The 56,664-nt window shown below is 69.3% G+C and carries 55 protein-coding genes and 1 riboswitch (2 of these 56 running past the window's edge); of the genes, 8 read left to right on the forward strand and 47 right to left on the reverse strand.

Going from position 1 to position 56,664, the window contains the following annotated elements; translation table 11 throughout:
* The 5 genes from QM597_RS09465 to trpC all read right to left on the reverse strand — a co-directional run.
* Nucleotides 1-1,351, reverse strand: the 5' portion of a protein-coding gene (locus QM597_RS09465; protein WP_415004635.1) for an ATP-dependent DNA helicase. 596 nt of this gene lie to the left of the window's left edge; only the first 1,351 of its 1,947 coding nucleotides appear in the window; its start codon is at nucleotides 1,349-1,351; its stop codon lies beyond the left edge, outside the window.
* Between the two features lie 68 nt (nucleotides 1,352-1,419).
* A complete protein-coding gene (lgt, locus tag QM597_RS09470) occupies nucleotides 1,420-2,352 on the reverse strand; it encodes a prolipoprotein diacylglyceryl transferase (protein WP_415004636.1) in 933 nt (310 codons plus the stop codon).
* Nucleotides 2,353-3,147 carry a tryptophan synthase subunit alpha gene (gene trpA, locus QM597_RS09475; protein WP_415004637.1) on the reverse strand — a complete coding sequence of 265 codons (795 nt, stop codon included), beginning with the start codon at nucleotides 3,145-3,147 and terminating at the stop codon, nucleotides 2,353-2,355.
* Nucleotides 3,144-4,355 (reverse strand): tryptophan synthase subunit beta, encoded by a 1,212-nt coding sequence (gene trpB, locus QM597_RS09480; RefSeq protein WP_415004638.1) that lies wholly within the window; start codon nucleotides 4,353-4,355, stop codon nucleotides 3,144-3,146. The genes trpA and trpB overlap by 4 nt, the downstream gene beginning before the upstream one ends.
* A 4-nt stretch (nucleotides 4,356-4,359) precedes the next feature.
* A complete protein-coding gene (gene trpC, locus QM597_RS09485) occupies nucleotides 4,360-5,166 on the reverse strand; it encodes an indole-3-glycerol phosphate synthase TrpC (protein ID WP_415004639.1) in 807 nt (268 codons plus the stop codon).
* Nucleotides 5,167-5,319: 153 nt separating this feature from the next.
* On the opposite strand from trpC, the gene QM597_RS09490 reads away from it, so the two are divergent.
* Both QM597_RS09490 and QM597_RS09495 read left to right on the forward strand, forming a co-directional pair.
* Complete coding sequence (locus QM597_RS09490; protein WP_415004640.1) at nucleotides 5,320-5,688, forward strand: DUF4190 domain-containing protein; 369 nt, start codon at nucleotides 5,320-5,322, stop codon at nucleotides 5,686-5,688.
* A 45-nt stretch (nucleotides 5,689-5,733) separates the two neighbouring features.
* A complete protein-coding gene (locus QM597_RS09495; RefSeq protein WP_415004641.1) occupies nucleotides 5,734-6,180 on the forward strand; it encodes a DUF4190 domain-containing protein in 447 nt (148 codons plus the stop codon).
* Nucleotides 6,181-6,196: 16 nt separating this feature from the next.
* Here the strand turns inward: QM597_RS09495 and QM597_RS09500 are convergent, their stop codons facing one another.
* From QM597_RS09500 to QM597_RS09580, 17 genes are all read right to left on the reverse strand, one after another.
* The gene (locus QM597_RS09500; protein WP_415004642.1) at nucleotides 6,197-6,637 is read right to left on the reverse strand and encodes a DUF2752 domain-containing protein; all 441 of its coding nucleotides are present in this window, start codon (nucleotides 6,635-6,637) and stop codon (nucleotides 6,197-6,199) included.
* A gap of 17 nt (nucleotides 6,638-6,654) precedes the next feature.
* Nucleotides 6,655-6,846, reverse strand: coding sequence for an HGxxPAAW family protein (locus QM597_RS09505; protein WP_415004643.1), 192 nt, complete (start codon nucleotides 6,844-6,846; stop codon nucleotides 6,655-6,657).
* A gap of 48 nt (nucleotides 6,847-6,894) precedes the next feature.
* Complete coding sequence (locus QM597_RS09510) at nucleotides 6,895-7,488, reverse strand: Trp biosynthesis-associated membrane protein (RefSeq protein WP_415004644.1); 594 nt, start codon at nucleotides 7,486-7,488, stop codon at nucleotides 6,895-6,897.
* Nucleotides 7,488-7,829 carry a phosphoribosyl-AMP cyclohydrolase gene (gene hisI / locus QM597_RS09515; RefSeq protein WP_415004645.1) on the reverse strand — a complete coding sequence of 114 codons (342 nt, stop codon included), beginning with the start codon at nucleotides 7,827-7,829 and terminating at the stop codon, nucleotides 7,488-7,490. Before hisI ends, QM597_RS09510 begins: the two co-directional genes overlap by 1 nt.
* A gap of 45 nt (nucleotides 7,830-7,874) precedes the next feature.
* Nucleotides 7,875-9,662 carry an ABC transporter ATP-binding protein gene (locus QM597_RS09520; protein WP_415004646.1) on the reverse strand — a complete coding sequence of 596 codons (1,788 nt, stop codon included), beginning with the start codon at nucleotides 9,660-9,662 and terminating at the stop codon, nucleotides 7,875-7,877.
* Nucleotides 9,663-9,800: 138 nt separating this feature from the next.
* Nucleotides 9,801-11,612 carry an ABC transporter ATP-binding protein gene (locus tag QM597_RS09525; protein ID WP_415004647.1) on the reverse strand — a complete coding sequence of 604 codons (1,812 nt, stop codon included), beginning with the start codon at nucleotides 11,610-11,612 and terminating at the stop codon, nucleotides 9,801-9,803.
* On the reverse strand, nucleotides 11,609-12,370 hold the full coding sequence (gene hisF / locus QM597_RS09530) for an imidazole glycerol phosphate synthase subunit HisF (protein ID WP_415004648.1): 762 nt from the start codon (nucleotides 12,368-12,370) through the stop codon (nucleotides 11,609-11,611). Before hisF ends, QM597_RS09525 begins: the two co-directional genes overlap by 4 nt.
* Nucleotides 12,367-13,239 carry a DMT family transporter gene (locus QM597_RS09535; protein WP_415004649.1) on the reverse strand — a complete coding sequence of 291 codons (873 nt, stop codon included), beginning with the start codon at nucleotides 13,237-13,239 and terminating at the stop codon, nucleotides 12,367-12,369. Before QM597_RS09535 ends, hisF begins: the two co-directional genes overlap by 4 nt.
* Nucleotides 13,236-13,979: a bifunctional 1-(5-phosphoribosyl)-5-((5-phosphoribosylamino)methylideneamino)imidazole-4-carboxamide isomerase/phosphoribosylanthranilate isomerase PriA gene (gene priA / locus QM597_RS09540; protein WP_415004650.1), complete on the reverse strand. Its 744-nt coding sequence runs from the start codon at nucleotides 13,977-13,979 to the stop codon at nucleotides 13,236-13,238. Before priA ends, QM597_RS09535 begins: the two co-directional genes overlap by 4 nt.
* Nucleotides 13,980-14,150: 171 nt before the next feature.
* Nucleotides 14,151-14,786 (reverse strand): imidazole glycerol phosphate synthase subunit HisH, encoded by a 636-nt coding sequence (hisH, locus tag QM597_RS09545; protein ID WP_415004651.1) that lies wholly within the window; start codon nucleotides 14,784-14,786, stop codon nucleotides 14,151-14,153.
* A complete protein-coding gene (gene hisB / locus QM597_RS09550) occupies nucleotides 14,786-15,385 on the reverse strand; it encodes an imidazoleglycerol-phosphate dehydratase HisB (RefSeq protein ID WP_415004652.1) in 600 nt (199 codons plus the stop codon). Before hisB ends, hisH begins: the two co-directional genes overlap by 1 nt.
* Nucleotides 15,385-16,467 carry a histidinol-phosphate transaminase gene (locus QM597_RS09555; RefSeq protein WP_415004653.1) on the reverse strand — a complete coding sequence of 361 codons (1,083 nt, stop codon included), beginning with the start codon at nucleotides 16,465-16,467 and terminating at the stop codon, nucleotides 15,385-15,387. The genes hisB and QM597_RS09555 overlap by 1 nt, the downstream gene beginning before the upstream one ends.
* Complete coding sequence (gene hisD, locus QM597_RS09560) at nucleotides 16,464-17,789, reverse strand: histidinol dehydrogenase (RefSeq protein ID WP_415004654.1); 1,326 nt, start codon at nucleotides 17,787-17,789, stop codon at nucleotides 16,464-16,466. Before hisD ends, QM597_RS09555 begins: the two co-directional genes overlap by 4 nt.
* A gap of 26 nt (nucleotides 17,790-17,815) precedes the next feature.
* Nucleotides 17,816-18,604, reverse strand: a complete 789-nt coding sequence (locus QM597_RS09565) for a hypothetical protein (RefSeq protein WP_415004655.1) — start codon at nucleotides 18,602-18,604, stop codon at nucleotides 17,816-17,818.
* Between the two features lie 35 nt (nucleotides 18,605-18,639).
* The gene (locus QM597_RS09570) at nucleotides 18,640-23,781 is read right to left on the reverse strand and encodes a VWA domain-containing protein (protein WP_415004656.1); all 5,142 of its coding nucleotides are present in this window, start codon (nucleotides 23,779-23,781) and stop codon (nucleotides 18,640-18,642) included.
* Complete coding sequence (locus QM597_RS09575) at nucleotides 23,778-24,701, reverse strand: PASTA domain-containing protein (protein WP_415004657.1); 924 nt, start codon at nucleotides 24,699-24,701, stop codon at nucleotides 23,778-23,780. The genes QM597_RS09570 and QM597_RS09575 overlap by 4 nt, the downstream gene beginning before the upstream one ends.
* A gap of 194 nt (nucleotides 24,702-24,895) precedes the next feature.
* Nucleotides 24,896-25,114 carry a hypothetical protein gene (locus tag QM597_RS09580; RefSeq protein WP_415004658.1) on the reverse strand — a complete coding sequence of 73 codons (219 nt, stop codon included), beginning with the start codon at nucleotides 25,112-25,114 and terminating at the stop codon, nucleotides 24,896-24,898.
* Nucleotides 25,115-25,363: 249 nt separating this feature from the next.
* On the opposite strand from QM597_RS09580, the gene QM597_RS09585 reads away from it, so the two are divergent.
* Nucleotides 25,364-26,560: a benzoate/H(+) symporter BenE family transporter gene (locus QM597_RS09585; RefSeq protein ID WP_415004659.1), complete on the forward strand. Its 1,197-nt coding sequence runs from the start codon at nucleotides 25,364-25,366 to the stop codon at nucleotides 26,558-26,560.
* Nucleotides 26,557-27,036 carry a Cys-tRNA(Pro) deacylase gene (gene ybaK / locus QM597_RS09590; protein ID WP_415004660.1) on the forward strand — a complete coding sequence of 160 codons (480 nt, stop codon included), beginning with the start codon at nucleotides 26,557-26,559 and terminating at the stop codon, nucleotides 27,034-27,036. The genes QM597_RS09585 and ybaK overlap by 4 nt, the downstream gene beginning before the upstream one ends.
* On the opposite strand, the gene QM597_RS09595 is transcribed toward ybaK, so the two are convergent.
* The 7 genes from QM597_RS09595 to QM597_RS09625 all read right to left on the reverse strand — a co-directional run bounded on the left by QM597_RS09595 (nucleotide 26,980) and on the right by QM597_RS09625 (nucleotide 37,129).
* Complete coding sequence (locus tag QM597_RS09595; RefSeq protein WP_415004661.1) at nucleotides 26,980-27,507, reverse strand: hypothetical protein; 528 nt, start codon at nucleotides 27,505-27,507, stop codon at nucleotides 26,980-26,982. The two genes, ybaK and QM597_RS09595, sit on opposite strands and share 57 nt — an antisense overlap.
* Nucleotides 27,504-31,067, reverse strand: coding sequence for a DNA polymerase III subunit alpha (dnaE, locus tag QM597_RS09600; RefSeq protein WP_415004662.1), 3,564 nt, complete (start codon nucleotides 31,065-31,067; stop codon nucleotides 27,504-27,506). Before dnaE ends, QM597_RS09595 begins: the two co-directional genes overlap by 4 nt.
* 113 nt (nucleotides 31,068-31,180) lie before the next feature.
* Nucleotides 31,181-33,955 carry a hypothetical protein gene (locus QM597_RS09605; protein ID WP_415004663.1) on the reverse strand — a complete coding sequence of 925 codons (2,775 nt, stop codon included), beginning with the start codon at nucleotides 33,953-33,955 and terminating at the stop codon, nucleotides 31,181-31,183.
* Nucleotides 33,956-34,005: 50 nt separating this feature from the next.
* Nucleotides 34,006-35,229, reverse strand: coding sequence for a pyridoxal phosphate-dependent aminotransferase (locus QM597_RS09610; RefSeq protein WP_415004664.1), 1,224 nt, complete (start codon nucleotides 35,227-35,229; stop codon nucleotides 34,006-34,008).
* 46 nt (nucleotides 35,230-35,275) lie between these two features.
* Complete coding sequence (locus QM597_RS09615) at nucleotides 35,276-36,214, reverse strand: RluA family pseudouridine synthase (protein WP_415004665.1); 939 nt, start codon at nucleotides 36,212-36,214, stop codon at nucleotides 35,276-35,278.
* On the reverse strand, nucleotides 36,207-36,671 hold the full coding sequence (locus QM597_RS09620; protein WP_415004666.1) for a signal peptidase II: 465 nt from the start codon (nucleotides 36,669-36,671) through the stop codon (nucleotides 36,207-36,209). The genes QM597_RS09615 and QM597_RS09620 overlap by 8 nt, the downstream gene beginning before the upstream one ends.
* 56 nt (nucleotides 36,672-36,727) lie before the next feature.
* Nucleotides 36,728-37,129, reverse strand: a complete 402-nt coding sequence (locus QM597_RS09625) for a TraR/DksA family transcriptional regulator (RefSeq protein ID WP_415004667.1) — start codon at nucleotides 37,127-37,129, stop codon at nucleotides 36,728-36,730.
* Nucleotides 37,130-37,353: 224 nt separating this feature from the next.
* Between QM597_RS09625 and ileS the strand changes: the two genes are divergently transcribed.
* Complete coding sequence (gene ileS / locus QM597_RS09630; RefSeq protein WP_415004668.1) at nucleotides 37,354-40,497, forward strand: isoleucine--tRNA ligase; 3,144 nt, start codon at nucleotides 37,354-37,356, stop codon at nucleotides 40,495-40,497.
* A gap of 154 nt (nucleotides 40,498-40,651) precedes the next feature.
* Here ileS and QM597_RS09635 read toward each other — a convergent pair whose 3' ends face one another.
* The 6 genes from QM597_RS09635 to QM597_RS09660 all read right to left on the reverse strand — a co-directional run bounded on the left by QM597_RS09635 (nucleotide 40,652) and on the right by QM597_RS09660 (nucleotide 44,480).
* Nucleotides 40,652-41,446, reverse strand: coding sequence for a TrmH family RNA methyltransferase (locus QM597_RS09635; RefSeq protein ID WP_415004669.1), 795 nt, complete (start codon nucleotides 41,444-41,446; stop codon nucleotides 40,652-40,654).
* Between the two features lie 23 nt (nucleotides 41,447-41,469).
* Nucleotides 41,470-41,862 (reverse strand): 50S ribosomal protein L20, encoded by a 393-nt coding sequence (gene rplT / locus QM597_RS09640; RefSeq protein ID WP_415004670.1) that lies wholly within the window; start codon nucleotides 41,860-41,862, stop codon nucleotides 41,470-41,472.
* Nucleotides 41,863-41,896: 34 nt separating this feature from the next.
* Nucleotides 41,897-42,091: a 50S ribosomal protein L35 gene (gene rpmI / locus QM597_RS09645; protein WP_415004671.1), complete on the reverse strand. Its 195-nt coding sequence runs from the start codon at nucleotides 42,089-42,091 to the stop codon at nucleotides 41,897-41,899.
* Nucleotides 42,092-42,844, reverse strand: a complete 753-nt coding sequence (gene infC / locus QM597_RS09650) for a translation initiation factor IF-3 (RefSeq protein ID WP_415004672.1) — start codon at nucleotides 42,842-42,844, stop codon at nucleotides 42,092-42,094.
* Nucleotides 42,845-43,232: 388 nt separating this feature from the next.
* Nucleotides 43,233-43,679, reverse strand: coding sequence for a DUF3800 domain-containing protein (locus QM597_RS09655; RefSeq protein ID WP_415004673.1), 447 nt, complete (start codon nucleotides 43,677-43,679; stop codon nucleotides 43,233-43,235).
* 123 nt (nucleotides 43,680-43,802) lie between these two features.
* Nucleotides 43,803-44,480, reverse strand: a complete 678-nt coding sequence (locus tag QM597_RS09660) for a GyrI-like domain-containing protein (protein ID WP_415004674.1) — start codon at nucleotides 44,478-44,480, stop codon at nucleotides 43,803-43,805.
* Nucleotides 44,481-44,553: 73 nt separating this feature from the next.
* On the opposite strand from QM597_RS09660, the gene QM597_RS09665 reads away from it, so the two are divergent.
* Entirely contained in the window at nucleotides 44,554-45,531 is a 978-nt protein-coding gene (locus QM597_RS09665) for a GNAT family N-acetyltransferase (RefSeq protein ID WP_415004675.1), read from the forward strand.
* On the opposite strand, the gene QM597_RS09670 is transcribed toward QM597_RS09665, so the two are convergent.
* From QM597_RS09670 to QM597_RS09715, 10 genes are all read right to left on the reverse strand, one after another.
* Nucleotides 45,524-46,000, reverse strand: coding sequence for an SseB family protein (locus QM597_RS09670; protein WP_415004676.1), 477 nt, complete (start codon nucleotides 45,998-46,000; stop codon nucleotides 45,524-45,526). The two genes, QM597_RS09665 and QM597_RS09670, sit on opposite strands and share 8 nt — an antisense overlap.
* Nucleotides 45,987-46,394: a PH domain-containing protein gene (locus tag QM597_RS09675; protein WP_415004677.1), complete on the reverse strand. Its 408-nt coding sequence runs from the start codon at nucleotides 46,392-46,394 to the stop codon at nucleotides 45,987-45,989. The genes QM597_RS09670 and QM597_RS09675 overlap by 14 nt, the downstream gene beginning before the upstream one ends.
* A gap of 1 nt (nucleotide 46,395) precedes the next feature.
* Complete coding sequence (hisG, locus tag QM597_RS09680) at nucleotides 46,396-47,244, reverse strand: ATP phosphoribosyltransferase (protein WP_415004678.1); 849 nt, start codon at nucleotides 47,242-47,244, stop codon at nucleotides 46,396-46,398.
* A gap of 11 nt (nucleotides 47,245-47,255) precedes the next feature.
* Complete coding sequence (locus QM597_RS09685) at nucleotides 47,256-47,519, reverse strand: phosphoribosyl-ATP diphosphatase (RefSeq protein WP_415004679.1); 264 nt, start codon at nucleotides 47,517-47,519, stop codon at nucleotides 47,256-47,258.
* A 7-nt stretch (nucleotides 47,520-47,526) separates the two neighbouring features.
* Nucleotides 47,527-48,015, reverse strand: a complete 489-nt coding sequence (ribH, locus tag QM597_RS09690) for a 6,7-dimethyl-8-ribityllumazine synthase (RefSeq protein ID WP_415004680.1) — start codon at nucleotides 48,013-48,015, stop codon at nucleotides 47,527-47,529.
* Entirely contained in the window at nucleotides 48,015-49,244 is a 1,230-nt protein-coding gene (locus QM597_RS09695) for a bifunctional 3,4-dihydroxy-2-butanone-4-phosphate synthase/GTP cyclohydrolase II (protein ID WP_415004681.1), read from the reverse strand. The genes ribH and QM597_RS09695 overlap by 1 nt, the downstream gene beginning before the upstream one ends.
* Entirely contained in the window at nucleotides 49,237-49,845 is a 609-nt protein-coding gene (locus QM597_RS09700; protein WP_415004682.1) for a riboflavin synthase, read from the reverse strand. Before QM597_RS09700 ends, QM597_RS09695 begins: the two co-directional genes overlap by 8 nt.
* A complete protein-coding gene (gene ribD, locus QM597_RS09705) occupies nucleotides 49,845-50,879 on the reverse strand; it encodes a bifunctional diaminohydroxyphosphoribosylaminopyrimidine deaminase/5-amino-6-(5-phosphoribosylamino)uracil reductase RibD (RefSeq protein WP_415004683.1) in 1,035 nt (344 codons plus the stop codon). Before ribD ends, QM597_RS09700 begins: the two co-directional genes overlap by 1 nt.
* A gap of 51 nt (nucleotides 50,880-50,930) precedes the next feature.
* Nucleotides 50,931-51,055: riboswitch (FMN riboswitch) on the reverse strand.
* 155 nt (nucleotides 51,056-51,210) lie between these two features.
* Nucleotides 51,211-51,879 (reverse strand): ribulose-phosphate 3-epimerase, encoded by a 669-nt coding sequence (gene rpe / locus QM597_RS09710; RefSeq protein ID WP_415004684.1) that lies wholly within the window; start codon nucleotides 51,877-51,879, stop codon nucleotides 51,211-51,213.
* A gap of 19 nt (nucleotides 51,880-51,898) precedes the next feature.
* A complete protein-coding gene (locus tag QM597_RS09715; RefSeq protein WP_415004685.1) occupies nucleotides 51,899-52,414 on the reverse strand; it encodes a type II toxin-antitoxin system PemK/MazF family toxin in 516 nt (171 codons plus the stop codon).
* Between the two features lie 290 nt (nucleotides 52,415-52,704).
* Here QM597_RS09715 and QM597_RS09720 point away from each other — a divergent pair, with 290 nt between their 5' ends.
* Entirely contained in the window at nucleotides 52,705-53,631 is a 927-nt protein-coding gene (locus QM597_RS09720) for a DNA-methyltransferase (protein ID WP_415004686.1), read from the forward strand.
* Entirely contained in the window at nucleotides 53,618-54,583 is a 966-nt protein-coding gene (locus QM597_RS09725) for an XcyI family restriction endonuclease (protein ID WP_415004687.1), read from the forward strand. Before QM597_RS09720 ends, QM597_RS09725 begins: the two co-directional genes overlap by 14 nt.
* Nucleotides 54,584-54,703: 120 nt before the next feature.
* On the opposite strand, the gene QM597_RS09730 is transcribed toward QM597_RS09725, so the two are convergent.
* Together QM597_RS09730 and fmt are read right to left on the reverse strand one after the other, a co-directional pair.
* Nucleotides 54,704-55,981, reverse strand: coding sequence for an RsmB/NOP family class I SAM-dependent RNA methyltransferase (locus QM597_RS09730; protein WP_415004688.1), 1,278 nt, complete (start codon nucleotides 55,979-55,981; stop codon nucleotides 54,704-54,706).
* Nucleotides 55,978-56,664 carry the 3' portion of a methionyl-tRNA formyltransferase gene (fmt, locus tag QM597_RS09735; protein WP_415004689.1) on the reverse strand. It continues 234 nt past the right edge of the window, so 687 of the gene's 921 nt are visible here — the last part of the coding sequence; its start codon lies off the right edge, out of view; its stop codon occupies nucleotides 55,978-55,980. The genes QM597_RS09730 and fmt overlap by 4 nt, the downstream gene beginning before the upstream one ends.

A 56,664-nucleotide genomic window follows, 5' to 3' on the forward strand; every position in this document is an offset into this window, starting at 1 on the left:
CGGGCAGGTGCCGGGCGACGTAGAGCATGGACTGGCGGGCGTAATCGAAGGGCGAGCCGACGTCGATGCCGGTCCAGTCCTGCCCTGCGGGGTCGAGGCCGACCGACCGGACGACGGAGGTGAATGCACCGCCCACCGTGAGGGTGGCGCTGGTCAGCACCACGGTCCGGTCGGCGAACACCGTCGACGCCAACCGCCCGGCCACGTCCAGCGGCGCCAGGTAGAGCCGCGGCCCGGAGCGGCCTTCGGCGGCCCACAGGACGTCGTGCGGCCCGGCACCGGCCATCTTCTCGGCCACGGTATGCACCTCGTCGACGAGGCCGCGAGCCTGCTGCCGGGCGGCGTCCGGCTCGCCGCCGGCCTCCTTGGTCTCGGGGGCAAAGTCCGACAGGCAGGCGCGGGCGGAGTCCCGCACCAGGCTCACGACGTCGAGCAGTTCTTGACTCGGCGCGTCGATGCGTCCGGCCTCGGTCCGGGTCAGCACATCGGCCAGCGCGTCGGAGGCGTCCGCCAGGTCGTCGACGGCACGGCCGCCTCGGATGTGCGGGCGAGAGCGGCGGGCGGCCCTCTCGATGGCCGACGGCTCCAGTTCGACGGTGGCCGCCTGGGTGACGCGCGTCGCCAGTTCGTGCGCCTCGTCGATCACCACGACGTCGTGTTCGGGCAGTGTGGGGGTCTCGCCCTGGGCGTCGATGGCCAACAGCGAGTGATTCGTCACCACCAGTTGCGCCTGGTGCGCATCGGCCTTGGCCCGCTCGGCGAAGCACTCCTTGGCGTACCCGCAGCGCGAGGCCCCGAGGCATTCGCGGGCGCTGACGCTGATCTGCCGCCACGCTCGGTCGGTGTGCGACGGTGCCCGCTCCCGCTCCCCCGAGCCGTCGTGCGAAGCCTGGTCCTCGGCCCATTCGCGCAGCGCCACGACCTCCGATCCGAGCGTGCCTTCCTCGGGCAGTTCGATGAGGATCCCTTGGTCGTCGGGGACGCCGACGCGGACCCGATGCAGGCAGGCGTAATTCGACCGGCCCTTGAGTACGGCATGGGTCGGCACCGCGTCGAGGACGTGTTCGGCCGCCTCGATCAGTGCCGGGATGTCACGCTCGACGAGCTGATGCTGCAGGCTCAGTGTCGCCGTAGCGATGACGACGCGCTCGCCGTGCAGCAGGCTCGGCACGAGGTAGCCGAGCGACTTGCCGGTGCCGGTGCCGGCCTGCACCAGGAGATGACGCTCCTGTTCCATAGCGGCGGCGACGGACTCGGCCATCTTCGCCTGGCCGGGTCGCTCGGTGCCCCCGACGGCGGTGACGGCGGCATGGAGCACCTCGCGGACGCGACTCGGTTCGGCGGCGGGCATGCGCGTCACCCTAGCCCGGGATTCGGGGCCGGTTGCGTCGTTATCCACAGGTAGCGACGGGGGCGCGCTCACGAACTGGTCGAGTCGACCGGATCGGCCGTCTCCTCAGACTCCTCGGCGTCCGGGACTCCTGCGGCATGGTCGGTCTCCTCATCGACCGGATCGCCGTCGCCGTCTCCGGTGCTCTCGACCGGCTGGCCGTCACCGCGCGAGCGTGTCAGCCAGAAGACCACAGCAGCCACGACGAAGACCACGAGCGAGGTCCACACGTTGAGCCGCCACGGACCCAGATGGTTGACGTCGTCGATGCGCAGCTGCTCGATCCAGAACCGCCCGGCGGTGTAGAGCATCACGTACAGCGTGAAAGCGCGGCCGCTGGTGAACCGGAATCGCCGGTCGAGAGCGATGAGCACGGCTGCCGCAGCGAGGTTCCACAGCAGCTCGTACAGGAACGTCGGATGGAAGGTGGCGAACTGCAGGTAGTCCAGGGGGCGGTTCTCCCGGGCAATCTTCAAGGCCCACGGCAGGTCGGTGGGCTTGCCGAACAACTCCTGGTTGAAGTAGTTGCCGAGGCGGCCGACCGCCTGCGCGACGAGCAGGCCGGGAGCCAGCGCATCGGCAACCGCCCCCGGGGAGACCCCCGCCCGGCGCGCCGCGATGTAACCACCGACCGCGCCGCCGGCAATGGCACCCCAGATGCCCAGACCGCCATTCCAGATCTTCAGTGCATCAACCGCATGGCGGCCCTCGCCGAAGTACAACTCCGGATCGGTGAGCACGTGGTAGAGCCGCGCTCCGACGATGCCGAACGGGATGGCCCAGATCGCGACATCCGAGATGACGCCGGCCTCGCCGCCCCGACGCTGGAAGCGGCGCTCGCCGATCCAGATCGCCAGCAACGCGCCGATGATGATGCCCAGCGCGTAAGCGCGCAGCGGGAAGGGGCCGAAGTGCCAGACCCCGGTCTCCGGGCTGGGCAGGTAGGTCACCAGGGTGTTCACTTATCGCTCCATTCCGGTGCGCAGGTCACGAGTCAAAGTGGCGAGCGCGGCCAGTCCGGCCTGCTCGTCGGGGGCGTCCAGCAGGCAGCGCACGAGCGCCGAGCCGACGATCACCGCATCGGCGAACGCCGCGACCTCGGCCGCCTGCCGCCCGTTGCTCACGCCGAGGCCGACGCCGACCGGCTTGTCAGTGACCCGCCGCAGCCGGGCCACCAGCTCCGGTGCCAGGCTAGAGGTCTGCTCGCGCTGCCCCGTCACGCCCATAACCGCCGTGGCATAGATGAACCCGCTGGCGGCCTCGGCGGTCAGTTCGAGCCGTTCGTCGGTCGAGGACGGCGCCACGAGATAGATCCGGTCCAGGCCGTTCTCACGGGAGGCGCGGTCCCACTCGGCGGCCTCGTCGGGGATGAGATCGGGCGTGATGAGTCCGGCTCCGCCCACAGCGGCCAGATCACCGGCGAAGCGGTCGACGCCGCGACGTTCGACCGGATTCCAGTACGTCATCACGACCGTCGGCACGCCGAGCGCTGCGGTGGCACCGACGACCTCGAAAACGTCGTCGACGCGGGTCCCAGCCTGCAGAGCGGTCTCGGCGGCGGCCTGGATCGTCGGGCCGTCCATCACCGGATCGCTGTACGGCAGGCCGACCTCGACCAGATCGACACCGTTCTCGACCATCGTCGCGATGGCGCGGATCGAGGCGTCCACGCTCGGGAAGCCTGCGGGCAGGTAGCCGACGAGGGCCGCGCGGTTCTCGGACCGGGTACGGGCGAAGAGGTCGCCGACGGCGCTCATCGGGCCTCCCCCGCCTCGTCGAGCAGGCCGAAGTACTCCGCCGCAGTGTGTACGTCCTTGTCGCCGCGGCCGGACAGGTTGACGAGGATCGTCGCGTCCGGGCCGAGTTCGGCGGCCAGCTCGACGGCTCCGGCGAGGGCATGGGAGGACTCGATCGCCGGGATGATGCCCTCGGTCTTGCACAGCAGGTCGAAGGCGGCCATCGCCTGCGCATCGGTCGCCGGACGGTACTGCGCCCGGCCGGTGTCGGCGAGATAGGCGTGCTCGGGTCCGACGCCCGGATAGTCCAGGCCCGCACTGATCGAATGGGACTCGATGGTCTGGCCGTCGTCGTCTTGCAGGAGGAAGGAGCGCGCGCCGTGCAGGACGCCGACCTGTCCGGCCGTGATCGTGGCCGCATGCCGGCCGGTCTCCACACCGTCGCCGCCGGCCTCGAGGCCGAGGATGCGCACCTGCTCGTCGGGGACGAAGGCCGTGAACAGGCCGATGGCGTTCGATCCGCCGCCGACGCAGGCCACGACCGCATCGGGCAGCGCGCCGGTCAGTTCCAGGCACTGCGCGCGCGCCTCGTCGCCGATACCGCGCGTCAGCTCACGCACCATCGACGGAAACGGGTGCGGGCCGGCGGCGGTACCGAACAGGTAGTGCGTCGTGTCGACGGTGGTCACCCAGTCGCGCAGCGCTTCGTTGATGGCGTCCTTGAGGGTGCGGCTACCGGTGGTCACGGACACGACCTCGGCCCCCAGCATCTTCATGCGGGCGACGTTGAGCGCCTGGCGCTGCGTGTCGACCTCGCCCATGTAGACGGTGCATTCGAGATCGAGGTAGGCGCACGCGGTGGCCGACGCGACGCCGTGCTGGCCCGCCCCGGTCTCGGCGATGCAGCGAGGCTTGCCGATGCGCTTGGCCAGCAGCGCCTGACCGATGACATTGCGGATCTTGTGCGCGCCGGTGTGGTTGAGATCCTCGCGCTTGAGCAGGATGCGCGCGCCGACGGCCGCGCTGAACCGCCGGGCCTCGTACAGCGGGCTGGGCACATTGGCGTACTCGCGCAGCATGCGGGCCAGCTCGGCGGTGAACTCCGGATCGACCTGCGCGGCCTCCCACTCGCGGGTGATCTCGTCGAGTGGGGCGATAAGAGCCTCGGGCATGAAGCGGCCACCGAAACGGCCGAAGTGTCCAGGGCCGTCGGGAAGGGGAAGAACCACGGAATCAGCCTCGATGCTGCAGGGCGGGATGGGCACCGGCCGCCACGAGGTCGGCCACAGTGGCGCGCGGGTCGTCGTCGCGCACGAGCGTCTCGCCGACCAGGACCACGTTCGCACCGTGCCGGCCGTATTCGATGACATCGTGCGGGCCGCGCACGCCGGACTCGGCGACTGCGACCACGTGGGGGGGGAACAGGGGGGCCAGCCGGGCGAAGGTGTCCCGGTCGACCTCGAGGGTCTTGAGGTTACGGGCGTTGACACCGATCAACTCGGCACCGGCGTCGACGGCCCGCAACATCTCGGTCTCGTCGTGAACCTCGACCAGCGGAGTCAGGCCGATGGACCCGGCACGCTCGATGAGGCTCACCAGCGCGTTCTGCTCCAAAGCGGCCACGATGAGCAGCGCAAGGTCGGCACCGGCAGCGCGCGCCTCCCACAACTGGTAGGAGGTGGTGATGAAGTCCTTACGCAGCACCGGCACGTCGACGCGGGAACGCACTGCACGCAGGTCATCGAGGGTGCCGCCGAAGCGCCGCTGCTCGGTGAGCACGCTGATCGCCGCCGCACCGCCGGCGGCATAGTCGGCCGCCAGGGCTGCCGGGTCCTTGATACTCGCCAGCGGACCCTTGCTCGGACTGGATCGTTTGACCTCGGCGATCACCGACACGCCCTCAGCACGGAAGGCCGGCATCGGGTCGAGCGCTTCGGGCTGGCGGGCGGCGCGCTCCTTGACCTCGTCCAGACTCGTCGCGGCCATTCTCTGATCGAGGTCCGCCGCCACTCCGGAGAGAATCTCCTCAAGAACCGACATGGCACCTCCTCTGGGCCTCTGCGCGACCCCAGCCAGGCCGACCTCCCAAGGGTAGCCCCGCGAGCACGGCAAAAAGCCTCCGGGGGCCGGGCGTGGACCTTCACCCACGGGCGCTCGGCCCACAGCCGTCACCGAGTCCACTAGTATCGGCATATGTCGCATCAGGATCCGAACATCGCCTCCGGCCTGCCGAGCTACGGCTCGACCACACCTCCGCCCGGCACCTACCCGTCGGCCGCCCCCGGCGGGTATGGCATGCCGCCGCGCAATAACCCCAAGGCCATCTGGGCACTCGTCTTGGGCCTCGTCGCCTTCTTCTGCTGCGGGTTCATCACGGGCATCCCGGCGATCATTCTCGGTCTGCTGGCGAAGAAGGACATCGAAGCCTCCCAGGGCACGCAAACCGGAAAGGGCATGGCGATCGCAGGCCTGGTCCTGGGCATCCTCGCGGTGCTGTTCAACATCCTTATGGGGATCCTCTACGCCACGGGTGCGCTGACACTCGAATTCTCGACGTACTGATCGGTTCGTACGCCAGTGGGTCGGCGTACGCCCTAGGCTCTGCCTATGTCGAGCGATGGACCGCAGAACCCGTACACCGGCGATCAGCCGTCGTGGAGCAATCCTGAGCAACAACCCACGCCGCCGCCTGGCCAGCCCTACGGCTATCCGGGGCCACCGATGGTGCCCATGTACGGCTACGGCTACCCGATGCCGCAGGCGAATCAGAAGGCGCTGTGGTCGATGGTCCTCGGCATTATCGCGCTGGTCTGCTCGGTGTTCCTGTACTGCCTGTTCATCGCCGGTCTCGCCTGCGGCATCCCCGCGATCATCCTCGGGGTGCTGGCCAAGAAGGAGATCGACGCCGCGCGCGGGGCGCAGAGCGGCAGCGGCCAGGCCACGGCGGGAATCGTGTGCGGCATCGTGGCCATCGTCATCAACCTGCTGCTCAGCGGCCTGCTCATCGCCGTGTTCGCCACGGACGGCTTCGGCGATCCCACCTGGGACTACTGACCGGCAGCGACGCGGTTCAGGGGCGCAGGGCCGCGCCCCACGGCGTCCACCGGAAGACCGCGAAAACGATGACCGCAGCCCCGATGACGATCAGCCATGCCTTCGGCAGCCGGACCCAGGGGACGTTCTCGCCGCGCCAGCGGCGCGCGATCCAGACGACCCAGGCCACGCCCATGAACACCACGAAGGCGACGGCCATCGCATTGCTGCCGAGCGCGCCGGAGATGTCGCCGTGGGTAAGGTCGTTCATCGCGCGCAGGCCGCCGCAGCCGGGACATGGCTGGCCGGTGAGCAGCAGGAACGGGCAGACACCCCAGGAACCGCTGGTGTGCGGGTCGCGCAGGTGCAGTGCCAGCATCGCCGAGGCACCGGCGGCACCGATCAGTAGCGGCCCGCGTACGAGGTGCGCACGCGAGGGCGGTGCCGCGCCCGCCTGACTCGGCGGGGGCGGCGTCACCTCGCCGACGGGCAGGATCAGTGGTCCTTCACGCCCAGGCCCGCGACGGCCATGATCTTGCCGACCGGTGCGGCCAGCACGGCCAGCACGCAGCCCACGGTGAACACGATCCAGTTCGGCTCGGGGATCAGGCCGATGCCGCCGATGGCGATGCCCACGAGGGCGAGGAGAACGGCGGTCCAGGCAGCGGGCGAGGATCCATGCGACATGGGGAGGACTCCTGGGCGGTAGCAGGCGTACGTACGGACGGGGCCAGCCTACCGCTCGCTGCCCGGCTCGCCGGGATCGGTGGTCGGGTCCAGGCCGGCGTCGAGGGCCTTCCACAGGTCCGTCTCGGTGACCGCCGCAGCCGAGGGTGCCGCGTACCGGCTGCTCATCGCCGGCCACATTGCGGCGCAGCGTACGACCACCGCACCCAGCACCGCAGCGACCACGAACAGCGCCAGTGCGAGCAGGGAGCCGTGGTGGGTCACCGAGGTCACCTGGACGTCACGGGTGAACGCGACGCTCTCGGAGACGGCCGCGTCGACCACCCCCGCCGGATCGGTACGGCTAGCCGCAGCCCCGCCGAGCGCCGCCAGCGTGACGATCCCCCCGATGATCCGTCGCAGCCAGCCCGACGAGGCGACCACGGCCAGGCCCCCGGCCAGCACCACGACAGCCAGGCCGGGCACGAGCGCCGAGATCTCGGCACCCGTCGTCTCGATGGTCGCGCCCGCGCCCTGACCGTCACCGAGACGGGTCGTGACCCAGGTGCGGCGCGCCAGGATGAACGCCGCTCCCCCGGTGACGATCAGCGCGAGGACGACCGGGCCGTACCAGCGGCGCAGCCGTTCGGCGGACTCGGGCATCAGAGCAGCCGGTCCGCGTCGAAGCAGGTGGTCGCGCCGGTGTGGCAGGTCGGCCCGGCCGGTGTTGCGGTCACCAGCAGCGTGTCGCCGTCGCAGTCGAGGCGCACTTCGCGCACCACGAGCATGTGGCCCGAGGTCTGGCCCTTGACCCAGTACTCCGCGCGACTGCGACTCCAGAAGGTCGCGGCGCGCGTCGTCAGCGTGCGGTGCAGGGCCTCGTCGTCCATCCATCCCACCATGAGGACGGCCCGCGTATCGGCGTCCTGCACCACTGCGGCGACCAGGCCGTTGGCGTCGCGTTTGAGTCGGCCGGCGATGTCCGGATCGAGGGAGGAGGTCACGCCGCCATTGTGTCAGTGCCGCCCGGCGGTACCGTCGAGCACCGATCAGCGCAGGCCCAGGGAGGCCTGCGCGACCCAGCTCGCGTGCAGCCGTTCGTAGACGCCGCCGGCACCGACAAGGCTCGCGTGGTCGCCGTCCTCCACGAGTCGGCCGCAGTCGAAGACAAGGATCCGGTCGGCGTTCTCAGCCGTCGACAGCCGGTGGGCGATGGTGACGCTCGTCCGGCCGTCGAGAAGCCGGTCCAGCGCGCGGGTGGCACGCAACTCGGTCTGCGGATCCACGGCGCTGGTGGCCTCGTCAAGCACCAGCAGGTCGGGGTCGGCCAGCGCCGCACGGATGAGCGAGACCAGTTGCCGCTCCCCCGCCGACAGCGACTCCCCGCGCTGGCCGGCCGCAGTGTCGAGGCCGCGCGGCAGCGTCTCGAACCAGTCGAGCAGCTCGAGGTTCCCGGCGGCGGCCAGTAGTTCGTCGTCGGTCGCGCCGGGGTGCCCATACCGCAGGTTCTCGCGCAGGCTCGCATCGAACAAGAACCCCTCCTGGGGCACCATCACGACCCGCCGGCGCAGGTCCTCGAAGGGCACCCGGTCCAGGCTGACCCACTGCTCTGCGCCGCCGAGCGCCACGACGCCGCTACGGGGATCCATCAGCCGGGTCAGCAGCTTGGCGAAGGTGGACTTGCCCGATCCGGTCTCTCCGACGACGGCGACCCGCTGCCGGGGGACGATCTCCAGGTCGAGGTCGTGCAGCACCAGCGGCCCGTCGCCGTAAGCGAACTCCACCCGAGAGAAGCGGGCACCGAGGTCACCTGTGGGCAACGGCTGGCCCGACGGGCCGGGGTCGTCCACGTCGGCGGGTGTCTCCAGTAACTCGATGACGCGCCGCCAGGAGGCCACCGCATTCTGGGCGACGGTGATGACCTGGGTGGCCATCTGGGCCGGCCCCACGAACAGCGTCACGAGGAAAATGAAGGCGATCACCGTGCCGAGCGACAGGTGCCCGGCCAGGCCGAGACCGACGCCGAGGAGCAGCACTGCGGCATTGGCGATGCCGCCGACGAAGATCGCCGACGCGAAGGTCAGCGCGACGATGGTCTGCGCGCGCACATTGGAGGCGTAGGCGGCCTCGATGGCGTGGTCGATGCGCTCGGTGGTGCGCCGCTCGCTGGCGTAACTGCGCACCACCGACGCACCGACGACCGGCTCGGCAATGGCCGAGAGCAGGTCGCCGACCGCCGCGCGCACCCGGTCGTAGGCGCGCGACATGCGTTCGGCGAAGCCCCGCAGCGCGAGCACCAGCGGTACGAACGTCCCGAGGACCACGAGCGTCAACTGCCACGACAGGAACGCCATGACGACCGTGGCCACGATCATCTGTCCGACGCTCAGCACCAGGATCATGCCGGTGAACTGCAGGAACTGGGAGATCTGGTCGATGTCGGAGGTCACACGGGAGACGAGCGAGCCGCGCCGCTGAGTGTTCTGCATCAGCATCGACAGGTCGTGTACGTGCCGGAAGGCCCGCACGCGCAGCTGCGCCAGGCCCGTCTCGCTGGTGCGGAACAGCCGGTATTTGGCGTGGTAGGAGGCGATTCCGCTGAGCGCCAGGAGGGCGGCGGCCACCGCCACGGCACCGACGATGGCCCCGGCGTCCACGCCGGTTTCGCCGCCGAGGCCGGAGTCCACGGCCCGCTGCACCACGAGAGGCACGAGCGAGGAGCCGGCCGTGCCGAGAAGGATCAGGACCACCGTCAGAGGCCAGCCCTCGGTGATCGCCGGACTCAGCGACAGCCCCCGGACGATGACCCGCATACTGCCCTCGCGCCGTTCACTCATGGTCGACCTCCCGGATTCGCTCCCTGAGGTGCGAGGAGGAACGACGAGCCTCGCAGGGAGGGGTACGCGACCATGCGCCTGGTCCCTTCGAGGCTCCGGGCGCGAGGCGCCCTCCGCACCTCAGGGACCGGACACCGTTCACTCATGGTCGACCTCGGTCCGGGCCTCGTCATAGGCATCTACCAGGGCGCGGTAATCGGCCGAGCGCTCGCGCAACTCGGCGTGGCTGCCACTGTCGGCCACGCGACCGGCCGACAGGTGGACCACCCGGTCGGCCAGGGCGATGGTCGCCTTGCGGTAGGCGATCACCAGCACGGTCAGCCCGCCGTCGGCGCGCGACCAGCGTCCCAGCGCGGTGAGGATGCGCCGCTCGACATCGGGGTCGAGAGCGCTGGTGGCGTCATCGAGCACCAGGAGGCGAGGCCTGCGGATCACGGCGCGCGCGAGTGCGATCCGCTGCCGCTGGCCGCCGGACAGGGACGTCCCGCGCTCACCGAGCCGGGTGTCGAGGCCGTCCGGCAGCGCCGCCACGAAGCCGTCGGCCTGCACGATGCGCAGCACGTCCCACACGGCCTCGTCGTCGTAGGACTCGTCCCCGAGGGTGATGTTGTGCCGCACCGTGTCGTCGAACAGGAAGGTCGACTGCGGGGCCACCGTCACCGCAGCCGCCAGGGCCTCGTGCGTCAGCGTGCCGACCTCGCGGCCGTCGAGCAGCACCCGTCCGGCATCGGGATCGAGCAACCGGGTGACCAGCGCGACGAGGGTGCTCTTGCCGCTGCCGGTCGCACCGACCACGGCGGTCACCTCGCCCGGTGCCGCAACCAGGTCGACGCCGCGTAGCACCGGCTCGCCGGGCGCATAGGAGAACTCGACCCCGGTCATCTCCAGCCGCAGGGGTCCGCAGCCGTCCACGGAGTTCTCGCCATAGGCCATGCGCGCCTGCTCGTCGAGTACCGCGCGCACCCGCTCCCAGCCGACCACGGCACGCGGCAGTTCGGCCAAGACCCAGCCGAAAGCCCGCACCGGCATGGCGACCACGGTGAACAGGTAGGCCACCTGCACGAGATCCCCCGGAGCGATGGCACCGGACTCGACCCTGCCGATGCCGACAAGCAGCACCACCAGCACCCCGATGCTCGGCAGCGCCTCCAGCAGCGGATCGAAGACGGCGCTGATGCGGCCAGCGCGAATGCCCGCGTCCCGCAACTCCTCGGCGGCCGCGGCGAAACGGCGGGTCTCGTCGGCCTCCCGCCCGAGCGACTTGACCACGAGTGCACCGTCGAAGGACTCGTGGGCCACGGCCGACACGTCACCCCGCAGGCTTTGGACCCGCGCCATCACCGGACCCTCCCAGCGCTGGTAGACGACGTTGACGGCGAACAGCGCCGGGAAAACCACCAGGCCCACCACCGTCAGCACCGGGTCGGCGAGCAGCATCGAGACCACCGCGACCACGAGCATCGCCACGACGCCGATGGCCATCGGTAACGGCTGGAACACGCCCCAAGTCGCCTCCACATCGGAGTTGGCGTTCGACAGCAGCTGCCCGGTCGGATGGGATTGGTGCCAGCTCATCGGCAGATCCAGGTAGCGGCGGGTCACGGCGCGCCGGTCGCCGCGCACCAGCCGGTAGAAGACGATGCCGCCGACGAGACGCCGCCCGACCACGCCGAGGGTGCGCAGCAGCGCCGCCGACACGAACAGCAGCGCTCCGGCCGCCGACGCCCCGACCAGGAACTCCCCTTCGGCGAAGGAGGGCGTGATGACATGATCGGTCGCCCAGCCGAGCACCCAGGCGTCAGCGACCGTCGTCGCACCGAAGAGCACCGAGAAGACGACGGCCAGCGTGAACATGCCGCGCTCGCGGGCGATACCCCGGCGCATGACGCCGACCCCGCGCCGGGTCAGGCGCGAGGTGTCGTTCTGAGCGAGGGAGTCCAGGCCCGTCAACGGACGGTGTGGCCGGCAGCGCGCAAGGTGTCTTTCACCGCTCCGATGGTCAGGCTGCCGAAGTGGAACACACTCGCGGCGAGCACGGCGTCGGCACCGGCCTCCACCGCAGGGGGGAAGTGTTCGAGCTTGCCGGCACCGCCACTGGCGATCAGTGGCACCTGAGTAACGCCGCGGACCGCCCGAATCATTTCCAGGTCGAATCCGGCCTGCGTGCCGTCGGCGTCCATCGAGTTCAGCAGGATCTCCCCGGCACCCAGTTCGCTGGCCTGACGAACCCAGTCGACGGCGTCGATCCCGGCGCTACGCCGGCCGCCGTGCGTGGTGACCTCGAAGCCGCTGGGCTGGTCCGGCGCGCGCCGCGCGTCGACGCTCAACACCAGCACCTGATTGCCGAAACGCTGCGCGATCTCGGTGATCACCTCGGGGCGGGCGATGGCGGCGGTGTTGATGCCCACCTTATCGGCCCCGGCCCGCAGAAGCCGGTCGACATCCTCGACCGTCCGCACGCCTCCCCCGACGGTCAGCGGGATGAAGACCTGCTCGGCGGTGCGCCCGACCATGTCGTAGGTGGTGGCCCGGTCGCCGCTGGAGGCGGTGATGTCGAGGAAGGTCAGCTCGTCGGCCCCCTCGGCGTCGTACACACGGGCCATCTCCACCGGGTCGCCGGCATCAACGAGATCGACGAAGTTGACGCCCTTGACGACTCGCCCGCCGTCGACGTCCAGACACGGGATGACACGCACGGCCAGACTCACGCCGTTGAGCCTAATCGTCGCCCAGATGTTGCCAGGAGGCAGCCGCACAGGATCAACCCGAACGCCGCAGCCATCGAGACGGTCAATGTCTCGCCGAGCAGCACGATGCCCGCGACCACGGCAACGGCGGGGTTGACGTAGGTGAAGACCACCGCTCGGGAGGTGCCGACCTCGCGGATCAGCGCGAAAAAAAGCAGGAAGGCGAGCGCGGTGCAGAGCAAACCGAGGCCCACCAGCGAGGCGGTGACCTCCGCACTGGGACTCTCCGTCGGCCAGGTGAGCGCCGCCGGAATCGCGTAGACGGCTGCCGCGAGACCGAGGCAGACGGCCGTCATGGGCAGTGCCGGGATGTCGTTCAACTGGCGGACCATGATGAGCGGGGCGACGGCGTAGCAGACAGCCACCACCAGCACCTCGATGATCGCCTGCGGTGAATCGCCGCCGAGGCCAGGGAGCGCGAGCACAGTGACGCCGAGAAGCCCCACGCCGAGGCCCAGCCAACGGACCGCGCCGAGCCGCTCGTTGTCGCCGAGCAGGCGGGAGACGATCACGCCGATGATCGGTACCGCCGCGATCAACAAGCCGGTCATCGAACTGGACAACTCCTGCTCGGCGTGCGCGAGCAGCGCCCACGGCCCCAGGATCTCTAAGACGGCGAAGGCTGCCAGGGGCTTCCAGTGGTCGCGCAGCCAGGTCGGCCGACCGTGCCGCAACGCCAGCGGCAGCAGCATCAGAGCGCCGAGGGCGGTTCGCGCGAAGACCACCATCGGCACCGAGATGCCACCCTCGACGGCGACCTTGATCATCAGGTACGGGATGCCCCAGATCACGCTCATGGCCGCGAACAGCAGCCAACCGCGGCGTGTCATGCCGAGGTCGTCTGGCCTTGGGTCAGTGCCAGAGCCTCCTCCAACGTGAACTGGCCGGTGTACAGGGCGGTACCGGCGATGGCCCCTTCGACCCCGATCTCGACCAGACCCATGAGCGCACGGATGTCGTCCAGCGTCGTGACACCGCCGGAGGCGACGACCGGGCGGTCGGTGCGCGAGCAGACATCGCGCAGCAGGTCGAGATTCGGCCCCTGGAGCATGCCGTCCTTATTGACGTCGGTGACGACGTAGCGGGCACAGCCCTCGGCGTCGAGGCGGGCGAGGGTTTCGTAGAGGTCGCCGCCTTCGCGGGTCCAGCCCCGGGCCGCGAGCGTCGTGCCGCGCACGTCCAGGCCAATGGCCACCCGGTCGCCCCAGGTGGCGATCGCCTGGGCGCACCATTCGGGCTTTTCCAGGGCTGCTGTTCCGATGTTGACCCGGCGACAGCCGGTGGACATGGCCGCCTCCAGCGACTCGTCGTCGCGGATGCCGCCGGACATCTCGACGTCGATGTCGAGGCGGCCGACGATCTCGGCCTGGAGTTCGCGGTTCCGGCCGTGCCCGAAGGCGGCGTCGAGATCGACCAGGTGCAGCCACTCGGCACCGGCTTCCTGCCAGCGCAGCGCCGCCTCCACCGGGTCGCCGAAGCGCTTCTCGGAGCCGTCGACCCCCTGGACCAGCTGGACGGCCTGGCCGCCCTTGATATCGACGGCGGGCAGCAGTTCGAGGTAGGCACTCACGGCGCGATGCTATCGGTGGGCGGGTGCCGAACTCGGGGAGGTCTGGGGCACCGGGTCCCTGAGGTGCGAGCGAGGAACGAGCGGGCCTCGAAGGGACTCCGCCGAGGAAGCACCCGGTCATTTCGAGGCTCGACCGCTTGCGGCCTCGCACCTCAATGGCCGTCCTACCGGTCAGAAAGTGGCGAGCCAGTTCTCGAGGAGGCGGCGGCCTGCGTCGGCCGACTTCTCGGGGTGGAACTGGGTGGCCCACAGCGGGCCGTGCTCGACTGCCGAGACGAAGCGGTCCTGCGCGTAGCCGGTCCAGGTGACCTGCGGCTTCTTCAGCGGGGTGTCGCCGTCGAGTTCCCAGCGCCGCACGCCGTAGGAGTGGACGAAGTAGAACCGCTCGCTCTCGAGGCCGGCGAACATGAGCGATCCGACAGGCGGTTCAACGGTGTTCCAGCCCATGTGCGGGACGACGGGCGCCTGCAGCCGCTCGACCGTGCCCGGCCACTCAGCACAGCCTTCGGTCCGTACCCCGTGTTCGATGCCCTCCGCGAAGAGGATCTGCATCCCGACGCAGATGCCGAGCACCGGGCGGCCCGCGATGAGCCTCCGCTCGATCAGCCGCTGCCCGCCGGCCGCCGTCAGGCCGCTCATACAGGCCTCGAACGCGCCGACGCCTGGCACCAGCAGCCCGTCGGCCTCGTACGCAGCGACCGGATCGCCGGTCAGGACGGCCTCGGCACCGGCCCGCTGCACCGCGCGGACCGCCGAACGCACGTTGCCCGAGCCGTAGTCGAGCACCGCCACCGTCGTCTGAGCCACTACAAGGCTCCCTTGGTCGACGGGATGCCCGTCTCACGCGGGTCGATCTCGACGGCCTCGCGCAGCGCCCGCGCCAGCGCCTTGAACTGGCACTCGGCGATGTGGTGCGGGTCGCGGCCCGCAGTCAGGGTCATGTGCATCGTCAGTCCTGCATGGTGGGCGATCGACTCGAACACGTGCGAGGTGAGCGAGCCGGAGTACTGCCCGCCGATGACGACCGTAATCTGCCGCTCCGGCTCTCCGGTGTGCACGAAGTAGGGGCGTCCGGAGACGTCGACGGTGCAGGTGGCGATGGCCTCGTCCAGCGGCACGGTGGCGGTGCCGTAGCGGCGGATGCCGGCCTTGGTGCCGAGGGCCTCGCGCAGTGCTTCGCCGATGCAGATCGCGGTGTCCTCGACGCTGTGGTGGGCGTCGATGTGCAGGTCGCCCTCGGTCTTGACCGTGAGGTCGATCAGCGAGTGCCGCGCCAGCGCGGTGAGCATGTGGTCGTAGAAGCCGACGCCGGTGGAGATGTCGTGCTCTCCGGTGCCGTCGAGGTCCACCTCGACCACGACGTGCGACTCGGAGGTCTTCCGCTCAATGCGGGCCGTGCGGGTCATCACATGACCTCCTGGAGTGCGGCGAAGAACGTGTCCATCTCCTCGGGCGTGCCGATGGAGACCCGCAGCCATCCTAGGGGTCCGGTCTCGCGGATCAGGACGCCGCGGTCCACGAGCGCCTGCCAGAGGCCGTGGCGGTCCTCGAAGGTGCCGAAGAGGATGAAGTTGGCGTCGGAGTCGGCCACGTCGAGGCCCAGGGATCGCAGGCGCTCAGCGGTCCGGTCGCGCTCGGCGCGCAGCGCGTCGACCTGCGCCAGCAGCTCGCCGGTGTGCCGCAGCGCGGCCTCGGCGGTGGCCTGCGTGACCGAGGAGAGGTGGTACGGCAGGCGGACGATGCGCAGCGCGTCGACCACCGCCGGGGCGGCGGCCAGGTAGCCGAGGCGGGCACCGGCCAGGGCAAAGGCCTTGCTCATCGTGCGCGTGACGATGAGGCGGGGGAACTCCGCCAGCAGCTCCAGCGCGCTCGGGGTGCCGCTGCGGCGGAACTCCGCGTAGGCCTCGTCCACGACGACGATCCCAGGCGCGGCCTCCAGCACGGCGCGCGCGTGCGCCGGGTCGAGGGCCGTGCCGGTGGGATTGTTCGGCGAGGTGAGGAAGACGACGTCGGGCCGTTCGGCCTCGATCAGCGCGACGGCGGTGGCCGTGTCGAGGCCGAAGTCCTCGCGCCGCTGCCCGGCGACCCACCGGGTGTGCGTGTTGCGGGCGTACTCGGGGTACATCGAATATGTCGGGGCGAACGACAGCGCCGTCCGTCCGGGACCGCCGAAGGCCTGCAAGATCTGCTGCATGACTTCGTTGGAGCCGTTCGCGGCCCACACCCGCGAGGCGTCGATTCCGGCTGCCTCACGCGACAGGTAGCCCGCGAGCACCTCGCGCAGTGCCAGCGCCTCGCGGTCGGGGTAGCGGTTCAGGTCCAGGGCTGCGGCGCGGACGGAGGCGGCGATGTCGTCGGCGACCGCCGCGCTCGGCCCGTACGGGTTCTCGTTGGTGTTGAGCCGTACCGGCACGTCGATCTGCGGGGCACCGTACGGCTCCTCGTCGCGCAGTTCCTCGCGCAGGGGAAGCCAGCCGGGCACGCTCACCGGCGGGCCAGCCTGATCGACACCGCAGCGCCGTGTGAGGGCAGGTCCTCGGCCTCGGCGAGGGTCACCACCTGCGGGCCGATCTCGCGCAGGGCTTGTTCGGAGTAGGTAATGACCTGCATGTTCTTGCAGAACGCCCGCACCGACAGTCCCGAGGAGTGGCAGGCGCAGCCCGCAGTGGGCAGGACGTGGTTCGACCCGGCGGCGTAGTCGCCGAGGGACACCGGGCTGAAGGAGCCGACGAAAACCGCTCCCGCGTTGACGATGCGCGCGGCAACGGCCGGGGCGTCGGCGGTTTGGATCTCCAGGTGCTCGGCGGCGTACACATTGGCGACATCGACGGCCTGGTCGATGTCGCGGACGAGCACCGTGCCGGACTGCGATCCGGCCAAGGCAGTGCGGATGCGCTCGGCGTGGCGGGCGGCGTCCACCTGCGGGCCGAGGGCGGCGTCCACCCGGTCGGCGAGCGCCTCGCTGTCGGTGATGAGCACCGAAGCGGCCATCGGATCGTGTTCGGCCTGGCTGATGAGGTCGGCGGCCACCAGTTCGGCATCGGCACTCTCGTCGGCGATGATCGCGATCTCGGTCGGCCCGGCCTCGGCGTCGATGGCAACGGCGCCTTGGAGGTATCGCTTGGCCGCGGCCACGTAGATGTTGCCGGGGCCGGTGATGAGGTTGACCGGGGCACACTCGCCTGCTCCGTAGGCGAGCATCGCCAGGGCCTGTGCGCCGCCGGCGGCGTACACCTCGTCGACGCCGAGCATCGCGCAGGCGGCGAGGATCGTCGGGTGCGGCCAGCCGGCGTTGTCGGCCTGCGGCGGACTGGCCAGCGCGATGCCCGGCACCCCGGCGACCTGTGCGGGCACGGTGTTCATCACCACGGTGCTCACCAGCGGCGCGAGACCGCCGGGCACGTACAGCCCGACCCGCTCCATCGGCACGATGCGCCGCTCGACGGTGGCGCCGTCGGCCAGGGTTGTGGCGACGCTCTGCTCCAACTCGGCCTCGCAGGTGCGGCGCAGGCGCGCGATGGCGACCTCCAAGGCGTCGGCGATGGCCGGGGCCAGGCCGGCGCGGGCGGCGGCGATGACCTCGGCGGGTACGCGCAGGCTCGACGGACGGACCCCGTCGAAGCGCTCGCCTACCTCCAGCACGGCGTCAGCACCCCGCAGGCGGACGTCCTCGCAGATCGGCTGCACGGCCTCGAGCGCCCGTGCGACATCGACCTCGGCGCGCGGCACCGCGTCGCGGTACGGCGACTGCCATGCGAGGGCGTCCGGACTCGGGGTTACCTGGCGAAGATCGGTTCGACGGAGGAGCACCCCGCGATTCTAGTGAGCCGCCGCCTTCAGGAGCCGAGCGCGTCGATCAGGCCGGCGATACGCCAGCGCGGCGCACCGGGCGTGGTCCGGCGGACCACGCGCAGGTCGGCCTCGTCGCACCGGTCGTCGGCGGGATTCCACTGCACGTGGTGCCGGTACGGACGGACGACCTCCCGCCCGCCGAGCACGCCCCAGCCCGGACGGGCCAGTTCGGCCGCGATCTGTCCGGGCCGGACCCCGAGCCGCAGTGCCAGCCGCTCGGCGACCGCAGGGGTGTCTTCGCCCGTGTGAACGCTGAAGGCGCTGAGCACCCCGTCGAGCAGCGGTTTCATCACCGTCGACAGGGCAGTCGCGGGCTGCGCGCTGCGGTCGGTGAGCGTCAACGCCAGGCGGAAGCGTCCCTCGATCCGCGTGTCCGGCGGCACCGGGGTCGCCTGCCGCACCGCCCGCCAGACGGCAGCGAGGTCGCGGACATCGGCGACCTCCGCAGCGAACCGCACCGCGCTCGGCCCGCCCGCCCGAAGAGCCGTCGCCGGAACCATCTCATACCGAAGCCCATGACGATGGTCGGCCGACCGCGTGCGCCGCAGCGTAATGCCGTCGCCGGTCACGTGGCGGAAGCATCCGGTGCCGACGTTATAAACGAGGACGTTCTCCACGTCCACGAAGGCGTCGTCCGGGGCCGCATACGTGGCCTGCAGCACTGAACCCGGAGTCGCCTGCAAACCGGCGAGCGCCTCACGCAAACGGTGGCGGAACCGGATCTGCCAGTCCTTCGGCTCGAAGGCGAGCCGCCGTACCGACCACGCAGACACGACACCATCGTTGCGATCTACGTCGCCGAGGTCGCTCATGCGGGAGGGGTCTCCCCCTGCCGGTCACCGAGTTCACGGATCCGCCACGAGAATCGTCGCCGAACAGCAAGTCCGATCAACGCCAGACCCGCCAGGAGAGCCAGCAGCACGAGGAGGGAGGGCAGGAATCCGACCGGTGCCGCGACCTGTACCGGCATCGTCAGACGCTCGGCGGCACCGTCCGCGCTGACCCCGACCAGCGACAACTCGGCCTCCCCGACCGCAGTGCCGGCGGGCACCGGAGTTCGCGCCTCCAGGACACCGTCGGCACCGACACGGAATCGGCCCAGCAGCGTCGTGTCCTCCTGATACAGCGTCAGCGTGACCCACGTGTTCGGCTCGTATCCGGCCCCCGAGACATGCAGGTCCTGGCCGATCTTGACGACCGCCGCCCGGTCCTTCGTCGAACCCACGTCGAACTCGGCATAACTGGCGACGGGCCGCGCGTCGAAGACGAGATCGACGTCACCGGGGAACATCCACGACAACAGGTGCCGTCCCGAGGTGGTGTCGAGCGGTGCGGGAGACGTCGCACTCGTCGAGCGCTCGCGCCCCTGACTCCACTGCGCCAGTGACCCGCCCATGGCGGCGGTGCCGATGTCGTTGAGTTCCACGTGCTTGTCGATCGTGAGACCGGGTTCGTCAGAGCAGAGTGTGGCGTCCGCCTGACGCAGGGCCTGGGCCGCCGAGCTCGCGAAGTACACCTCATACCCGTCAGCTGCGGCAGCCTCGGCTCCGGCCGACATCTGCGCGTTCAACGTCCCGATCAGAGAGTTCATCATGCGCACCTCCCCGCCGTCGAACTCGTCGGAACAATCGCGCCCGTTCCACTCGTCGAAAACGTACGGGTAGGCGCTGACGACAACCGGAGCACCCCGCCCCAACCGGTCGGCCGACTCCTGGGCCACCAGTGCATAGAACCGGGCGAAGTCGATCTCCTGCGCGGCGCGAACGGCCGTGACGAACTGCGAGTCGGCCGGATCACAGTCGGCCTCGGCGCAATGCGCGATCAACTCGCTCAGCCCCACATCCTCGGCACCCGCGCTCACATGCACGACCGTCTCCTGGTCGCTGGAAGACACCTGGCCGACCTGCGTATCTGCGAGGGCGGTATCGACAATGTCACGTGTCGTCGCGCCCGGACATGCCAACGACTCTCCCTCGATCTTCGGTGTCGCTGCGGCAGCGTTCGTCGTCGCCAGGTCGTCTGGACACTCCGCACCCGTCGAGCCGGAGAACCCGTCGCCCAGGACGACAGCTCGTTCGCCGCCGTCCAGGATCTTTCCGGGGGTCAGGTCGAGGTCGTCGCGCTCGACCACCTCGAAGCCGTCCTCGACCTCGACGCTCTCCACGTTGTCGGCCCACCCGGTGACCCGCAAGTCGACCGGTCCGGTGGCCCCGGCACCCAGGGTGACCGATACCGTCCGGGTCACCGAGGCTCCCGGAGGCAGATTACCCAGAACGATCTGCGCCGACGGCGAAACCGACGGCGCTCCCACCGAAGAGTCGGCCAGTACCGAGAGGCGCGCCGCTTCGACGTCACGCGCAGACGGATTGGTGACCTTCACCGTCACCTCGGCGCGAGAGCCGGTGGCGACGGTTTTCGGCACCGCGACATCCACCTCAAGGGTGGCCAGTGACAAATCCTCGACCAGGTTCCAGAGTTCGTCCTCATCGGCGGATTCCAACTCGTAGAGGGTTCCCCCGGTCGCGCCCGAGACGCAGGCCAACTCGTCGCGTCCTGCCTCGGAACTGTTGAAGGCGATGGCCTGAACCGCGATCTCGAAGCCCTTGGCCACCGCTTGCTGGGCCGCCTCGCAGGGAGGTACCTGACAGTTCGATTCGCCGTCGGAGACCAACAGAATCGTCGCTCCGGTCCGTCCTTGCGCCTCCAGCGTGTCGACGACCTCCTGCAAGGCCTCACCGGTGGGTGTGCCTCCCGATGTCGTGATCTGGTCCACGGCGTCGAGCAGATGGCTGAATCCGGTGACCGGCTCGACGTTGACCACGAAGTTTCCGGCATCGCACGACGACGCGGGACCGGGGTAGGTGAACAGCCCGATCTCCGAACCGATGCTTTGGGCATCGAGGAGCTGATGCATCGCCGACTTGGCCTCCTCGATGCGCCCGCCGGCCATAGAACCGGAAGCGTCCATGATGATGACCAGCGGGCGGTCGCCCTGGCTGACGGCGCTGGTATCCGGAGGAGCACCGGTATCGGTAGGCCCTGCGGTGTCGGTTTCGGTGTCCGGGCACGAATCCGCGACGCAGCCGTCGCTGTGCCATTCCCAGATCCGGTGCCGGAACAACTCGGCCTCATCGGACTTCCAGTTCTCATCCAGCCCGAGGAAGTCGATGGCGACGCCGACAGACCCGAATCCGTAGAGGTCGAGGGCGGCCTCGGCCTGGTAACTGGCACCCGCATCGGTCTGCGGATTGGTTGCCGTCTCGGCGTTGTTGTGGGCCTCGCCCTCAGCGCTGGCGGTCAACTCCACCATCAGGCCGAGGTCGGCCGTCGGGCCGCTGACGTCGTAGATCATGGCCCGGAAGTTGTCGAACAGCACCGCCGAAGCGACCGCGTCCACCCGGAAGGACGCCTCCTGCGACTCCTTGGTGATACGGAAATCGTCGATCTCCCGGAACGCGCCGGTCTCGTAGGCAAAGCCGGTCTCGTGGGTGAAACCGAACAACTGCGTGACGGAGGCCTCGCCGGAGATGTGGGCACCGAAGCCGGCGTTGACGGTCGCGTAGAAGTTGATGAACACCGGCACGACGTGGATCGAGAAGCGAGCCGTCCCCAGTTTGACGGTGCGGTCGTCCTTGCTCGCCTGGGCGGCCTCGTCGGCCTGTTCTTTGAGTGATTTCGCGCGAGCCGCGGGTTCAGCGGCGGCCAGGTCCTCGTCGATACCGTGGTCGAAGTTGCCGGTGGTGTTGAAGGTGAAACTCTCGTCGAAGGTCTGTGTCTGGGTGATCTCCAGATGGTTGATCGTGACCTTCGGAGCCTCGAACCACGCCAGGTGTACCGAGGTGCGCATGGTGACGTTGACCGTCACGACGAAGGTCGCCTCCAATGCTGCGGTGAGGTTGGCGGCGGCCTCGGAGCGCTCGGGGCCGGAGACGTCCTTGTGCCACTGGCTTTCCCACTGCCCGTCGAAGACCGACTCGTCGTTGACGAAGAACGACAACTCGGAGGTGGTCTTGGCGTCGACCTTCTTCTTCGCGTAGGCGGCCGTCCCGGTGAATTTGCCGTCGAAGCGCAACCGTGCGATCTCGAAACTGTCGTCGAAGTCCAGTCCACGGGGCACATCGACTGCGGCGGAGGCTCCCCCGCCGGGCGGCGGCGGCACGACGGGCGACTGATCGCCGTCGACGCGGTAGGACGTCGACGTGCCGCTGGTCTGTTCGGTCAGCGGAATGGCCAGCTGTTGGTAGTCGACCTGGAGGAATATCTCGTCCAAGGTCGCCGGACGGGTCGTGATCTCCATGGCTCGTCCGTCTACCTGCCGCAGGGCTGTGACGTGGGCCATGCGGCCGTCCGGCAATTGGTCGCTGGGTTCGATGACGACGATATCGCCGACCACGAGATCGGCCTGCCCGGTCAAGGTGATGGTGTTGTCGGTGGCGGCGGCGACCTGGGCGGAGAAGTCCTGCCCGCCGACGACCGTGTTGTCGGCGATCACCGTGGTCGCCTCGCTCTGCGGGGCGGCGAGGTCGATGGCGACCGCATCGGCATCGTCATGGCCGGCATAGTCGACGACGCGCGCGGTGACGGTGTGCGCCCCCGGCGTCGCGCTGGTCCGCAGCGACCACGACCATCCGTTTGCGGTCGGCACCACGGCCGCCGAGCCGATGTAACGGTTCCCGAGGGTCAAGACGACCGAGCGCAGACTCGTCGTGCCGGTGACTCGCCCGCTGAAGGTCACGACACCCCCGGCCTCGGCCAGGTCGATGTCGGCGTCCTGCTCCGGCGAGTCGATGGTGATCTCGACCGTGCCGTCATCGTCCTGCGGGGCCGCGAACTGTCCAAGCCACACCGCAGGCGCGGAGACGGCGGCATCCGACAGCGGCTCGTCGGAGGCGATCACCGTGTGGCCGGTACCGGCCACCGGCACCGGGGTGATGTCTCTACCGTCGAGGGATCCGGTGCCGGTGAGCCGGGTCTCGGCCGAACTACTCACGACGTACAGGTCGACCACATCGGCCGGCGTGGGATCGTCGGTGGTCACCGCCGACGGCACGCCCAGGGCGAGTCCTCCCTCGACCACCGTGGCATCGGCCGCGCGATCCGCTCCGGCCGTCCAGCCGACAATCTCGACACTCAAGCCTTCGACCTGACCGTCTGCGGCCACCCAGATGCGGCCGTCGGCGTCGGTCGGTGCGGGTACGAGAACCGAGGCGAAACCCTGGTCGAGCGAGGCCACCGGGACGAGTCCGTCGGACGGACCCACCATGACCGAACCCGCAGCGCCGTTGGCGCGGATGTGCAGCCAGGCCCCGGCGACACCGCCAACGGACGGCACCTCGCCCAGCCCGGCCGGACTGATCCACGCCGGTTCAGCGGTCGACGGCACGGCCTGCCCGGCTGACGTCGACGCACTGAAGGCTGCCACGGGCGATACCGCCCGCGTTCCGCCGGGACCGGGCATCTCGTCACCGGTGCCGGTGAAAGCGGCGACGACGGTCAGGGTAACCAACACGCCGGCGTCGGCCAGCACCGTCACCTCGCCGTCGTCGCCCACATCGACCAATGAGGAGACCGAGCCGGTCCCTCCGGGCAGCGTCAGCGTCGGCATGGCCTCCGCCGAGGCCGTGTCGCCGGCGAGCCACACATTCGCCGGACCGGAACTCGTGGCGGTGACCTGCACCAGCCACGAGCGCGTCCCGGCGGCGATCCGGTCAACCTCGTCGAAGCCGCCCACCACCACGGTCTCGCCCGCAGCCACGGCACGCCCGGCGAGGAGCGGATCGGCCTGCACCGGAGTCCAACGGCCGACGGTGGAGGCTTTCTCCAACTTGCCGACAGTGCCCTCCTGCGCGGCGGCCTGTGTCCACAGGACCCAGACCACGCACGAGGCGATCATCACGACCAACGCCGTCACGGCCGCCGTCAGGACGACGATGCGGCGCTCAGCGCTCATGGAAGCCTCTGCAGTTGGTCATAACTGCCCAGCAGCTTGGCATCGAGCAGGACGACCTCGACCGAGGACCATGAACTGTCGTCGGTCCCGATTCGCTGGACCTCGATCGTCAGCGTCCCGACCCCCGACAGCGGTACGTCCAATGACACCGGCGTCGCCGAGCCGACCGTGACCGACCCCAAGGGAACACCGTCGCCGAAGACGCGCACGACCGCCTGGTCGCCCGGCTCGGGATCCTCCAAGGCGACCTGCGTCGTCAGGCGCGCAGCACCGGTGTTGAGCGCCCACGCTGCCGACTCGGCGCTCGAACTCGCCGACATCGACATGATCGAGGCATACTGCTTGCCGCCGAAGACACCGTCGCTCTCGTGGGAGACGTAGCCGTCGATCGCCGAGCGCTCCCCCAGCAGGCGCTCACCAGCCTTGTCTGCCACCGACAGCGTGATCGTCTCCGGCAGTGGCGATCCGGCAGCGGGTGACGACGCAACGACATTTCCGACCGTCGCGGCCGGGTCGTAGACCTTCTCCTGCAGAACGCGCGCGCCCATGCCGTTCAACGCATCGATGGCCTCGCGCAGTGTCAGTCCGGTCAGATCCGGGACAACCGCCGGGATCGAGACGATCAGGAGTACCGAGGTCGGGTTCGCGTGACCGAAGACCGGGGACTGCTGGACGACGATCCCGCTCGGCCCGGCTGCCGGGCGCTCCTCGGTGGAGATCACCGAGGCCGGGATGCCCGCGTCGACCAACGCCTGCGTAGCCTCTTCCCTGCCCAGGCCTCTCACGTCGGGCATGAGGCCCGCAGAGGCACCCCCGAAGTCCGGCACCGCAATGAGGACCGAGTCGGCGACCTGATGCTGCTGGGTGGCGTTGCCCGCGCGATTCGCGATCGCCCAGCCCGCGACGAAGGCGCTACACACGACGAGGGTCGAGCACAGGAGGACGGCTACGAGCCGCGCCCGGCGCGACGGGCGAAGGACGCTGCGACGCCAGCGCGTGAGCCGTGCCAGGAGCGAACTCCGTTGCTTGCGCGGCTCGGAATCAGCAGCGGGAGGGGCAGGAAGTTCGCGCTTCTCGGGTGCAGCGGGCCGCGGTACGGGAGGCGGGGGAAGACTCACAGGATGCTCCCGAAAAGTCCGGGAAGTATCCACAGAGCAAGGACCAACGAACCCGCAGCACCGGCCACCAGACCGAGCAGGACGCCGAGCAGCAGCGGCTTGAGCCTGCGCACGCCCGAGGCTTGCCCGGCGGGAGCCGGGAGGACCGGCACCGGCGCGGGCACCTCCGGGGCGGGTGCGGGCGGGATCGAGACGGCGTGGGGATCGGGGGTCACAGGCGATTTGTACCATCACTGAGCGGTGGCTGTGAAGACGTTCCTGATCGACCCGGCGGCTTGCCTCGAAGGACGGAAGCCTGCGGTGGCGGGTCATTTCGCCCTTCGAGGCTGCCCCTTCGTCGCAGCACCTCAGGACCCGGTGTGCTGCGCTCATACCGGGGTACCTCCCGCTGCTTGCGGGCGACAAGGACGGGGTTCCGCCTATCGCTTAGCGATGGAACGCCGACGAATTCTGACCTGACTACCATGACTCACGTGCCTTCTGCGTCCGACGAGAAAGCGCTCCAGCAGCCGGTGGTCGCGGGGGTCGTCACCGCGCTCGTCGGGTTCACCAGTTCGTTCGCCGTCGTTCTGTCGGGCCTGCGGGCGGTGGGTGCCTCACCGCAAGAGGCGGCCAGCGGCCTGCTCGCCCTCACCGCCGTCTTCGGGCTGTGCATGATCGCCCTGGCCTGGTGGACCCGCACTCCCCTGACGCTGGCCTGGTCGACTCCCGGTGCCGCGCTGCTGGTGAGCACCGGGCTGGTCGGCGGCGGCTGGCCTGCGGCCGTCGGTGCCTTCGTCGTCACCGGGGTTCTGCTGGCCCTGACCGGGGCCATCGGCCCTCTGGGCCGTCTCGCCGCGGCCATTCCCGTGCCCCTCGCCCAGGCGATGCTGGCCGGCGTCCTACTCGAACTCTGCCTCGCGCCGGTCGAGGCGCTCGGCGATGCTCCCTGGGCGGTGGTGCCGGTCGTCCTCGTCTGGCTCGCCGCGACCCGGTGGCTGCCGCAGTGGGCGGTGCCGTTGGCGCTCCTCGCGGCGCTGATCTCCATCGGCGTCTCCGTGGCGGTCTCGGACACGGCACTCGACGCCTCGGCGTTCGCGCCACAGCTGGCGTTCACGACGCCGGTGTTCACGGTAGCGGCGGTCGTCGGAATCGCCGTGCCGCTGACCATCGTCACCTTGGCCTCGCAGAACATCCCCGGTGTCGCGGTCATGCGCAGTTTCGGCTACGACGTCCCGTGGCGGCCGGCGATGCTGACGACCGGCCTCGGCACCAGCCTGACCGGCTTCTTCGGCGGTCACGCCGTCAACCTCGCCGCGCTGTCGGCTGCCCTGGCCGCCGGAGACGGTGCCGGCCCGCGAAACCGCCGCTGGATCGCAGCCGTCACTGCGGGTGCCGCCTACCTGGTGCTGGCCCTCACCTCCGGGACGCTGGTCGCGCTGACCGAGGCGGCCTCCTCCGGCATCGTCGAAACCGTCGCCGGACTGGCGCTCCTGGGCACCTTCGCCTCGGCGATCCTCGCTTCGCTGGAGGACGCCCGCCATCGCGCCAGCAGCCTGCTGACCTTCCTCGTGGCCGCCTCCGGGTTGCAGTTCGCCGGTATCGGCGGCGCGTTCTGGGCTCTCGTCGTGGGCCTGGCCGTGCGCGCGCTGCTGGAATCGGGCGAACGGGAGCGGCCATGAGCAAGGGCGAGTCGACCCCGGCCGTCGCGGCGCTCCTGACCGCCGGCGTCGATCACGTCCTGCATCCGTACACGCACGATCCGCGTGTCGCCTCCTACGGCCGCGAGGCCGCCGAGGCCCTGGACGTCGACCCCGACCGGGTGTTCAAGACACTGATGATCGACCTGGGCGGCACGCTGGCCGTGGCCGTCGTCCCGGTGAGCTGCACGCTCGACCTCAAGGCCGCCGCAGGTGCGCTCGGTGCCAAACGCGCGACGATGGCCGATCCGGTCGCCGCGCAGCGCGCCACCGGCTACGTCCTCGGCGGCATCTCCCCGCTAGGACAGCGCCGAGGGCACCGCACGGTCATCGACGAGACCGTCGAACTGTGGGACACCGTCCTCGTCTCCGGCGGGCGTCGCGGGCTGGACGTGGAACTGTCAGCGGCCGACCTGATCGACCTCACCGAAGGCATCGTCGCCGCCATAGCGCGCTGACGGCTCCCGTCCTCGGGGGTTCAAGCCGACCCCCGGCATCAGCCCGGCCAAGGTGGCCGCAGGCCAGGCGAGGAAGGCCGCCGGCAGGTTCAGCGTGAGCCGCGCCTGCACCGTGTCGCCTTCGGAAAGTCCAGCCACCGTCACCGGATCCGGCGGCCCGAGCACGATGCCGAGACGCCACGCCACCAGCGTCGCCACCCCGGCCGACAGCAGGCCCACGAACACCAGCGGCCAATCCACCTGGCGCGACAGCAGCCCGATGAGGAAGCCCAGCAGCAGCCCGCCGACGACCCCGACGGCCGCGAAGGCCAACGGAACGCCGATCTCCGTGGCCACCGCCTCCTGGCCCATCTGCAACTGCCCCTCGTGCACCGTCCAGAGGGCGGGATCGGCCCAGCGCGACCAGACCACCGCTCCCGCGACCCCCGCGAGCAGCGGCAGGACGAGCGTCAACGCCAGAGCGCGCCTCATGCGACGCACCTCGGGCCGAGCAGTTCTTTGAGGTCGGCGATGAGCGCCGAGGACTGGGTGACCCGGTAGTTGCGGTCGAGCCGCATCACCTTGGTACCGGCCGGACTCACGAGTTTGAGGTGCACGTCACTGGCTCCTGGGTGGGCGGCCAGCACCTGCTTGAGCCGCGCGATCATGTCGGGGGTGCAGCGGGCCACGGGCATGGTGACCGCGATGGGTGCCTCGGTGCCGCTGACGCTCATCGCCGGCATCGTGACCTCCGTCGCCATGAGGTCGACGCCTTCGTCCTTGCGGCGGATGCGGGCCTTGACCGCGACCACGGTGTCGTTGCGCAGCAGCTCGGCGGCCAGCGTGTAGGCCGCAGGGAAGACCATGACCTCGACCGAGCCTTCGAGGTCCTCGATGGTCACCGAGGCCCACGTGTCGCCCTTCTTCGACAATCGCCGCTGGACGCCGGTGATGAGGCCGCACAGCTTGACCGTCGACCCGTCGGACCGTTCGGTATCGGAGACGATCTCGCCGACCGTGCAGTCGCTGCTGGCCTTCAGCACGTGTTCGAGACCCAGCAGCGGATGATCGGAGACATACAGCCCGAGCATGTCGCGCTCGAAGGCGAGCAGCTGCGTCTTGTCCCACTCCGGCACCGGCGGAATGGTGATCGAGACCCCGCCGCTCGGATCGTCCAGTCCGCCGAACAGCGAGTCTTGACCGATGGCCGCGTTGCGCTTGAGATCGACGTGCTGGTCTACCGCCTCCTCCGCGATGGTCACCAGCGCGCGCCGTCCGTGACCCATCGAGTCGAACGCGCCGGCCTTGATGAGCGAGTCGAGCACCCGCTTGTTGCAGACCGTGAGCGGCACCTTGTCGAGGAAGTCCGAGAAGTCGGCGTAGCGTCCCTTCTCCTCGCGCGCCTCGACGACGCCGGCCACGACGTTGTCGCCGACGTTGCGGACCGCCGACAGGCCGAAGCGGATATCGTCGCCGACCGAGGCGAAGGTGCCGATGGAGTCGTTGACGTCCGGCGGCAGCACCTGGATGCCGAGCCGGCGGCACTCGCTGAGGTAGACGGCGGACTTGTCCTTGTCGCCGCGGACACTGGTGAGCAGCGCCGCCATGTACTCGGCCGGATAGTGCGCCTTGAGGTAGGCCGTCCAATAGCTGATGACGCCGTAGGCCGCCGAGTGCGCCTTGTTGAAGGCGTAGTCGGCGAAGGGCACCAAGATGTCCCACAACTTCTTGATCGCGCCCTTGGAGAAGCCGCGCTCCATCATGCCCGCCTCGAAGCCGACGAACTCCTTCTGCAGCACTTCGCGCTTCTTCTTGCCCATGGCGCGGCGCAGATTGTCGGCCTGTCCGAGCGTGAACCCGGCCAGCTCCTGGGCGATCGACATGACCTGCTCTTGATAAATGATCAGGCCGTAGGTGCCGCCGAGGATCGGCTTGAGAGCCTCGGTCAGCTCCGGATCGATGTAGTCGATGTCCTGCTTACCGGTCTTACGCAGCGCGTAGTTGGTGTGACTGTTGGCACCCATCGGGCCGGGCCGGTACAGCGCGATGACGGCCGAGATGTCCTCGAAGTTGTCCGGCTGCATGAGCCGCAGCAGCGAGCGCATCGGGCCGCCGTCGAGCTGGAAGACCCCGAGCGTGTCGCCGCGGCCGAGCAGGGCGTACGCCTCCGGGTCGTCGAAGGCGAGGTCTTCCAGGACCAGGTCGACGCCCCGGTTGGACTTGATGTTGGCGACCGCGTCGTCGAGCACCGTGAGGTTGCGCAGGCCCAGGAAGTCCATCTTGACCAGCCCGAGCGCCTCGCACATCGGGTAGTCGAACTGGGTGATGATCGCGCCGTCCTGCTCGCGCTTCATAATCGGCACGACGTCGATGAGCGGGTCGCTGCTCATAATGACGCCGGCCGCGTGCACGCCCCACTGGCGGATCTGCCCCTCCAGGCCGAGTGCCGTGTCATAGATGGTGCGCACATCGGCGTCGACGGCGTGCAGGTCGCGGAACTCCTTGCCGTCGTTGTAGCGCGGGTGCTTGTCGTTGAACAGCTGCGCGAGCGGCACGCCCTTGCCCATGACGTCGGCCGGCAGCGCCTTGGTGATCTTCTCGCCGAGCGGGAAATCGTAGGACAGGACGCGGGTGGCGTCCTTGATGGCTTGTTTGGCCTTGATCCGGCCGAAGGTGGCAATCATGGCCACCCGGTCCGACCCGTACTTCTCGCTGACGTAGCGGATCACCTCGGCGCGCCGGCGCTCGTCGAAGTCGATGTCGAAGTCGGGCATCGAAGGGCGTTCGGGGTTGAGGAAGCGCTCGAAGATCAGGCCGTGGGTGAGCGGGCACAGGTCGGTGATGCGCAGCGCGTACGCGGCAATGGAACCCGCACCCGAACCACGGCCCGGTCCGACGCGGATGCCGTTGTCCTTGGCCCAGCCGATGAAGTCGGCGACCACGAGGTAGTAGCCGCAGTAGCCCTTGGTCTTGATGACCTCCAGCTCCATCTCGACGCGCGCGCGAACCTCGTCGGTGAGGGCCTCACCGGGGTACCGCGACTCGATGCCCCGCCAGACCTCCTTGACGAACCAGGACTCCTCGGTCTCCCCCGCTGGCACGTCGGCGCGCGCCATGTAGCCGCCGGTGGACTCGGTGAACTCGACCTCGCAGCGCTCGGCGATGGCCAGGGTGTTGTCGCACGCCTCCTTCAGGCCGTAGGAATCCTCCCACAGCGCGCGCATCTCCTCGGCGGACTTGATGTAGTACCCGGTGCCCTCTAAGGCGAACCGCTTGCCGCCCTGGGCGTAGGTCGGCTCCGACAGGCGGCTGCCGGAGTTGACGCACAGCAGCGCCTCCTGGGTGGCAGCGTCCTCGGGGTTGTTGTAGTGCGAGTCGTTGGTGGCGATGGGCGGGATGCCCAGCTCCTTGCCGAGGCGCAGCAGGTCGTCGCGGACCACCTTCTCGATGGACAGCCCGTGGTCCATCAGTTCGAGGAAGAAGTTCTCTTTGCCGAAGATGTCCTGGAACTCCGCAGCGGCCTTGCGGGCTTCGTCGTACTGCCCGAGCCGCAGCCGGGTCTGCACCTCGCCCGACGGACATCCCGTGGTGGCGATCAGGCCCTTGCCGTAGCGGTTCAGCAGTTCGCGGTCGGCGCGCGGCTTGAAGTAGTAGCCCTCCAGGCTCGACAGCGACGACAGCCGGAACAGGTTGTGCATGCCTTCGGTGCTCGTGGCGAGCATCGTCATGTGGGTGTAGGAGCCGCCGCCGGAGACGTCGTTGCCGCCTTCTTCCTCGCTGTTGCCCTTGCCCCAGCGGACCCGGCGCCGCTCCGAGCGGTGCGTGCCGGGCGTGAGATAGGCCTCCAGGCCGATGATCGGCTTGACCCCGTGCGCGCGGGCCTTCTTCCAGAAGTCGTAGGCACCGTGAACGTTGCCGTGGTCGGTCATGGCGATGGCCGGCATGCCCAGGCCCGCAGTCCGCTCGAACAGTCCGTCGAGCAGGGAGGCACCGTCGAGCATCGAGTACTCCGTGTGGACGTGCAGATGCACGAAGGACGAGTCGCTCGGCATCGCGGCGGAGGCCTCCTCATGGCGGATCGGCGGGGCAAGGGTGCCAGCCTAATCGAGGGTTCGGACACATCCGGCGACGGCACGCGAGGGACGCCGGGGACGCGCCCGCTGCGTCACTGACGCAGCAGCGCCTCGAACTCGGCCACCACGGACGTGACCTCGGCGGCGTGGCGCTGCTCGGCTTCGAGCATCGCCTCCTGCAGGGCCTGGATCTCGGCCTCGCGCTCGCTGATCGTGACGTAGGCCGCCTCCAGCTTGCGCGGCCGCTCGTCGATCTCCAGCAGTCGCGCCTTGGTCTTGGTCAACTCGTCCTCGCGCTCGACCAGCGTACGCAGCAGGGCCGCGACGCGCGCCTCAAACTCGGCCGCCGTGGCACGGGAGTGCTCCAGCTCGGCGCGCAGCATCTCGCCGCGGGCGTCCCGGTCGGCGACGAACTCGCGCAGCGTGGCGATCTCCACGTCGCGGGCGGCGATGGTCTCGCGGTAGCCGACCAGTTCGGCCTGCACACGAGCCAGGGCCACCCGAGTCTCCTCGAACTGCTTCTCGCGGTCGTCGAGGAACTCACGCAACCCCGTGGCCTCAGCAGTGCGCGCCGCGGCGATTTCGCGCTGCTGGATCAACTCCGCCTCGCGGTCGGTCAGGCGCGTCCGCCGCTCGGCCAGTTCGGACTCAGCCCACTCCAACTCTCGACGAACCTGTTCGGCCATGGTCTCGCGGGCCGTGACTGCGGCACGCAGTTCGCCCACCTCGGCACCGCGTGCAGCGGCCTCCTCACGCAGGGTGACCAGGTCGTCGTGGAGCCGGGATATCTCCGCGTCGCGGACCGCCACCTGGTCACGCAGGCGCGCAAGGTCGGCGCGCAGCACCGACGCTTGAGCCTCCAGGGCAGCAGAGCGGTCACGGTGATCGGCAGCCTCACTGCGGCTGGACGTCAGGTCCAGGCGTAGGCGGGCGATCTCGGACTCGCGCGCCGAGACCTCCTCACGCAGGCGGGCGACGTCACTGCGGGCCTGCGCAACCCGCGATTCCAACTCTCCGCGGCTGGTACGGATCTCGGCGATCTCGGCATCGCGGGCCGCAACCTGCTCATCGAGCTGGGCCTGGGTCCACGCCAGGTCACGGCGCAACTGGGAGGCTTGGGCCTCGCTGTCGGCCAGCGCCGCCCGTGCCTGCTCCAGTTCGGTCTCCAGCGCGTTGAGCTGACCGCGCTGCTCGATCAACTCGGCCTGAGTGGCGGTGAGCTGGCGGGCCATCTCGTCAGTCCCGGCGTGGTCGGCCAAATCACTGCGCAGGCGACTCAACTCCTCGTCGCGGGCGGCCAACTGGTCACGGACCTCGGTGAGCCGGACCTCCGAGCGCGTGAACTCCTCCTGGGTTCGGTCAATGTCTTCGCGCCACTGTTCAACCTGCAGGTCACGGTCGCTGACCAAGCGCCGCAACTCCGCGATCTGGGCGTCGCGGTCGCCGAGTTGATCGCGTTGTTCGGCGACCAACGCCTCCAGCCGCGTCAATTCCTCGCGCGCCCATGCCACGTCGGCATACATCTGCGCCGAGAAGGAGTCGTGGTCGGCTGCGGCATCTCGCGAGCGCGCCAGCTCGGCTTCGCGGACGCTCACCAGTTCGCGCTGCTCTGTCAGCAACGCCTCTAAGCGGTCGATCTCAGCCTGCGCCTGGGCCTGATGGTCGTGAAGGTCGGCGGAATCCGCGTCGCTGTCGGCCGCCGAGGCGCGCAACGCCTCCGGCGACGCTTCGCGCTCGGCGAGGGCCTGCGTCAGGTCGGCGACCCGAGCCTCCGATCGGGTCAACTCGCCCTGCGCCCACGTCATCTCCTCGCGCGCCTGGTCGGCGAACAGACCGCCGTCGGCGACCGACTCTCGCAACTCGGCGATCTCGGCATCGCGCGCGGATACGGCGGCGCGCTGCTCCTCCAGTAGCCCCTGGAGCCGGGAGACCTCCTCCGCGACGCTCTCGGCACCAGCCGCCCCGTCGGTCACGAGTTCGCGCAGTTCCAGCAACTCGGCGTCCCGCGCCACGACCAGTTCGCGCTGCTCATCCAGCAGAGCCTGGGCGCGTTCCAACTCGCCGCGAACTACATCGACCTCGGGATCGCCGTCGTTGAGCGCCTGACGCAACTGGACGATCTCGTCCTCGCGCTCGGTGGCTCGTCGCCGCTCGTCGGCCAACTCAGCCTCGACCCGCGCCAACGTACGGCGCGCGGCTGCGGCACCGGACTCTTGGTCGGAGAGCAACTGACGCAGATCGGAGACCTCGGCTTCGCGCTCTGCGGCCCGCTGCTGTTCGGCGCGCAACAAGTCCTCGACACGGGCCAGTTCGTCGCGTACTGCGGTATCGGCCTCCTGAGCGGCCAGCGCTTCGCGTAACTGGGTGATCTGGCTGTCACGGGCCTGAGCGACGAGTTGCTGTTCAACTAATTGCGACTCGATCCGTTCCAGCTCCGCGCGTGCTTCCTCCTCGACCTGGGGAACCAGTGCGGCCGTCTGGCGTAGTTCGGCGATCTCGGCGTCCCGCTGGGCCAGCAGGTCGCGCTGGGCGGCGATCTCGGCCTCGGCCTGCGTGAGGGCCTCACTCGTCTCGTCGGGTGCCGGACCCTGATGCGCACCGCCCTGACTGCGGGGGTTCCCCTCGGTCAGCGCCTCCAACTCGGCACGTAGATCGAAAACTTCGCCTCGCGCACGCGCGACCTGAGCGTGCAGGTCCGCCTCGGCCCGCAGCATCTTGTCTACCGTCGCGCGGAGACGTTCGACCTCCGATTCGCCCTGCGGCACCGCAGGGTCCCCCCGGTCGGCCCCATTCACGGCCGGAGCCACGCCCAAGGCCCGTTGGACTCGGTGCAGGATGTCCTCGTCAGTTTCGGCAGGCTGGTTCATGGAGTCTTCCGAATCATTTGTGTGCGGATCCATGGTAGGCGTCTCGACCGTCAATTCTGTTCATACGTGGACAGGAAATGTCCCATGCGTCCGATGGCGTCCGCGAGATCTCGTGACCATGGGAGCGTCACGATGCGCAGGTGGTCGGGATCCGGCCAGTTGAAACCGGTGCCCTGGGTGATGAGGATCTTCTCGGCCTCCAGCAGATCGAGCGCCAACTGCTGGTCGTCCTTGATGGCATAGACGTCGGGGTCGAGCCGCGGGAAGGCGTAGAGCGCGCCGCGCGGCTCGACCACGGTGACACCAGGAATCTTGCGCAGTTCGGTGACCGCCGTGTCGCGCTGCTCCAGCAGTCGTCCGCCGGGCAGAATCAGTTCACTGATCGACTGGTAGCCGCCGAGCGCCACCTGGATCGCGTTCTGCGCGGGCACATTGGGGCACAACCGCATCGACGCCAGCAACGTGATGCCCTCCAGGTAGTCGCGCGCACGCTCCAAGGGGCCAGTGACCACCAGCCAGCCGGCGCGGTAGCCGCAGACCCGGTAGGCCTTCGACAACCCGTTGAAGGTCAGCGTCAGCACGTCCGGGGCGAGGGAGGCGAGGGCGTGGTGCGTGGCGTCGCCGTAGAGGATCTTGTCGTAGATCTCGTCGGCCATGAGGATCAGGTTGTGCCGCCGCGCCAACTCGACGATCCGCTCGAGCGTCTGGCGGGAGTAGACCGCTCCGGTCGGATTGTTCGGATTGATGACGCCGATGGCCTTGGTGCGCTCGGTGATCTTGGACTCCAAATCGTCCAGATCGGGGTTCCAGCCGTTAGCCTCGTCACAGCGGTAGTGGACCGGCCGGCCGCCGGCCAGGTTGGTCACGGCGGTCCACAGCGGATAGTCCGGCATCGGCACGAGGACCTCGTCGCCGTTGTTGAGCAGTGCCTGCAGGGCGATCTGGATCAACTCCGAGACCCCGTTGCCGATCCACACCTGGTCGACGTCGACATGCGGGAAGCCTTCGACGAGCTGATAGTGGTGCACGACCGCACGCCGCGCCGACTGGATGCCTTTGGAATCCGAATAACCCGCCGATCCGGGCAGCCCGGCGATGACGTCCTGCAGGATCTCCGCCGGCGCATCGAAGCCGAACGGCTGGGGGTTGCCGATGTTGAGTTTGAGGATACGGTGGCCCTCGGCCTCCAACTGGGCGGCTCGGGCGCTGACGGGTCCACGAATGTCGTACAGGACGTCACGCAGCTTCTCCGACTGCCGCACCGAGGGACTCATGGGCCTATCCTTTCACTTCCTCACCCCGAACCTCACCCTTTCGGGGTCAGTTCAGGCCACGAATCGTGTCGAGTGCCCGCTGCAGGTCCTGCGGATACGGCGAGATGAAGGTCACCGGCTCCCCCGTGCGCGGATGATCGAAGCCCAGACCCACAGCGTGCAGCCATTGGCGCTCCAGCCCGACTTTCCGGGCCAGGGTGGGGTCCGCGCCGTACAGCGGATCGCCCACGCAGGGGTGCTTGAGCGCGCTCATATGCACGCGGATCTGGTGGGTGCGGCCGGTCTCCAGCTTGATCGTCAGCAGCGAGGCGTAGCGGTGCGCTTCCAGCGTGTCGTAGTGGGTGACGCTCGGCCGCCCGTCGGCGCGGACGGTGAACTTGAAGTCGTGCTTCGGGTGCCGGGCGATGGGAGCGTCGATGGTGCCCGTGTGCGGATCGGGGTGGCCCTGGACGAGGGCGTGGTAGGTCTTGTCGACCACTCGGTCGCGGAAGTACTGCTTCATCACGCTGTAGGCGTGCTCGGACTTCGCCACCGCCATCAGGCCGCTGGTGCCGACGTCGAGCCGGTGAACGATGCCCTGCCGTTCGGGTGCGCCCGAGGTCGAGATCCGGTAGCCGCGCGCGGCAAGCGCGCCGAGCACCGTGGGGCCGGTCCAGCCCACTCCGGGATGGGCCGCGACACCGACGGGCTTGTCGACCACGAGGAAGTCATCGTCGTCGTACATGATCTGCAGATCGTCGACCGGCACCGCAGTCACCTCGACCGGGCGGACCTGCGGGATGGTCACCTCCAGCAGAGCGCCAGGCCAGACCCGGTCGGACTTCGCCGGGACCGCGCCGTCGAGCACGACGTGGCCTTCGGCGACGAGATCGGCGACCCGCGAACGCGACAGGCCCAGGAGGCGCGAGACCGCGACGTCGATCCGCTCCCCGTCGAGTCCGTCCGGCACGGGGATGACGCGCACGGTATGCGCCGGCTCACTCATCGTCGTCACCGGCCGGTGCAGGCGTCCCGTCGAGAGCCACGCCCTGCCAGGACCGCCACAGGATGAGCACCGCCGCGACCGTCAGATAAATGTCGGCGACATTGCCGACGAACAGGCCGCCGTAGTCGAGGAAGTCCACCACGTGCCCGTGCAGCGGTTCCGGTTCGCGCAGCAGCCGGTCGGTCAGGTTGCCGAGGGTTCCGGCCAGCAGCAGGGCAATGGCCAGTGTCCAGGTCCGGTCGCGCAGTCGCGGGGCCAGTCGCACCACGACGATCACCACGACGATGGCCACCAGGCTGAGCAGCAGCGTCATCGACGTACCCAGGCCGAAGGCCGCGCCCGGATTGCGCAGGAACCGCAGCGACAGCGCACCGGGGATCAGGGTGATCGGATCGTGACCGTCGAGGCGGGCGACGGCCCACACCTTCGTCGCCTGGTCCGCTGCCCAGGCGGCCATCACCCCAGCCGCGAAGCGGGTCAGGACTCCCCGGCCGTCGACGGCCTCTGCGGCGCTCAGCGGCGTTCCTCGCGCTGCTTGCACACCAAGCACAACGTGGCCCGCGGGAAGGCCATCAGCCGGCCCGTGCCGATGGCCTTCCCGCACGACTCGCACTGCCCATAACTGCCGTTCTGCAAACGGTCGAGAGCCTTCTCGGTCTGGTACAGCAGCTCGCGCTGGTTGGCCGCGAGCGACATCTCGGCGTCGCGCTCCAAGCCCTTGGAGCCGACGTCGGCCTGGTCGTTGCCTGCCCCCTCCACTCCGTCGCGGAGCAGATCGGCCAGATCGCGCGCGGCCTGCTCCAACTCGCCGCGCAGGCGATCCAGGTCGCCGGTCAGCTCCGATTCGACCTCGGCGACCTCGGCATCGGTCCACGGGTCCTCGTCATCGCGGACAAGGAGCTTCGACTTCGACATGCGCCGGACAGTAGACGCCCGGAGGCCCCCTGGCAACCCGCCTCACCGTCGGTGCCCCAAGAGAATGCGCGGATAGGCGGAACCCGGTCATTGAGGTGCGAGCGCAGCACACCTCGAAATGACCCACCACCGCAGGCTTCGAGGCTCCGGCCGTAAGCGGCCTACGCACCTCAGCCAGCGCCTATCCGCCCAGGCCCCACGTTCTTCCCCATAGAATCGAGCGTGTGACGTCAGACGCCCACACCCCCTCGACCTACCGTCCGGTTCCGGCCCAGATCGACCTGGTCGCCCTCGAACACGAGGTGCTCGACCTCTGGGAGCGCGAAGGCACCTTCGCCGCGAGCCTTGACGAACGGTCCGAGGCACCGCGCTGGACCTTCTACGAGGGACCGCCCACCGCCAACGGCACGCCGGGCACGCACCACGTCGAGGCGCGCGTCTTCAAGGACGTCTTCCCGCGGTTCAAGACGATGCAGGGCCACCTGGTCGAGCGCAAGGCCGGCTGGGACTGCCACGGCCTGCCCGTCGAGATCGCCGTCGAGAAGGAGCTGGGCCTGGGCGGCAAGCCCGACATCGAGGCCTACGGCATCGCCGAGTTCAACGCGAAGTGCCGTGAGGCGGTGCTGCGCAATGTCGGTCAGTTCGAGGAGATGACCGACCGCATGGGCTACTGGACCGACATGGCCCACCCGTACCGGACGATGGACTCCGAATACGTCCAGAGCGTCTGGTGGGCGCTCAAGCGCATCTTCGACAAGGGCCTGCTCGCCCAAGACCACCGGGTCGCCCCGTACTGCCCGCGCTGCGGCACGACGCTGTCCGATCACGAGCTGGCACAGGGCTACGAGACCGTCGTCGACCCGTCGGTCTACGTCCGCTTCCCGCTGACGTCCGGCCCGCACGCGGGCGTCGATCTGCTGGTGTGGACCACGACGCCGTGGACGCTCGTGTCGAACACCGCAGTCGCGGCGCACCCGGACTACACCTATGCGCTCGCCGCCAAGGGCGAGGACCGCGTGATCGTCTTCGAGGGCCTGGTCGAGAAGGCCCTCGGCGAGGGCTGGACGGTCGAGCAGACCTTCGCCGGGCGCGATATGGAGCGGTGGACCTATCGGCGTCCCTTCGATCTCGTGGACGTGCCGGACGCACACTTCGTCGTGCTGGCCGAGTATGTGACCACCGACGACGGCACCGGCCTGGTCCACCAGTCCCCCGCGTTCGGTGCCGACGACATGGCGGTCTGCAAGGCCTACGGCCTGCCGGTCGTCAACCCGATCGAAGCAAACGGCCATTTCGGCGACGGCGTGCCGCTCGTGGGCGGCACCTTCTTCAAGGACGCCGACACCGCCCTGGTCGCCGACCTCGACGCGCGCGGCCTGCTGTTCGCCAAGCTCGACTACGAGCACTCCTATCCGCACTGCTGGCGCTGCCACACGCCGCTCATGTACTACGCGCTGCCGGCCTGGTACATCCGCACAACGCAGATCAAGGATCAACTGCTCGCCGAGAACCAGGCGACGAACTGGTTCCCCGAGACGATCAAGCACGGCCGCTACGGCGACTGGCTCGACAACAACATCGACTGGTCGCTGTCGCGTTCGCGCTACTGGGGCACGCCGCTGCCGATCTGGCGCAATGACACCGACCCGAGCAAGCTCGTGTGCATCGAGTCGCTGGCGCAGCTCTCGGAGCTGACCGGCCGCGACCTGTCCGGCCTGGACCCGCACCGCCCCTTCATCGACGACGTCACCTTCACCCTCGACGGCGAAGAAGGCACCTACCGCCGGGTGCCCGAGGTCATCGACGTCTGGTTCGACTCCGGCTCGATGCCCTTCGCCCAGTGGGGCTATCCGCACGTCGAGGGGTCGGCCGAGCGCTTCGAGCGCGCCTACCCGGCGCAGTACATCTGCGAGGCCATCGACCAGACCCGCGGCTGGTTCTACTCGCTCATGGCGGTCGGGACGCTGGTCTTCGACAAGTCCTCCTACGAGAACGTCGTCTGCCTGGGGCACCTGCTGGCCGAGGACGGCCGGAAGATGAGCAAGCACCTGGGCAACATCCTGCTGCCGATGCCGCTCATGGACGAGCACGGTGCCGACGCACTGCGGTGGTTCATGGCCTGCTCCGGCTCGCCGTGGTCGGCGCGGCGCATCGGCCATACGACGCTGACCGAGATCGTCCGCAAGGTGCTGCTGACCTACTGGAACACCGTCGCCTTCCACGTGCTGTACGCGCGCGCCGCCGGCTGGACGCCCGCCCAGGAGGCACCGGCGCCGGCCGAGCGCGACGTGCTCGACCAGTGGGTCCTGTCGAATCTGCAGGTGCTGACCCGTGACGTGACCGCCGACCTGGAGCAGTTCGACACCCAGTCCGCCGGGGCGCGGCTCAGCCGGTTCGTCGACGACCTGTCCAACTGGTACGTGCGCCGCTCGCGCCGCCGGTTCTGGGAGGGCGACGCCGGCGCGCTGGCGACCCTGCACGAGACCATCGACGTGCTCAACCGGCTGTTGGCGCCGCTGGTGCCGTTCATCACCGAGCGGGTGTGGCAGGACGTCGTACGGCCAGTCGACGCGACTGCGGCGGCCTCGGTGCATCTCGCGGCCTGGCCGGCTGCCGACGAGTCGTTGATCGTCGAGGGACTGGACGAGCGCGTACACCTCGCGCGGCGCATCACCGAACTCGGCCGGGCCGCTCGCGCTGAGGCGAAGGTCAAGGTCCGCCAGCCGCTGCGCCGCGCGCTCATCGCCTCGGCCGCGCACCGCCTGCTCGGCCCCGACCTGCTGGCGCACCTGGGCGAGGAGCTGAACATCGGCGGCTTCGATCCGCTCGGCGAGGCCGGCGCGGATCTGGTCGACTACACGGTCAAGGCGAACTTCCGGGCGCTGGGCAAGCGGTTCGGGAAGCAGACGCCGCAGGTGGCCGCCGCCATCACGGCAGCCGACGCCGGTGCCGTGGCTCAGTCGCTGCAGGCCGGCCAGACGGTGAACGTCGAGGTCGACGGGCAGAGCGCGGAGATCGGCGTGGACGACGTCATCATCGGCGAACGCCCGCGAGAGGGCTGGTCGGTGGTCAACGACCAAGGGGAAACCGTCGCCCTGGACCTCGAACTGGACGACGATCTGCGCCGCGCCGGCCTGGCCCGCGAGATCGTGCGCGCGGTGCAGGAGGCGCGCAAGTCCTCCGGCTTCGAGATCACCGACCGCATCACGCTGCGTTGGAGCGGCAGTGAGGCCGTGGCTGAGGCCTTCGCGGACCACGGGACGGAGATCGCTCGCGAGGTGCTGGCCGTGGAGGTCACCGCCGATGAGAGCGCGAACGCCTTCACCGAGGCCGACCTCGGCCTGTCCTTCTCCGTAGACCGCGCCTGAGGGACTCCGCTGGCTGGCGGCCCCGGTCATTGAGGTGCGAGCCTGCGAGCCTCGAAATGACCCACCACCGCAGGCTTCGAGGCTCACTCGTTCCTCGCTCGCACCTCAGCCAGCGGGACCTACTGGCGGACGTTCTAAGCCGTTCGCCCGCGCGCTACGGGCGTTGAGCGCGGGCCGTGGCGTAGAGGCAGACTGCGGCGGCGGTGGCGAGGTTGAGGCTCTCGGCGCGACCGTAGATGGGGATCGACACGACCCGGTCGGCCAGCGCACGGCGCTCGGCCGGGAGGCCCCAGGCCTCGTTGCCCATCAGCCAGGCGGTCGGCGCGGCCAGGTCCAGGTCGGCGTCGAACAGGCCCGCGTCTCCCCCGCCGTCGGCGGCCAGGATGCGCAGGCCCGCCTCGCGGACGGCCGAGAGCACCGCTTCGAGATCGCGTTCGAGCAGGATCGGCAGATGGAACAGGCTCCCGGCGGTAGAGCGTACGACCTTCGGCCCGAGGGGATCGACGCAGTCACCGGCCAGGATCACCGCGTCGGCACCGGCGGCATCGGCGCACCTGATAACGGCTCCGGCGTTACCGGGATCGCGGATGTCCGCGCACACCACGACGAGCCGCGCTCCGGCGAGGTCCGCGCCAGTGAGGGGGCGCAGGACAGAGCGGCAGCGGGCCACCATGCCCTGCGGGGCGACCGCATCGGCGATCTCGGACACGACCTCCTCGTCGACGACCTGCCAGTCCGGGGCGCTCGCGGCGATGTCGGCGTACCGCTCGGTGGCCCCGGCGGTGGCGAAGGCCTCGATGACGACCCCGGCGGCGACGGCCTCGCGCACGGCCTGGGGTCCTTCGGCGAGGAATTCGCCGGTCTTGGCCCGAAACGCCCGAGCGGCGAGCCGCCGGGCGTGCCTCACCCGTCCGCTACGGACGGTGAGGGACACCTCGGGACTCGCCACTCGGGCAGAGGACACGCACCGCTTCAGGCGGCGGCGTCGTCCTTGGGGGCATTGACGTCGGCCGGCAGGTTCTCCTTGGCCAGCTTCACCAGCGCGCTGAAGGCGGCCGGATCGCTGACGGCCAGCTCGGCCAGGTTCTTGCGGTCGACCTCGACACCCGCAGCCTTGAGGCCCTGGATAAAGCGGTTGTAGGTCATGCCGTCGGCACGGACGGCAGCGTTGATGCGCTGGATCCACAGCCGGCGGAAGTCGCCCTTGCGCGTCTTGCGGTCGCGGTAGTTGTAGACGAGCGAGTGGGTGACCTGCTCCTTGGCCTTGCGGTACAGGCGCGACCGCTGACCGCGGTAGCCCGAAGCGCGCTCGAGGGTCTCGCGGCGCTTCTTCTGTGCGTTGACAGAACGCTTCACGCGTGCCATCTGGATCTCCTAACGAATGGGGGAATGGGGCCGGTCAGAGACCGAGCAGCTTCTTGACCTTCTTGGTGTCGGCCTTCGAGACGTCGACCGTGCCGTCGAGGCGGCGCGTGCGGGTCGAGGGCTTGTGCTCCAAGAGGTGACGGCGGTTGGTCTGCTCGCGGCGGAGCTTGCCCTTACCGGTGATCTTGACGCGCTTCTTCATTCCCGAGTGGGGCTTGAACTTCGGCATCTATGCCTCCATGTCTGGGTCGAGGTTCTCGGAACGTCGACGTGGCTTCTTCTTGCTGACGGCGGTCTCATGGGCCTCGCGGTGCGCCTTGTCGGCGGCCTCGTCGGCCTCCTTCTGCGCAGCCTTCTCCGCGGTGACCTTGGCCTTCTCGGCCTTCACCTCGGCGAGCGCCTCGGACTTCTTCTTGTGCGGGCTGAGCACCATCGTCATGTTGCGGCCGTCCTGGCGCGCATTGGACTCGATGAAGCCCAGGTCCTCAACGTCGGCGGCGAGCTTTTGCAGCAGGCGGTAGCCGAGTTCGGGGCGATGCTGCTCGCGGCCGCGGAACATGATCGTGATCTTGACCTTGTCGCCGGCCTTGAGGAACCGCACGACGTGACCCTTCTTGGTGTCGTAGTCGTGCTGGTCGATCTTCGGGCGGAGCTTCATCTCTTTGATGATGGTGTTCGTCTGGTTACGACGGGACTCGCGGGCCTTCTGGGCGGCCTCGTACTTGAACTTGCCGTAGTCCATGAGGCGGCAGACCGGCGGACGGGCGGTCGGGGCGACCTCGACGAGGTCGAGATCGCTCTCGGCGGCCAGGCGAAGGGCATCCTCGATGCGGACGATGCCCACCTGCTCACCACCGGGTCCGACGAGTCGGACCTCGGGAACGCGGATGCGGTCGTTGACGCGCAGCTCGGTGCTGATGGATCCTCCTGGTGGTCGTGTGAGGGCCATGAGAAAGGCCCCCGTCTGAAAGACGGAGGCCATCACCACAACTCACATCGAGCACGCCAGACAGCACGTGAACAACGATGTGTTCGTTGACCCCGGAACCCGCAGGTTCACCTAGGTGGGAGATGGCCTCCACTTCCGCCATCCATCATAGCAGCGCCGCCCCCGCCGCAGAAATCCGCGTCGCCCCGCGCGCCGCTGTACCGCCATTCGCCAACGCTGCCGATGCGCTGAACCGAAAACTGTCAGTCTCTTCGGAGAAACTCCTTCATGCACGGACTTCGAGTGCCGTGCATGAAGGAAAAGACCAAGATGCTCCGCTGGCTGAGGTGCGAGTGAGGAACGAGCGAGCCTCGAAGCCTGCGATGACGGGTCCCTTCGAGACTTCGGCCACGAGTGGCCTATGCCTCTCAGAGACCGAGGTTCACCTAGCGGCGCACGTTCTATGGCGATGCTCGAAAGGAAAGTCATGGTCCCAGGACTGGAAATAGCCGAAGTTGTCCCGAATGAAGGCGCCGAGTTCGCGGGACATGATGCTGACCAGCGCGTTGGCGTCTCCCACATCCTTCTTCGTGAACACCCACGAGCGGTGGCTGATGTCGGTGGTGCGGACGAAGTCGACCAGGACGCGGAAGAGGGAGCGACGCTCCCGGACATCGAGCCACCGGTAGTCGCGTTCGCGGCGGATCAGCGGCCCGGTGTGAATGCCATGACCGGCCGGTAGACCGCGAGCAACGAGGGCATCGTGGATCTTGTCGAGGTGACCCGTGATGTCGTCGCTCTGGTCGTGGAAGACAAGGCTGATGACGTAGTACGGCGAGTGAGCCTCCACCGGGCCGAAGTCGCCAGACTCATCGATGAAGATGCTCAACTCGCGCAACGTAGAGTCCTGACAAACGACTTGAGGCGGGCATCGCCCGCCTCAAGGTGTGGCGAGGGATGTCCTCGCCTCAAGGGTGGACCAGGACCTTGCGGCCAGCCCAGTGATTCCAGATTAGCACGGAGCGCCTCCATGCTCGGTTCCAAACGTCACCGCGCCGCCAAGCGCGGATTCATTCAGGCGCTCGACGGGTTGGCGCAGGATGGTGCGGCGGCGCTCGGGCGGGACGCGGCGGAAGTCGCTGAGGTAGACCTCGTGGTGACGGCCGGCGAGCCGCAGCCCGTGCTCGGGGACGAACTCGTGGTGGAGGCGTTCGAGCACCGGCCCCTCCTCGTCGAAGGAACCGACGTGCAGAGTCTGGACGCACAACCCCTCGGCCAGCGTCTCGACCCGCAAGTCACCGATCCGGGGCGGGGTCTTCGTCTCCCCCACCCGCGCGACCACCTCATCGACCAGCGCCGGTTCGATCCAGTCCGGGACCCAGAGCAGCAACGTCCAGTCCCAGACCGACTTGTCGCGGGCCGTCGTGAACGCTGCCATGTCGCCGGCCGACCACAGGCCCTCCAGCGGCGGCACGACATAGTCGCGCCCGAGGTTGTTCTTGCTGGCGAACTTCAGACCGTAGGCCACCGGGTACAGCGTCTCGACCGCCGACGCGAACTCCGCCGCCGTGTTCGGGTCACCGTGGCCGTCGACCATGAAATAGCGAGTCTCGGGCAGGTCGAGCAGCCGGAACTCGCCCCGCCTGGCCCGATAGCCGTCCTGGGTCTTCTTGAGGTCGATCTTGTCCACCGCAGCCTCATCCCCTCACGGTAGCGACACGCGCGGAAACCCCCGCGAAACATCTATAGCGCACGATCAACCTATGCCCTGGCGCGTGCGCACGACCCTGGAGGACCGACCCGGCATCCTGGCCGAGGTCGCGCAGGCCTGCGGGCGGGCCGGCCTCAACATCGTCTCGATGCAGGTGTTCGGGGTAGCCGAGGGCGTCACCGACGAGTTCGTCGTGGACGGGCAGACCGACGAGTTGACCATCGCCCGTGTCTTCGCTGCGGCCGGCGGCACTCAGACCTCGGTGACCCGGATCGAGGACGGCAGGCTCGTCGACGGCCCGACCCGCTACCTGGAGGCGGTGCATCAGGTTCTCGAGGAGGGCCGCGACGTCGAGGAGGTCCTGCGCGACCTGCTGGCCACCGAGCCGCCGGACGTCGCCGACTACTCCGGTCACGACGTCCTCGATCTCGTCCGACGCGGCGGCACGACACTGCGCATCAGCCGCGCGGTGCCGTTCACGCCCGCCGAGCGCGCGCGGGCGCAGGCGCTGCTGTCGCTGGTCAGCGACGCCGGGGCCGACCTGCCGCTGATCGCCCCGTCGACCTCACAGCCGATCCCCCTGGTGCGTACCGCCACGCTGTCCGACATCGACGCCGTCGCCGCCCTGCACAGCCGGTGCAGCGTCGAGACCCTCTACGCCCGCTATCAGACCCCGCTGCGTATGCCCATGACCACGCGCATGGCCCGGCGGCTGGTCCTGCCCGAGGCCGGCGGTATCGCCTTGGTGGCACAGGCCGGCCTCGACATCGTCGGACACGCGGTGGTCGAACAATCCTCTGATCGCTGGACCTGTCAGGTACTGGTCGAAGACGCCTGGCAGGGGCGCGGGATCGGCTCGATGCTCGTGCGCCAGGCCGCCGCAGCGGTGCGGGAGGCCGGGGCTACCGCCCTGACCTTCCTGTCGGCCGGCTCCAACGACGCCCTGCTCCGGGCCGTCGGCGGCGCCGGCTTCGTCGCCCGGGTCGAGCGCCACGACGACACCGTCCACATCACCGTCCCGCTCAGGTAGCGGGACGCACCCAGGCAGTTCCGGCCTCGGTGCGCACCAGGGCGTCGCCGGCGGCCAGGTGGCCCAGGTCGTCGGTCTCGACGACCTGCCAGTGCGCCTGGCCGAGGTCGAGCACGAGAGCCGAAGCCCCCTCGGCGAGCGCCGACTGTGCGGCCGCCTGGCCGTACACCGGCACCGGGCGCGCCTGCGGGTTCCAGGTCTCCAGCCGGGCGACGCTGCTGAAAGCCAGCAACGCCCGCCGTCCATCGGCACCGGTCATCAGCACCGCGGCCATGTCGGCGTTCTTGTCGCCGCCGTCCGCGGCGCGCTCGCCGAGCACCGCCACGATCGGCACGAACACACGCGCGCCGCCGAGCTGCGCGAGCGTCGCCCACGGGTCCCCCAGCACCGGTACCAGCGCGGGGTCGACCTGACCGTCGTCGCCGGGAAAAGCCGGCTCGGCCAGCGACCGGTGTTCAAGCCCGCCCATCACACCACGCCCTCAACTGCGCGACGATCTCGCGGCCGCGGCCATCGGTGCGCTGAACGGCGAAGAGCATGATCCGCCGGTCGTCGGTGGTCACCAGGGTCGGCCACGGCGCTCCTTCGCGCATCGAGATGCCCTCGACCTGCTCCCAGGCGAGGCGATGGCGGCGATACCCGTTGAGCACGTCGATCCCCCGCTCATCAGCCCGCACGACGCTGCGGCCCACCCCGTGCAGGAGCGCGAGGGTCGCCAGCAGCAGCAGCGACATCGTCACCTTCTCCGACGGCGCGAAGCGCACATAATCGGGCAGGGCGCGCGCGAACACGACGATGCACACGAGCATCAGCACCGAGACGCCGTAGGCGACGATGCGCGGGCCTTGCGGGCGGACCGTCATGTCAGATCCGGCAGGCCAGGATGTCGGTGACGAGGATGCCTCGCGCGCCGAGGGCGTAGAGGTCGTCCATGACCCGCTGCGCCGCATCGCGCGGCACCATCGCCCGGACGGCCGACCAGCCCTCCCGGTGCAGCGGCGAGACGGTGGGAGACTCGATGCCGGGTGTCAGTGCGACCGCGGCCTCCACCTGCCCGGCGGGGATGTCGTAGTCCATCATCACGTAGGAACGCGCGACGAGGACGCTCTCGACGCGGCGGCGGAACACCTCGAAGCCGTCCGGCTCGGGGGTCTGCGCGCGGCGGATCAGGACGGCCTCGGAGGTGAGGATCGGGTCGCCGAAGACCGCCAGGCCCGCCTGGCGCAGCGTCGTACCGGTCTCGACGACATCGGCGATGGCGTCGGCCACGCCGAGCCGGATGGAGGTCTCGACCGCGCCGTCGAGGCGGACGACCGAGGCGCTCATACCCCGGTCGGCCAGATAGGTCTCCACCAGGCCTCGGTAGGAGGTGGCGATGCGGCGGCCGTCGAGCTGCTCTACCGACGTGATCTCGCCTCCCTCGGGCGCGGCGAAGCGGAAGGTCGACCCGGCGAAGCCGAGCGCCATGACCTCGTCGGCCTGCGCGCGCGAGTCGAGCAGCAGATCGCGGCCGGTCAGGCCGACGTCGAGGGTTCCCTCACCGACGTAGATGGCGATGTCACGGGGACGCAGGTAGAAGAACTCGACATCGTTCTCGGCGTCGACGCAGACGAGGTCCTTGGTATTGCGGCGCTGGCGGTAGCCCGCCTCGGCCAGCAGGGACGCGGCGGCCTCGGCGAGCGATCCCTTGTTCGGGACGGCAACTTTCAACATCAGGGAAGTCCTTAGAGGTGGGCGTACACGTCGTCCAGGGTGATGCCCGTAGCGAGCATCATCACCTGCGCGTGGTACAGCAACTGGCTGATCTCCTCAGCCGCGCGCTCGGCACCCTCGTACTCGGCGGCCATCCACGACTCGGCGGCCTCCTCGACCAGCTTCTTGCCGATCTGATGAACGCCCGCGTCCAGTTCGGCGACGGTGCCCGATCCCTCGGGACGGGTCTGGGCCTTATGGCTGAGTTCGGCAAACAACTCGTCGAAGGTCTTCATGGCGACCTCAGTCTAGGGGGCCGGGCGCGACCAGCGACCGCAGCACCGCGCGCAGGCCCAAGGCGGCCTCGGCTGCCTCGCGTCCCTTGTCCTCGCGGCTGCCGGGCAGGCCGGCACGGTCGAGTGCCTGCTGGTCGTCGTCGCAGGTCAACAGGCCGAAGCCGACCGGCACACCGGTATCGAGCGCCACCCGGTTCAGCCCGTCGGTGGCCGCAGCCGACACGTACTCGAAGTGCGGGGTGCCGCCGCGGATGATGACCCCCAGGGCGACCACCGCGTCGTAGCCGGCCACGGCGGCACCCTGGGTGGCCAGGGGCAGCTCGAAGGACCCGGGCACGCGCACGAGCGTCACCTCGCTCACTCCGGCGTCGGCCAGCGCCCGCTGCGCGCCGGCGATGAGGCCGTCCATGACCTCGGTGTGCCACAGGGAGGCGACGACGGCGACGCGCGCGCCCGCGCCGTCGGTGCTGAGTTCGGGGGCGCCGTGTCCGGCCATCAGAGGTCTCCTGCCGTCGTGACGAGCGGCAGGTCGTGCCCCATGCGCTCGGCCTTGGTGGTGAGGTAGCGAAGGTTGTGCTCGGTGGGGGCGATGTGCAGCGGCAACTGGCCGTCCACCGCGATGCCGTACTGCTCCAGAGCCGCAGTCTTGCCCGGATTGTTGGTCAGCAGCCGCACCGACCGCACCCCGAGGTCGCGCAGGATCTGCGCGGCGGCAGCGTAGTCGCGCTCGTCCTCGCCGAAGCCCAGTTCGAGGTTGGCGTCCACGGTGTCGCGCCCCTGGTCCTGCAGCTCGTACGCCTGGAGCTTGTGCAGCAGGCCGATGCCCCGGCCCTCGTGACCCCGCAGGTAGATGACCACACCGGCCCCCTCGGCGGCGATCTGCGCGAAGGACGCCTGCAACTGAGGACCGCAGTCGCAGCGCTGCGAGCCGAACACGTCACCGGTCAGGCATTCGCTGTGGACGCGGGTCAGCACACTGTCGGCTTCGACCTCGCCGTAGACGAGGGCGATGTGCTCGGCACCCTCGATGCGGTCGCGGTAGCCGAGCGCGGTGAACGCGCCGAACTCGGTCGGCAGGCTGGTCGTGGCTAGTCGCTCCACCTGCTGTTCACGGCGGCGCAGGTGGATCTGCAGGTCCTCGATGGACACCAGTGCGAGGCCGTGCTCGTCGGCGAAGGCGCGCAACTCGGGAAGCCGCTTGAGCGTGCCGTCGTCGTTCATCACCTCGCCGATGACACCGGCCGGAGTCAGACCCGCAAGCCGGGCCAGATCGACGGCTGCCTCGGTGTGGCCGGGGCGTTCCAGCACGCCGCCGGGCCTGGCCCGCAGCGGCACGATGTGACCCGGTTGAGTGATCTCGAACGGCTCGGTCGCCGAGTCGGCCAGCACCCGGCAGGTGCGGGCGCGGTCGGCAGCCGAGATACCGGTCGTGACCCCGTCGCGGGCGTCGATGGAGACCGTGTAGGCCGTGCGCAGCCGGTCCCGGTTGTGCGGCGTCATCAGCGGGATGGCGAGCCGGTCGAGGATCTCCCCGATCACGGGGGCGCACACCAGGCCGCTGGAATAGCGCACGAGGAATGCCATCAACTCGGGCGTCGCCTTACTCGCGGCGAAGATGATGTCGCCCTCGTTCTCCCGGTTCTCGTCATCGACGACGACGACGGCGCGGCCGGCGCGGATGTCGTCGATGGCCCGCTCGATGGGGTCCAACACGATCTCACTCATTCACAGATCCTTTGCGGTGGTCGAGCATGCGCTCGACGTACTTGGCCAGCACGTCGACCTCGAGGTTGACCCGGTCGCCGGGGCGCAGGTGGCCGAGCGTGGTGTCGGCGAGGGTCGTGGGGATGAGGGAGACGGAGAACTCGTCGTCGGTCACGGAAACCACGGTCAAGGAGACACCCTCGACGGTGATCGACCCCTTCTCGACGAGATAGTGCGCGAGATGGGCCGGCAGCGCGAAGCGCAACACCTCCCAGTGTTCGCTCGGCTCCCGGCCGACCAGCGTGCCGGTGCCGTCGACGTGGCCCTGCACGAGGTGCCCGCCGAGGCGCGCGCCCGCCGCCAGCGCCCGTTCGAGGTTGACCCGCGACCCGACGGTCAGGCCGCCGAGCGAGGTGCGGGCCAGTGATTCGGCCATGACGTCGGCGGTGAAGGTTTCCCATGTCGGATCGACCACGGTCAGGCAGCAGCCGTTGACCGCTATGGAGTCACCGTGACAGGCGTCGCTGGTCACCACGGCGTCACGCACGGTAAGCCGTACCGCATCGCCCTGGTGCTCGACGGCCGCAACGGTGCCGACCGATTCGATAAGTCCGGTGAACATCAGACGTAGGTCTCCCTCGGAGCCGGGCCGGGCGTGCCGATGATGCGGATGTCCGGGCCGATGGTGCACAGGTCGGTGATCTCGATGGGCCGCAGGTCGGCGAGTGTGGCGGCCTCGCCCTCCAGTGCCGCACGCCCGGAGCCGAGCATCGACGGTGCAATGTAGCCGATGACCCGGTCGATCAGGCCGGCCTTCCAGAAGCCGCCGGCCAGGCGCGGGCCGCCTTCGAGCCACACGTGACGGATGTGGTTCTCGGCCAGTTTGGACAGCACGACTTCGGGTTCACGCGACTGGATCAGCAGCGTGGGAGCGACCCGGTCGAAGACCCGGTAGTAGTTCGGGATCGTGGTTTCGCCGACGACCACGCGCAGCGGCTGACGGTCATAGGGCAGCGGCAGGTCATCGGTGTCGCGCACCGTGAGCCGCGGGTCGTCGGCGAGGACAGCGCCGGTGCCCGCGACGATGGCATCGCACTGAGCGCGGAATTGCTGCACGTCGCGGCGGGCGTCCGGGCCGGTGATCCATTTGCTCGAGCCGTCGGGGGCGGCGCTGAGGCCGTCCATCGTGGCGGCGTATTTCCAGGTCACGAAGGGGCGTCCGCGAGTGACCGCGAAACGCCAGGCGCGGTTCAGCGGCTCGGCCTCGGCGGCGAGCACCCCGGTCTCGACCTCGATGCCGGCGGCCCGCAACACGTCGGCTCCGCCGCCTGCCTCCGGATGCGGATCGGTCTCGGCGATGACGACGCGGCCGATGCCGGCCTCGATGAGGGCCTGGGTACACGGCCCGGTGTGGCCGATGTGACGGCACGGCTCGAGCGTGACCACTGCGGTTCCCCCGCGCGCTCGCTCCCCCGCTGCGGCCAGCGCCTCGGCCTCCGCGTGGTCGCCGCCGCGCACGGTCGCGCCGGTGGCGATCTCCCGGCCGTCTGCGTCGAGAACGACACAGCCGACGGTCGGGTTCGGCAGGCAGTTGCCACGCTCGCGCGCCACCTCGATGGCGCAACGCATGGCCTGGTGCTCGGTCTCGCTCGCCATATCGCTTCCTCGGTGTCAGACTCGCCGAATCCGGGGTCGCCTCAAGAGAGGTCAGGACTCTTCCCATCCGGACTTTGACCGTCGGTTCTGGAGTTCCACCAGGTCAGCCGTGCTCGTCGGCACGGGTCGCGGACTATCACCGCCGGCTCGGAATTGCACCGACCCCAGAGTCTGCGAGCGTGAACTCGTCTTCGGCGAGTCTACAAGGCGCTGTGAGAGGGGGTCAGTCGCCTCACCGCTCCCGCCGGGTTCACGACGCCGAGGGCGTCAGCGAGGATCGTGATCCTGTTCGGTTCCACGGTGTAGACGACGACATACTTCCGGCTGCGCGTCACCCGTGCGCGCAGGCCGCAGCGGCTTTGTCGCGCAGGGCGGCGACCATCGCCTCGGGGTCGTCGGCACCGAAGACGGCCGAGCCGGCGACGAACACGTCGGCTCCGGCCTGCGCGCAGCGTTCGATGGTTTCCAGGGAGACCCCCCCGTCGACTTGCAACCACACATCCGCGCCGCTGGCGGCGATCAGTTCGCGCGCGCGGCGGATCTTCGGCAGGCACAGGTCGAGGAACTTCTGGCCGCCGAAGCCCGGCTCGACCGTCATCACCAGCACCATGTCCAGCTCGGGCAGCAGGTCGGCATACGGCTCGATGGGCGTGGCGGGCTTGAGGGCCATCGAGGCGCGGGCACCCTGCGCGCGGATCTCGCGGGCCAGGCGCACCGGGGCGGCGGCCGCCTCGACGTGGAAGGTGATGCTCCCGGCACCCGCCTCGGCGTAGGCCGGTGCCCACCGGTCGGGGTCGGCGATCATCAGATGCGCGTCGATGGGCTGGGGGGCGGCCTTGGCCAGCGCCTCGATCACCGGCATCCCGAGGGTGAGGTTCGGCACGAAGTGGTTGTCCATGACGTCCATGTGCAGCCAGTCGGCGTTGGGGATGCGAGCCGCCTCGTCGGCCAGGTGCGCGAAGTCGGCGTTGAGCAGGCTCGGCGTGATCTGGATGCCCATGTCGCACGAGCCTAGCGAGTCACCAGTGCTTCCGGCCCAACGCTATGACCCGCTCGTAGGTAGCCCTGTTGACGGCGGCACCCTCGCGGCGCACCTCGTCGAGCACGAGCAGCCGGTCGACCCGGACCTCGCTGCGCCGTCCCTGACCATCCCAGTCGCCGGAACCGATGTCGAGCCAGATGTTGCCGTAGCGGTCCTCGCGGACTTCGCCGTCGTCGGCCCGGTCCTTGCTGGTCAGCGCGACGGCCAAATACGCCCGCCCGCGCCGGCCGAGGATGAGGACCGGGCGGTCCTTGCCCTGGCTGGCGTCCTCCTCGAACGGCACCCATGCCCAGCACACCTCACCGGCGTCCGGCTCCCCGTCGGAGTGCGGCGCATACTCGAAGCGGTCCGTTGCGGATCGGTCCGTCTGGGGGCGGTCCCCGCCGGGCTTCCGCTCGACCTGAGGCGTCGCACCGCCGTTGACGGACGTGTTCCCCTGCGAGCGCAGGTAGGCGATCAGCCACTCGAGCAGTTGCCGGATCAACTGTTTCACGGGAGCACCCTATCCAGGCTCAGCGTCGGCGCAGGAGGGCCACGAACATCACATCCGCGTCGTCGCGGTGCGGCCACCAGCGCTCCGACTCCCAGCAAAATAGGTGAGAGGACGCGCGGATAGGCGGAGCCGGTCATGGAGGTACGAGCGCAGCACACCTCCATGACCGAGCACTCGCCTATCTGCCCAATCTCTGAGGACTGCTTCTCGCACCATGTCGGAAGTTCCGAGCCACAGTGTCACCCGCGAGGCGGCTGGATCGGCCGGAGGTCCGACCGTAGCCTGGGGACGTGTCGCCAGTCCGTATTCAGCACTCCACCTTCTCCGTTCGCGAGCACCGTCTCGGCGCGCAGTACGCCGACCTCGCCGAGGCGAACGGGCTGATCCTCGGGGACTCCCTGGCGGTTCTGTCCAACATGCCAGATGGGGTGGCGCAGACGGTCGTGACGTCGCCTCCGTACTGGTCGCTACGTGACTACGGGATCGAAGGCCAGGTAGGACTCAATGAGACCGTCTACGCCTATATCGACTCCCTGGCCGACCTGTTCGACCAGGTATTCCGGGTCCTGCGCGACGATGGCACGCTGTGGCTGAACATCGGGGATTCCTACACTTCGGGGAACCGAGGCTGGCGTGCACCCGATAAGAAGAACCGCGCGCGGGCGATGAGCCTGCGACCGCCGACGCCCGAAGGGTTGAAGGACAAAGACCTCATCGGCGTGCCTTGGCGGATCGCCTTCGCCCTCCAAGAGCGGGGCTGGTACTTGCGCTCGGAGGTGATCTGGCACAAGCCCAATGCCCAGCCTGAGAGCGTTCGTGACCGGCCTACCCGTGCGCACGAGCAGGTGTTCCTCTTCTCCAAGTCGGAGCGCTACCGCTACGACGTGGACGCCGTGAAGGGGCCGAACGGTCGGCGACTCCGCAGCGTGTGGGACATCAAGACAAGGGCCAACAGGGCAGCTGCGGGCCACTTCGCCACGTTCCCCACTGGGCTAGTCGACAGGTGCATCAAGATCACCAGCACGCCGGGCGACCTTGTGCTCGACCCGTTCCTCGGCTCGGGAACGACGGCGCTATCTGCTGGGGCACTCAACCGGCGATTCTGTGGCGTGGAGCTGAACCCCGACTACCTCAACATGAGCCGTGAGCGTCTGATCGATGCTGGCTTCAAGGAGTCCACGCCTGAGCAGACAGACCACGTCCGTGCCGCGCTATAACTTCCCTCCGCCTGGCAAGCAGGTCTACGTCGCTGCGTTCCTGGCTCGGCTGCGGCAGACGGGTCTGCACGATGCCGTACGCGCTGCCGCGAGACAGATAGATGCGGCGGTACTTCGCTCAGAGATGACGACGTACACACCACCGACCGGCCTACAGGCGATCCAGGGCAGCGGCGTTCGAGACGAGGAAGTGTTCGCCGTGCCGTCGCTGTTGCGGCAGGCTCCTGGAACGCTGGCCTACTACCGGTTATTGCTCGGCGTCAGCCAGAAGCAGTTCTACACGACCAAGAGCGGCCTCAACATCTTCAAGCCGATGGAAGAGCGCCAGGAGATCACCCCAGCGGCGGACCCCGTGATGGGTGACCTCTGCACCGAAATGAACGATGCAATGAGCGTCCTCATGCGCGCGCTGCCGCAGGCGTCGCTCCGCCAGGACGTTGACCAGTTGCCGCTCCTGACGCTTGGCGCGCAGGCCGACGGGTCGTGGCGCGGCCAGATCGGCGCGACGGCAACCAAGGGCGTCTTCGAAGCGATGAAGGCTGTCGTCAAGGGCCAGGGCAAGCAGTACACCGAGACGGACGTGTCCATCACGGTCGTGAACAACTCCGGCCGAGAGGTCACGCTGGCGCTTGCCCCCGATCCAGACGTGGTCATCCGTGAGGACGTGCAGGGTTCGCTCGTCTACAAAGCCGCCATCGAGATCAAGGGCGGAGCCGACTACGCGAACATTCACAACCGCGTGGGCGAGGCGGAGAAGTCACACCAGAAGGCTCGCAACGACGGCGCTCAGGACTGCTGGACCGTCATCGACCTCAACCGCGCGGACATGACGATCCTGAAACGCGAGTCGCCTACGACGCGCGAATGGCTGGACGTGAACGACGTGCTGAACCACAGCGGACACGGGTGGCGGCGATTGACGACGCTGACCATCTCCGCGACGGGCATCTAGCGTCCCCAGCTGCCAGGCCGACTGGTGCCTGATCGGCAGCTACTGACAACCACGGCACGGGTTGAGGAGGGAAACGCTCCCCCTTCGAAGCTCGCGCTTCAGGCAACGAAGAGTCCAGGCTCAGCGGCGGCGCAGGAGGGCGACGAACATCGCGTCGGTGTCGTCGCGGTGCGGCCACCAGCGACTGATCCGCTCGAGCGTGGCGACGCCCGGCCCGACCGCTTCGACGACCTCGACGGTCTCGGCCGGTGACGGCGAGCAGGTGGCGTAGGCGACGATGCCGCCCGGCCGCACCAGATCGACGGCCCGCCGCAGGAGCGCGCGCTGCACCGGGACGAGGGCGTCGAGGTCTTCGGGACGACGACGCCACCGGGCCTCGGGGCGACGGCGCAGCGCGCCCAGGCCGGTACACGGGGCGTCGACGAGCACGCGGTCGAAGGAAGCACTCTCCCACGGACCCTCACGGCCGTCGAAGCTCACCACCTCCGCCTCGGGCAGCGCTCGCAGCGACTGACGCACCAATTCGGCCCGATGCTCCTGGATCTCGTTGGCGACCAGGTGCGCGCCCCGCTGCGCGGCGACGGCCGCGAGCAGGCCGGCCTTGCCGCCCGGTCCCGCGCACAGGTCCAGCCACCGGGCGTCGGGGCCGCCCTCCAGGGCTGCGTCGACGAGAGCCTTCACGACGAGTTGCGATCCCTCGTCCTGCACGGCGGCGAGGCCGTCGCGGACCTCGGCGATGGCTCCCGGATCACCGCCGGCATCCATCACCGCCGCCCACGGCGACAGCCGGCCGGGGGCACCGGGCAGGTCGGCCGGGTCGCACAGGCCGGGCCGGGCGACGAGTGTGACCTTCGGCGGCGCGTTGTCAGCCGCCAGCAGCTCGGGCAGCTCGGCGGCGCTGTCGACGAGCCTCAGGGCGCGGCGCAGCTCGGCCACGATCCAGGCCGGATGCGAGTGGCGGATCGCCAGCTCGGCGTCGCCGCTCACCCCTGCGGTGACGACATCCAGCCAGCCGTCGAGGTCGCGTTCGGCCATCCGGCGGCAGATCGCATTGACGAAGCCGGCGGGCCGGTGGCCGATCTCGCGCCGCACGAGGGCCACCGTGGTCGAGACCGCCGCGTGGTCCGGCACCCGCATCGCGAGGAGCTGATGGGCACCGAGTCGCAGCGCGTCGCGCACGGGCGGGTCGATCTCCCGGCCGGTCAGGTGGTCGATGATCGCGTCGTAGGTGCCCTGCCAGCGGATCGTGCCGTGCGTCAGCTCGGTGGCGAAGGCGGCATCGCGGCCGCTCAGCCGCTGCTCGCGCAGGAGGCGCGGCAGCAGCAGGTTGACATAGGCGTCGTCGTCGCGAACCGCTCTCAGGACCGCGAAGGCCGCCCGGCGAGGCGCATCGCTCATGCGAAGTGCTCCGGCGGATCGCTCAGGCCCCGGCCCCAGTCCGCCGCCGCCATCGGTTTGCGCCCGTGCGGCCGGACGATCCCGAGGAGCACGTCGTGGGTCGCGGTACCGACGCGGACCTCCTTCTTGCCGAAGGACACGTGCCCGGCCGGGAGGGTGTCCTCGTCGGTGAGGGTGACCGGTTCGATCTTGACCCGCAGGTCGCCGAGTTCGGTCCAGGCGCCGGGGGCCGGCGTGCAGCCACGGATGTGCCGGTCGACGGCGAAGGCGGGCCGGTTCCAGGCGATCCGGGCGTCGTCGGTGGTCAGTTTGGCCGCGTGGGTGGCGAGTTCGTCGTCTTGGTACTGCACGCCGATGTCGCCGTCCTCGATGTGGTCCAGCGCGTCGACGAGCAGGCTCGCTCCCTCGTCGGCGAGCCGGGCCAGGAGCGTTCCCGCAGTGTCGTCGGGGCGGATGCGCTCGGTGATGACACCGAGCACCGGACCGGTGTCGAGGCCGTCGGTCAGGCTGAAGACGCTGGCTCCGGTGACCTCGTCGCCGGCCATGATCGAGCGTTGCACGGGCGCGGCACCGCGCCAGGCGGGCAGGCAGGAGAAGTGCAGATTGACCCAGCCGAAGCGCGGGATGTCCAGCGCCTCACGGCGGATCAGCGCGCCGTAGGCCACGATGGGGCAGCAGTCCGG

The sequence above is a fragment of the Aeromicrobium sp. genome, assembly GCF_047607065.1.
Lineage (GTDB): Bacteria > Actinomycetota > Actinomycetes > Propionibacteriales > Nocardioidaceae > Aeromicrobium.

Excerpts from the sequence above, each read along its gene's own strand:
- trpA (WP_415004637.1), bottom strand. The coding sequence starts at position 3,147 with ATGAGCGCCGTCGGCGACCTCTTCGCCCGTACCCGGTCCGAGAACCGC.
- trpC (WP_415004639.1), bottom strand. The coding sequence starts at position 5,166 with ATGTCGGTTCTTGAGGAGATTCTCTCCGGAGTGGCGGCGGACCTCGAT.
- QM597_RS09490 (WP_415004640.1), top strand. The coding sequence starts at position 5,320 with ATGTCGCATCAGGATCCGAACATCGCCTCCGGCCTGCCGAGCTACGGC.
- QM597_RS09495 (WP_415004641.1), top strand. The coding sequence starts at position 5,734 with ATGTCGAGCGATGGACCGCAGAACCCGTACACCGGCGATCAGCCGTCG.
- QM597_RS09505 (WP_415004643.1), bottom strand. The coding sequence starts at position 6,846 with ATGTCGCATGGATCCTCGCCCGCTGCCTGGACCGCCGTTCTCCTCGCC.
- QM597_RS09510 (WP_415004644.1), bottom strand. The coding sequence starts at position 7,488 with ATGCCCGAGTCCGCCGAACGGCTGCGCCGCTGGTACGGCCCGGTCGTC.
- QM597_RS09520 (WP_415004646.1), bottom strand. The coding sequence starts at position 9,662 with ATGAGTGAACGGCGCGAGGGCAGTATGCGGGTCATCGTCCGGGGGCTG.
- QM597_RS09535 (WP_415004649.1), bottom strand. The coding sequence starts at position 13,239 with ATGACACGCCGCGGTTGGCTGCTGTTCGCGGCCATGAGCGTGATCTGG.
- hisB (WP_415004652.1), bottom strand. The coding sequence starts at position 15,385 with ATGACCCGCACGGCCCGCATTGAGCGGAAGACCTCCGAGTCGCACGTC.
- QM597_RS09570 (WP_415004656.1), bottom strand. The coding sequence starts at position 23,781 with ATGAGCGCTGAGCGCCGCATCGTCGTCCTGACGGCGGCCGTGACGGCG.
- QM597_RS09585 (WP_415004659.1), top strand. The coding sequence starts at position 25,364 with ATGACTCACGTGCCTTCTGCGTCCGACGAGAAAGCGCTCCAGCAGCCG.
- ybaK (WP_415004660.1), top strand. The coding sequence starts at position 26,557 with ATGAGCAAGGGCGAGTCGACCCCGGCCGTCGCGGCGCTCCTGACCGCC.
- QM597_RS09595 (WP_415004661.1), bottom strand. The coding sequence starts at position 27,507 with ATGAGGCGCGCTCTGGCGTTGACGCTCGTCCTGCCGCTGCTCGCGGGG.
- dnaE (WP_415004662.1), bottom strand. The coding sequence starts at position 31,067 with ATGCCGAGCGACTCGTCCTTCGTGCATCTGCACGTCCACACGGAGTAC.
- QM597_RS09605 (WP_415004663.1), bottom strand. The coding sequence starts at position 33,955 with ATGAACCAGCCTGCCGAAACTGACGAGGACATCCTGCACCGAGTCCAA.
- QM597_RS09610 (WP_415004664.1), bottom strand. The coding sequence starts at position 35,229 with ATGAGTCCCTCGGTGCGGCAGTCGGAGAAGCTGCGTGACGTCCTGTAC.
- QM597_RS09615 (WP_415004665.1), bottom strand. The coding sequence starts at position 36,214 with ATGAGTGAGCCGGCGCATACCGTGCGCGTCATCCCCGTGCCGGACGGA.
- QM597_RS09620 (WP_415004666.1), bottom strand. The coding sequence starts at position 36,671 with ATGGCCGCCTGGGCAGCGGACCAGGCGACGAAGGTGTGGGCCGTCGCC.
- QM597_RS09625 (WP_415004667.1), bottom strand. The coding sequence starts at position 37,129 with ATGTCGAAGTCGAAGCTCCTTGTCCGCGATGACGAGGACCCGTGGACC.
- rplT (WP_415004670.1), bottom strand. The coding sequence starts at position 41,862 with ATGGCACGCGTGAAGCGTTCTGTCAACGCACAGAAGAAGCGCCGCGAG.
- rpmI (WP_415004671.1), bottom strand. The coding sequence starts at position 42,091 with ATGCCGAAGTTCAAGCCCCACTCGGGAATGAAGAAGCGCGTCAAGATC.
- infC (WP_415004672.1), bottom strand. The coding sequence starts at position 42,844 with ATGGCCTCCGTCTTTCAGACGGGGGCCTTTCTCATGGCCCTCACACGA.
- QM597_RS09665 (WP_415004675.1), top strand. The coding sequence starts at position 44,554 with ATGCCCTGGCGCGTGCGCACGACCCTGGAGGACCGACCCGGCATCCTG.
- QM597_RS09670 (WP_415004676.1), bottom strand. The coding sequence starts at position 46,000 with ATGGGCGGGCTTGAACACCGGTCGCTGGCCGAGCCGGCTTTTCCCGGC.
- QM597_RS09675 (WP_415004677.1), bottom strand. The coding sequence starts at position 46,394 with ATGACGGTCCGCCCGCAAGGCCCGCGCATCGTCGCCTACGGCGTCTCG.
- hisG (WP_415004678.1), bottom strand. The coding sequence starts at position 47,244 with ATGTTGAAAGTTGCCGTCCCGAACAAGGGATCGCTCGCCGAGGCCGCC.
- QM597_RS09685 (WP_415004679.1), bottom strand. The coding sequence starts at position 47,519 with ATGAAGACCTTCGACGAGTTGTTTGCCGAACTCAGCCATAAGGCCCAG.
- ribH (WP_415004680.1), bottom strand. The coding sequence starts at position 48,015 with ATGGCCGGACACGGCGCCCCCGAACTCAGCACCGACGGCGCGGGCGCG.
- QM597_RS09695 (WP_415004681.1), bottom strand. The coding sequence starts at position 49,244 with ATGAGTGAGATCGTGTTGGACCCCATCGAGCGGGCCATCGACGACATC.
- QM597_RS09700 (WP_415004682.1), bottom strand. The coding sequence starts at position 49,845 with ATGTTCACCGGACTTATCGAATCGGTCGGCACCGTTGCGGCCGTCGAG.
- ribD (WP_415004683.1), bottom strand. The coding sequence starts at position 50,879 with ATGGCGAGCGAGACCGAGCACCAGGCCATGCGTTGCGCCATCGAGGTG.
- rpe (WP_415004684.1), bottom strand. The coding sequence starts at position 51,879 with ATGGGCATCCAGATCACGCCGAGCCTGCTCAACGCCGACTTCGCGCAC.
- QM597_RS09730 (WP_415004688.1), bottom strand. The coding sequence starts at position 55,981 with ATGAGCGATGCGCCTCGCCGGGCGGCCTTCGCGGTCCTGAGAGCGGTT.